Origin of the sequence: Pseudomonas ulcerans (assembly GCF_036324125.1) — a bacterium.
GTDB classification, from domain to species: Bacteria; Pseudomonadota; Gammaproteobacteria; order Pseudomonadales; family Pseudomonadaceae; genus Aquipseudomonas; species Aquipseudomonas ulcerans.
Genome location: NZ_JAZDQN010000032.1, coordinates 1 through 57671, shown reverse-complemented (window position 1 = coordinate 57671; position 57671 = coordinate 1). Strand labels below are relative to the sequence as shown.

Annotated in this window: 46 protein-coding genes (1 of these 46 running past the window's edge); 16 read left to right on the top strand and 30 right to left on the bottom strand. The window is 66.1% G+C overall.

Annotation, left to right across the window (positions count from 1 at the left end; translation table 11 throughout):
* Positions 1-964: the 5' portion of a phage tail protein gene (locus V0R59_RS23460; protein WP_330075489.1), read on the bottom strand. Its footprint begins 584 nt before the window's first position; the window shows 964 of its 1548 coding nt (coding positions 1-964); it begins with the start codon at positions 962-964; its stop codon lies beyond the left edge, outside the window.
* 180 nt (positions 965-1144) lie between these two features.
* On the bottom strand, positions 1145-1711 hold the full coding sequence (locus V0R59_RS23455) for a nucleotidyltransferase family protein (RefSeq protein WP_330075488.1): 567 nt from the start codon (positions 1709-1711) through the stop codon (positions 1145-1147).
* An 89-nt stretch (positions 1712-1800) separates the two neighbouring features.
* Between V0R59_RS23455 and V0R59_RS23450 the strand changes: the two genes are divergently transcribed.
* The 3 genes from V0R59_RS23450 to V0R59_RS23440 are packed head-to-tail and all read left to right on the top strand — an operon-like array spanning position 1801 to position 5461.
* Positions 1801-2304, top strand: a complete 504-nt coding sequence (locus tag V0R59_RS23450; protein ID WP_330075487.1) for a (2Fe-2S)-binding protein — start codon at positions 1801-1803, stop codon at positions 2302-2304.
* On the top strand, positions 2301-3293 hold the full coding sequence (locus tag V0R59_RS23445; protein WP_330075486.1) for an FAD binding domain-containing protein: 993 nt from the start codon (positions 2301-2303) through the stop codon (positions 3291-3293). The genes V0R59_RS23450 and V0R59_RS23445 overlap by 4 nt, the downstream gene beginning before the upstream one ends.
* Entirely contained in the window at positions 3290-5461 is a 2172-nt protein-coding gene (locus V0R59_RS23440) for a xanthine dehydrogenase family protein molybdopterin-binding subunit (protein ID WP_330075485.1), read from the top strand. Before V0R59_RS23445 ends, V0R59_RS23440 begins: the two co-directional genes overlap by 4 nt.
* A 6-nt stretch (positions 5462-5467) precedes the next feature.
* Here V0R59_RS23440 and V0R59_RS23435 read toward each other — a convergent pair whose 3' ends face one another.
* Both V0R59_RS23435 and V0R59_RS23430 read right to left on the bottom strand, forming a co-directional pair.
* Complete coding sequence (locus tag V0R59_RS23435; RefSeq protein ID WP_330075484.1) at positions 5468-5638, bottom strand: hypothetical protein; 171 nt, start codon at positions 5636-5638, stop codon at positions 5468-5470.
* Between the two features lie 61 nt (positions 5639-5699).
* Positions 5700-6296: a hypothetical protein gene (locus V0R59_RS23430; RefSeq protein ID WP_330075483.1), complete on the bottom strand. Its 597-nt coding sequence runs from the start codon at positions 6294-6296 to the stop codon at positions 5700-5702.
* A 273-nt stretch (positions 6297-6569) separates the two neighbouring features.
* On the opposite strand from V0R59_RS23430, the gene V0R59_RS23425 reads away from it, so the two are divergent.
* The 4 genes from V0R59_RS23425 to V0R59_RS23410 all read left to right on the top strand — a co-directional run bounded on the left by V0R59_RS23425 (position 6570) and on the right by V0R59_RS23410 (position 9642).
* Complete coding sequence (locus V0R59_RS23425) at positions 6570-8000, top strand: PAAR domain-containing protein (protein WP_330075482.1); 1431 nt, start codon at positions 6570-6572, stop codon at positions 7998-8000.
* 8 nt (positions 8001-8008) lie between these two features.
* Entirely contained in the window at positions 8009-8386 is a 378-nt protein-coding gene (locus tag V0R59_RS23420; RefSeq protein ID WP_330075481.1) for a hypothetical protein, read from the top strand.
* 72 nt (positions 8387-8458) lie between these two features.
* Entirely contained in the window at positions 8459-9256 is a 798-nt protein-coding gene (locus V0R59_RS23415; RefSeq protein WP_330075480.1) for a hypothetical protein, read from the top strand.
* A 38-nt stretch (positions 9257-9294) separates the two neighbouring features.
* Positions 9295-9642 (top strand): hypothetical protein, encoded by a 348-nt coding sequence (locus V0R59_RS23410; RefSeq protein WP_330075479.1) that lies wholly within the window; start codon positions 9295-9297, stop codon positions 9640-9642.
* Between the two features lie 56 nt (positions 9643-9698).
* Here the strand turns inward: V0R59_RS23410 and V0R59_RS23405 are convergent, their stop codons facing one another.
* The 9 genes from V0R59_RS23405 to V0R59_RS23365 all read right to left on the bottom strand — a co-directional run bounded on the left by V0R59_RS23405 (position 9699) and on the right by V0R59_RS23365 (position 19408).
* Positions 9699-10721 (bottom strand): XdhC family protein, encoded by a 1023-nt coding sequence (locus V0R59_RS23405; RefSeq protein WP_330075478.1) that lies wholly within the window; start codon positions 10719-10721, stop codon positions 9699-9701.
* A gap of 183 nt (positions 10722-10904) precedes the next feature.
* The gene (locus V0R59_RS23400; protein WP_330075477.1) at positions 10905-12224 is read right to left on the bottom strand and encodes a c-type cytochrome; all 1320 of its coding nucleotides are present in this window, start codon (positions 12222-12224) and stop codon (positions 10905-10907) included.
* A gap of 11 nt (positions 12225-12235) precedes the next feature.
* Positions 12236-14467: a xanthine dehydrogenase family protein molybdopterin-binding subunit gene (locus tag V0R59_RS23395; RefSeq protein WP_330075476.1), complete on the bottom strand. Its 2232-nt coding sequence runs from the start codon at positions 14465-14467 to the stop codon at positions 12236-12238.
* The gene (locus V0R59_RS23390; RefSeq protein ID WP_330075475.1) at positions 14467-14925 is read right to left on the bottom strand and encodes a (2Fe-2S)-binding protein; all 459 of its coding nucleotides are present in this window, start codon (positions 14923-14925) and stop codon (positions 14467-14469) included. The genes V0R59_RS23395 and V0R59_RS23390 overlap by 1 nt, the downstream gene beginning before the upstream one ends.
* A gap of 160 nt (positions 14926-15085) precedes the next feature.
* The gene (locus V0R59_RS23385; RefSeq protein ID WP_330075474.1) at positions 15086-15991 is read right to left on the bottom strand and encodes a LysR substrate-binding domain-containing protein; all 906 of its coding nucleotides are present in this window, start codon (positions 15989-15991) and stop codon (positions 15086-15088) included.
* The gene (locus V0R59_RS23380) at positions 15991-16899 is read right to left on the bottom strand and encodes a LysR family transcriptional regulator (protein WP_330075473.1); all 909 of its coding nucleotides are present in this window, start codon (positions 16897-16899) and stop codon (positions 15991-15993) included. Before V0R59_RS23380 ends, V0R59_RS23385 begins: the two co-directional genes overlap by 1 nt.
* On the bottom strand, positions 16899-17456 hold the full coding sequence (locus V0R59_RS23375) for a GNAT family N-acetyltransferase (protein WP_330075472.1): 558 nt from the start codon (positions 17454-17456) through the stop codon (positions 16899-16901). The genes V0R59_RS23380 and V0R59_RS23375 overlap by 1 nt, the downstream gene beginning before the upstream one ends.
* Positions 17457-17569: 113 nt before the next feature.
* Entirely contained in the window at positions 17570-17914 is a 345-nt protein-coding gene (locus V0R59_RS23370; RefSeq protein ID WP_330075471.1) for a carboxymuconolactone decarboxylase family protein, read from the bottom strand.
* A 96-nt stretch (positions 17915-18010) separates the two neighbouring features.
* Positions 18011-19408, bottom strand: a complete 1398-nt coding sequence (locus V0R59_RS23365; protein ID WP_330075470.1) for an L-lactate permease — start codon at positions 19406-19408, stop codon at positions 18011-18013.
* A 72-nt stretch (positions 19409-19480) separates the two neighbouring features.
* Here V0R59_RS23365 and V0R59_RS23360 point away from each other — a divergent pair, with 72 nt between their 5' ends.
* Positions 19481-20035 (top strand): helix-turn-helix domain-containing protein, encoded by a 555-nt coding sequence (locus tag V0R59_RS23360; RefSeq protein ID WP_330075469.1) that lies wholly within the window; start codon positions 19481-19483, stop codon positions 20033-20035.
* A gap of 149 nt (positions 20036-20184) precedes the next feature.
* Here V0R59_RS23360 and lpxO read toward each other — a convergent pair whose 3' ends face one another.
* Together lpxO and V0R59_RS23350 are read right to left on the bottom strand one after the other, a co-directional pair.
* Positions 20185-21084: a lipid A hydroxylase LpxO gene (lpxO, locus tag V0R59_RS23355; RefSeq protein ID WP_330075468.1), complete on the bottom strand. Its 900-nt coding sequence runs from the start codon at positions 21082-21084 to the stop codon at positions 20185-20187.
* Positions 21085-21244: 160 nt separating this feature from the next.
* On the bottom strand, positions 21245-21757 hold the full coding sequence (locus V0R59_RS23350; protein WP_330075467.1) for an AidA/PixA family protein: 513 nt from the start codon (positions 21755-21757) through the stop codon (positions 21245-21247).
* 360 nt (positions 21758-22117) lie between these two features.
* Here V0R59_RS23350 and V0R59_RS23345 point away from each other — a divergent pair, with 360 nt between their 5' ends.
* Positions 22118-23674, top strand: coding sequence for a sensor domain-containing diguanylate cyclase (locus V0R59_RS23345; RefSeq protein ID WP_330075466.1), 1557 nt, complete (start codon positions 22118-22120; stop codon positions 23672-23674).
* A 9-nt stretch (positions 23675-23683) separates the two neighbouring features.
* Here the strand turns inward: V0R59_RS23345 and V0R59_RS23340 are convergent, their stop codons facing one another.
* A complete protein-coding gene (locus V0R59_RS23340; RefSeq protein WP_330075465.1) occupies positions 23684-24220 on the bottom strand; it encodes a cysteine hydrolase family protein in 537 nt (178 codons plus the stop codon).
* 189 nt (positions 24221-24409) lie between these two features.
* On the opposite strand from V0R59_RS23340, the gene V0R59_RS23335 reads away from it, so the two are divergent.
* Together V0R59_RS23335 and V0R59_RS23330 are read left to right on the top strand one after the other, a co-directional pair.
* Entirely contained in the window at positions 24410-29998 is a 5589-nt protein-coding gene (locus tag V0R59_RS23335; RefSeq protein ID WP_330075464.1) for a Tc toxin subunit A, read from the top strand.
* A complete protein-coding gene (locus V0R59_RS23330) occupies positions 29995-34068 on the top strand; it encodes a Tc toxin subunit A-related protein (protein ID WP_330075463.1) in 4074 nt (1357 codons plus the stop codon). The genes V0R59_RS23335 and V0R59_RS23330 overlap by 4 nt, the downstream gene beginning before the upstream one ends.
* Before the next feature lie 123 nt (positions 34069-34191).
* Here the strand turns inward: V0R59_RS23330 and V0R59_RS23325 are convergent, their stop codons facing one another.
* Positions 34192-38505 carry a SpvB/TcaC N-terminal domain-containing protein gene (locus V0R59_RS23325; protein ID WP_330075462.1) on the bottom strand — a complete coding sequence of 1438 codons (4314 nt, stop codon included), beginning with the start codon at positions 38503-38505 and terminating at the stop codon, positions 34192-34194.
* A 228-nt stretch (positions 38506-38733) separates the two neighbouring features.
* Here V0R59_RS23325 and V0R59_RS23320 point away from each other — a divergent pair, with 228 nt between their 5' ends.
* On the top strand, positions 38734-39612 hold the full coding sequence (locus V0R59_RS23320; protein WP_330075461.1) for a hypothetical protein: 879 nt from the start codon (positions 38734-38736) through the stop codon (positions 39610-39612).
* A gap of 2 nt (positions 39613-39614) precedes the next feature.
* Here V0R59_RS23320 and V0R59_RS23315 read toward each other — a convergent pair whose 3' ends face one another.
* The 8 genes from V0R59_RS23315 to V0R59_RS23280 all read right to left on the bottom strand — a co-directional run bounded on the left by V0R59_RS23315 (position 39615) and on the right by V0R59_RS23280 (position 46598).
* Entirely contained in the window at positions 39615-40466 is an 852-nt protein-coding gene (locus V0R59_RS23315) for a CAP domain-containing protein (RefSeq protein ID WP_330075460.1), read from the bottom strand.
* Positions 40467-40664: 198 nt separating this feature from the next.
* Complete coding sequence (locus tag V0R59_RS23310; RefSeq protein ID WP_330075459.1) at positions 40665-41276, bottom strand: cell wall hydrolase; 612 nt, start codon at positions 41274-41276, stop codon at positions 40665-40667.
* 139 nt (positions 41277-41415) lie between these two features.
* A complete protein-coding gene (locus V0R59_RS23305) occupies positions 41416-42123 on the bottom strand; it encodes a GNAT family N-acetyltransferase (RefSeq protein ID WP_330075458.1) in 708 nt (235 codons plus the stop codon).
* A 100-nt stretch (positions 42124-42223) separates the two neighbouring features.
* Entirely contained in the window at positions 42224-43846 is a 1623-nt protein-coding gene (locus V0R59_RS23300; RefSeq protein WP_330075457.1) for a methyl-accepting chemotaxis protein, read from the bottom strand.
* Positions 43847-43959: 113 nt separating this feature from the next.
* A complete protein-coding gene (locus V0R59_RS23295) occupies positions 43960-44814 on the bottom strand; it encodes a helix-turn-helix transcriptional regulator (protein WP_330075456.1) in 855 nt (284 codons plus the stop codon).
* Entirely contained in the window at positions 44811-45137 is a 327-nt protein-coding gene (locus tag V0R59_RS23290; RefSeq protein WP_330075534.1) for an AzlD domain-containing protein, read from the bottom strand. The genes V0R59_RS23295 and V0R59_RS23290 overlap by 4 nt, the downstream gene beginning before the upstream one ends.
* Positions 45134-45826 (bottom strand): AzlC family ABC transporter permease, encoded by a 693-nt coding sequence (locus V0R59_RS23285; RefSeq protein WP_330075455.1) that lies wholly within the window; start codon positions 45824-45826, stop codon positions 45134-45136. Before V0R59_RS23285 ends, V0R59_RS23290 begins: the two co-directional genes overlap by 4 nt.
* Before the next feature lie 82 nt (positions 45827-45908).
* A complete protein-coding gene (locus V0R59_RS23280; RefSeq protein ID WP_330075454.1) occupies positions 45909-46598 on the bottom strand; it encodes a sel1 repeat family protein in 690 nt (229 codons plus the stop codon).
* 218 nt (positions 46599-46816) lie between these two features.
* Here V0R59_RS23280 and V0R59_RS23275 point away from each other — a divergent pair, with 218 nt between their 5' ends.
* A complete protein-coding gene (locus tag V0R59_RS23275) occupies positions 46817-49177 on the top strand; it encodes a DNA polymerase II (RefSeq protein WP_330075453.1) in 2361 nt (786 codons plus the stop codon).
* Between the two features lie 436 nt (positions 49178-49613).
* Positions 49614-50174 (top strand): DUF4174 domain-containing protein, encoded by a 561-nt coding sequence (locus V0R59_RS23270; protein WP_330075452.1) that lies wholly within the window; start codon positions 49614-49616, stop codon positions 50172-50174.
* A 49-nt stretch (positions 50175-50223) separates the two neighbouring features.
* Here V0R59_RS23270 and V0R59_RS23265 read toward each other — a convergent pair whose 3' ends face one another.
* The 5 genes from V0R59_RS23265 to V0R59_RS23245 form a co-directional block, all read right to left on the bottom strand.
* Entirely contained in the window at positions 50224-51465 is a 1242-nt protein-coding gene (locus V0R59_RS23265; RefSeq protein ID WP_330075451.1) for an NAD(P)/FAD-dependent oxidoreductase, read from the bottom strand.
* A gap of 26 nt (positions 51466-51491) precedes the next feature.
* Positions 51492-52202, bottom strand: coding sequence for an ABC transporter permease (locus V0R59_RS23260; protein WP_330075450.1), 711 nt, complete (start codon positions 52200-52202; stop codon positions 51492-51494).
* Positions 52199-52918 carry an ABC transporter permease gene (locus V0R59_RS23255; RefSeq protein WP_330075449.1) on the bottom strand — a complete coding sequence of 240 codons (720 nt, stop codon included), beginning with the start codon at positions 52916-52918 and terminating at the stop codon, positions 52199-52201. The genes V0R59_RS23260 and V0R59_RS23255 overlap by 4 nt, the downstream gene beginning before the upstream one ends.
* Before the next feature lie 86 nt (positions 52919-53004).
* Positions 53005-53763: a transporter substrate-binding domain-containing protein gene (locus V0R59_RS23250; protein WP_330075448.1), complete on the bottom strand. Its 759-nt coding sequence runs from the start codon at positions 53761-53763 to the stop codon at positions 53005-53007.
* 29 nt (positions 53764-53792) lie between these two features.
* The gene (locus V0R59_RS23245) at positions 53793-54656 is read right to left on the bottom strand and encodes a MurR/RpiR family transcriptional regulator (RefSeq protein ID WP_330075447.1); all 864 of its coding nucleotides are present in this window, start codon (positions 54654-54656) and stop codon (positions 53793-53795) included.
* A 150-nt stretch (positions 54657-54806) separates the two neighbouring features.
* On the opposite strand from V0R59_RS23245, the gene V0R59_RS23240 reads away from it, so the two are divergent.
* Positions 54807-55817 (top strand): Ldh family oxidoreductase, encoded by a 1011-nt coding sequence (locus V0R59_RS23240; RefSeq protein ID WP_330075446.1) that lies wholly within the window; start codon positions 54807-54809, stop codon positions 55815-55817.
* A 301-nt stretch (positions 55818-56118) separates the two neighbouring features.
* Positions 56119-57312 carry an amino acid aminotransferase gene (locus V0R59_RS23235; protein ID WP_330078430.1) on the top strand — a complete coding sequence of 398 codons (1194 nt, stop codon included), beginning with the start codon at positions 56119-56121 and terminating at the stop codon, positions 57310-57312.
* Positions 57313-57671 lie beyond the last annotated feature (359 nt).

The following is a 57671-nucleotide window of genomic DNA, read 5'->3' as shown; positions in this document are numbered from 1 at the left end:
CACCTGCGGCGGTGAAGGAGACGGTGGTCGAATTCTGGTTCCATTCGGAGTTGTCGTGCCCGGAGCAATGATCGGAGGTCTTTTCCGAATTGCCGACGTTGACCCAGATGGTGAACGGATTGACCGGTGCCGCCGTTGCCCAGTCCTGAATCGAACCGACCGCGTCGCCCGTGGCACCGCCTGCGGCCATCGCCGTGCGCGTCCCGGCATCGGGGTCGCGCTGGGCGCCGCTGTCCACGCCGCGCAGGAAGCGGCCACGGTAGTCAGGCAGGTTGTAGGCAATGTCGCTACCACCGTGGGCCTTGCCGATGGCCTTGAACAGACTAGGCCATTGGCCTTGGGGAAGAGCGCTGCCGTCGCAGTGCAGGAAGTAACTGAGCAGATTCGAACTGCTGTTGGCGCTTGCACCGGTGAAGGTGACGATGGCCCCGGTGGGCAGCCCGGCGTTTTCCACGAGCTTGATGATGAAGTTGACGTAGGCGTTGACCGGACGCGTTTCGGCATCGCCGCCGGCGGTCGAGGAGAATATCTGGCCGTTGCCGGGCTCCAGCATGTCGGCATTGGTTCCGCTGTAGGCGTTGTGGTCGTCAGTTGGCACGTGCGGCACCAGTGCGGTGAACGGCGTGTTCGGCACGGCGGTGGCAAAGCCTTCCACGCTGCCGACATTGGCCCCGGTCGCCGCGCCGGTACGAGGAGCGGTGCGCTGGTTGGCGCCTTTGTCGACGGTGCCGCTGTGATCGACTCCGCGCAGGAAGTAGCCGCGGTAATCCGGCAGGTTGAAGTTGAGGTTGCCATTGCCGCCGTTGCACGTGCCGATCGCCGCGAACAGCGCGGGATAGGAACTGATCAGCAGTTGCGTGCCATCACAGATGGACCAGCCCAGTTCGTTGAGCTGGTTGTTGTCGAGGTTGCCGGCATAAGGCAGTACGGCGCCGACGGGTACGGAGAGTCCTTGCTTGCTCATTTCCTGCTCCTGGTGGGGACAGCACCATGCCGTCCGTTTCATCGAACCTGAAGTCATTCGTCCGCTGCCCTGATGTAAGGCATTTCATGGCGGGGATCGGAAGTGAGGCGAGTGTTGCATGCGGTAATGGCACTTAGATATCACTGAAATCAGGTATTCTTGCGCCGCGAATGGAGCCGGTCACTCGTCAGCAAGCCCTGGCTCAACAGGCATATCCAGGTCGCGCACCACCCCCTTGTCATCTACCTTCACCACCCGACAATCCTGCGCATTCTCTTGCATGACCCGCTTCCCGCCCTGATCCCCCTGCAGGCCGCGCAACCGCTCCCAATAGGTGCGCGCGAATACCACCGGATGGCCCCGCTGCCCCTCGAACTCAGGCACCACGATTCGCTCGCTGGCGGCCAGGTCGCGTAAACGCTCCAACGTCCCCACCTCAACCCAGGGCATATCCCCCAGCATCACCGCCACCGCCTCGAATCCGGTCCTCTCCAGCGCCTTGACCCCCGCCGCCAGACTGAACCCCATCCCTTCATCGGCCCGCTCAGCCCTCACCACCGTCACCCGCTCATCCACCCCCAGCGCCGCCGGATCATCCTCCACCCGCAACACCACCCACACATCCCGGAACGCCGCCAACGCCCGCGCCAACGTCTGCGCCAGCATTCGCTCCCCGGACGGCAAGACCGCCACCCGCTTGTCACTGCCGAACCGGCGCCCGCGCCCGGCGGCCAGCACCAGCGCCACGCACCCCTCGGTCATTTGCTTTGAACGCATCCTGACGCCCCCCGGTCGCACCTGAAAAGCACAAGCATAACCACCGTGAGGCCTTTGTCATGAGCGATGTCCCTTCCGCGACGGTCGCGTACGCGATCGACCTGCAGATCAACGGCGAGCGCCATCTGCTGAAAGTGCCACCCTGGCTGACCCTGCTCGACCTGCTGCGCGACCAGCTCGACCTGACCGGCACGAAGAAGGGCTGCGACCACGGCCAGTGCGGCGCCTGCACCGTGCTGCGCAACGGCCGCCGGGTGAACGCCTGCCTGACCCTGGCGATCATGTGCGACGGCGATTCCCTGACCACCATCGAAGGCCTCGCCGACGGCGATCGCCTGCATCCGCTGCAACAGGCCTTTATCACCCACGATGCATTCCAGTGCGGCTACTGCACCCCCGGCCAGATCTGTTCGGCACTCGGCCTGGCGCACGAGGGCAGGGCGCATTCGCGGGCGCAGATCCAGGAGGGCATGAGCGGCAACCTGTGTCGCTGCGGGGCCTACGGCAATATCGTCGCGGCGGTCGAAGAGGCTTTGCCACAACTGCGAGGGTCGCAACGATGACGCCGTTCGCCTATAGCAAACCCACGACTATCGAACGCGCCGTGCAGCAGGCCGGACCCCATACGCGCTTCATCGCCGGCGGCACCAACCTGCTGGACCTGATGAAGGAAAACGTCGAGCGTCCGGCCCAACTGATCGATATCACCGGGTTGCCCCTGCGCGAGGTTTCTACCAGCGCCAGCGGCGGCCTGCTGATCGGCGCCCTGGTGAGCAATGCCGACCTCGCCTGGCACCCCGAGATCGAACACCGCTACCCCCTGCTGGCCCAGGCGATTTTGGCCGGCGCCTCGCCGCAGTTGCGCAATATGGCCAGCACCGGCGGCAACCTGTTGCAGCGCACCCGCTGCCATTACTTCTACGACGCCGCCGTGCCCTGCAACAAACGCCAGCCGGGCAGCGGCTGTCCGGCGCGGGACGGACTGAGCCGCCAGCACGCGATCCTTGGTGCCAGCGAGCACTGCGTGGCGGTGCATCCGTCGGACCTGTGCGTGGCCCTGGCGGCGCTGGAGGCGCGGGTACAGGTGCGCGGACGAAATGGCGAGCGCAGCATTCCCTTCGCCGACTTCCATCGCCTGCCGGGCGCGACGCCGGAGCGGGACAATTGCCTGGGCGAGGGTGAACTGATCGTCGCCATCGAGCTGCCGCCGCCACGCTTTGGCGAGCATTGCCGCTACCTGAAGATCCGCGACCGGGCGTCCTACGCCTTCGCCCTGGTCTCGGTGGCGGCGGCGCTGGAGCTGGACGAGCAGCAGAACGTGCTGGAAATGCGCGTGGCACTGGGCGGCGTGGCCCACAAGCCCTGGCGCGACCCGGCCCTGGAACGCTCGACCCGCGGCCGCCCGGCGGGGCGCGAGACCTGGGCGGCGTTCGCCGATGCCTTGCTGGGCAACGCCCGGCCGCTGGCGCACAACGCCTTCAAGATCACTCTGGCGAAAAACGCCATCATCCGCGCGTTGAGCCAGGCGACCCCTGGGGAGGACCACCCATGAACAAGCCTCTCAGCGGCCAGGCCCTCGATCGCATCGACGGGCCGGCCAAGGTCACCGGCAAGGCCCGTTATGCCGGCGAGTTTGCCGATGAAGGCCTGCTCTACGGCAGCGTGGTCAACAGCAACGTTGCCCGTGGACGCATCCTGCGCATCGACTGCGACGCCGCACTGGCAGTGCCCGGAGTGATCGCGGTGCTGCATCACCTCAACCGACCGCCCATGGCAGGGGACGACGAGTCCTATGAGGATGCCGACGCCGCCCACGGCCAGCCCTTCCGCCCGCTGTTCAACGACCGCGTGCTGTACAGCGGCCAGCCGCTGGCGCTGGTGATCGCCACCAGCCTTGAGCTGGCGCGCCATGCCGGTTCGCTGTTGCAGATCGAGATCGAGGCGGCACCGCACCAGACCGACCTGCTCGCCGCCCTCGACCAGGCCCACGACGCGCCGGCGGAGCTGCCCGAGCCACGGGGGGATTTCGACACGGCCTTCGCGGCCTCGCCCTTCCAGGTCGATGCCACCTACAGCACCCCCAACGAGCACCACAACCCCATGGAGCCCCATGCCTCGACGGTGATCTACCTCGCCGACGACAGCCTGCACATCCACGACAAGACCCAGGGCACGCAGAACAGCCAGGACTTCCTGCACAAGGTCTTCGGCTTGCCCAAGGAGCGACTGCGGGTCTGCGCTGCCTATGTCGGCGGTGCGTTCGGTTCCGGGCTGCGCCCGCAGTACCAGTTGACCCTGGCGGTGATGGCCGCCCTGAAGCTGCGTCGTTCCGTGCGGGTGACCCTGACCCGCCAGCAGATGTTCACCTTCGGCTATCGACCGCGCACGCTGCAGCGCCTGCGCCTGGGTGCGGATCGCGAGGGGCGGTTGCAGGCCATCCATCATGCGGCGACGGCGCAGACGTCGCGCTTCGAGGACTTCACCGAGCACCTGGTGGAATGGGCGGGCATGCTCTATCGCTGCGACAACGTCGCCACGGCCTATCGCCTGGTGCCGCTGGATGTCTACACGCCGCTGGACATGCGTGCGCCGGGTGCCGCGTCCGGGGTGATCGCCCTGGAGTGCGCCATGGACGAACTGGCGGAAAGCCTCGGCCTGGACCCGCTGGACCTGCGCCGGCTCAACTTCGCCGACAGCAACGGCAACCTCGGCAAGCCCTATTCGAGCAAGGCGCTGCTGGAGTGCTACGCCCAGGGCGCGCTGCGCTTCGGCTGGCACCAGCGCGATCCCCGGCCGCGCAGCATGCTCGATCATGGCGAGCTGATCGGCTGGGGCATGGCCGGCGGTGTCTGGGAGGCGCTGCAGATGAAGGCCAGCGCGCGGGCGCGGCTGGATGCCGACGGACATCTGTGGGTGAGCAGCGCGACCACCGATATCGGCACCGGGACCTATACGGTGATGACCCAGATCGCCGCCGATGCCGCCGGCATGGCGTTGCCGGACGTGACCTTCCAGCTCGGCGACAGCAGCCTGCCGACGGCACCGTTGCAGGGTGGCTCGTTCACCGTGTCGTCGGTGGGTTCGGCGGTGCGTCAGGCCTGCCAGTTGCTGCGCGGCAAGCTGGTGGCGCGGATGAAGGAGCGCTATCCGCAATTGCTCGATGAAGCCGCCGAGGACTTCGAGATCCGTGGCGGGCAGGTGCAGGTCGGGACGCAGTGCTATCCCCTGGAAGAGATGGATGCGCGGGTCGATGCCGAACCCTCGGCCAGCCGCCAGGGCTTTGCCTGCGCGACCCATTCGGCAGTGTTCGTCGAGGTACGGATCGACGAGGCGCTGGGCACCTTGCGGGTCAGTCGGGTGGTCAGTGCGGTGGCGGCGGGCCGGGTGATCAATCCGAAGACTGCGCGCAGCCAGATCCTCGGCGGGGTGGTGTGGGGGCTGGGAATGGCGCTGCACGAGGAAACCCAGGTCGATCACGGCCTGGGACGCTACATGAACCACAACCTGGCCGAGTATCACATCCCGGTGAATGCCGATATCGGTGACATCGAGGCGATCTTCGTCGACGAGCCGGACGCTATCGTCAACGAGCTGGGCTCGAAGGGCGTGGGCGAAATCGGCGTGGTCGGCGTCGCGGCGGCGGTGGCCAATGCGGTACGGCATGCGACCGGGCGACGGCTGCGGGACTTTCCGTTGACGGTGGAGAAACTGCTGGGCTGATCCCGGTCAGGCAATGAAGTCCGCCGTGGTCGGCTCCGGCGCCGGCGGGTCCTGGCTCATGTCGGCAAGCACGGCGGCGGTGCACACGCCCACCAGGCCGATGCTGGCCAGGACGATTTCGCCCAGCAGCATGCCGACGACCAGAAGCAGCAGGGCGAGGCGAGGGAAGGTGAACATGGTGGCTCCCAGCGGTGAAATGTTCCTGTAACAGGATATTGCCTGAGCCTTGCCGGGCAGCCTAGCCCCGCAGCAGGTTTTTCAAGGACTTGTCGAACTGGCGCAGGGCGTCGGCCTGTACCTCTGGCTCCTCGTCGAGCTGGCGCAGCAGGTCGGCACTGCCGACGTCCTTGCGTGCGCTGCCCTGGGCCTGGCCGATATAGGTCAGCTGGTTGTCGAAGAAGCGCGCCACCACCCGGGCCTGGATCGCCTCGTTGCCGGCATTGGCCAGCTGGCTCTGGGCATCGAGCAGGACGATCACGTCGGGGCGGTCGGCGAGCAAGGTGTCGAGGTCGTCGTAGAAGGTGACTTCGGCGAATTCCTGGGACAGCGAGCGGGCCAGCCAGGTGTAGGCCTGGGTGCCGCCGAGGGTGGCCACCGGGGTGGTGCGCGGTGAATCCGCGGCGACCTGGTCGCGATGGCGCTGCAGGTAGTCCAGGGTCGCGGCGGCGTTGCGACCCAGCAGGACCGCCACTTGCTGGCCGCGGTCCAGGCTCACGTGGGAGAGCTCGGTCGCAGTGTAGAAATGGCCGTCGGGTTGCGCCGGGGTGCCAGTGGCGGCGCAGCCGGTGAGGGAGGCCAGCAGGGCGAGCAGGGCGGCGAGCATGCCGGTTTTCATGATGGGTTCCTTGGCGAGGTGGGCAATGGCGCTATCTTCTGCGCGCCGCCTGGCTTGGGGAACTTGATGGCAACGATGGTGGGTATTGATGGGATCGATAGCCGACTGTGCAAGGTTCGCGGCTTACTCCGGTGGTCACGCAGGAAAATTCCTACTTAATCGAAAGAATTACCCTGCTTACTCATGAGTCCATTCCAGCAAGGATCTGCCCCTTCTCCGCGGGATGTCCTTCCCGGCGGAACTCTTTCAACAAGAAGACAAGGAAGCAGATACATGGCGATTGGCTACGTGATTCGCATGGGCGACAAGACTTCATGTGGCGGACAGGTGCTGGAGGGCAATCCCGGCATCCTCGTCGGCGGCATGCCTCAAGCCCGGGAAGGCGACAGTGTGTCCTGCGGCGTTACCGGACAGACCTACCGGATCGTCGGTGGCGTGTCGTCGGTCCCCACCAACGGCGGACTGGCCGCAGGCAGTCTGGACAGCACCAGTTCCTGTCCCTGCCAGGCTACGCTGCTGCCTGGCTGCCAGAGCTTTCCGTACAAGTCGAACAGCGGTACGCCGACATCACGACAGCACGGGCCCGGCACCAGGCCCCGAGATGCAGAGGCAGCGGCTGCATTGCAGCAAGCCTCGGTTTCTGGCGTGACAAGTCGGACCTCGCCTGCTCAGAGGCCGGGTGCAAGTACTCCGTTCCAGGACAGCACCCAGGCCGTAGAGCCTGGATTCCACATCGTTCCCTACAGCATGTCGCGCAGCGCCCTGGAAGCAGCACTGTTCGACAGCCCGTCGCTGGAAGTGCTGAGCAAGTTCCGCACACTCAACCCCGGCCAGGGAACTATCAAGGCCGGCGCCATGATCATCCTCAGCGACCCGCGAAATCGGACCTGCACCCGTGAAGAAGCGCTGTTGATGGAGGCCGCAGAAATCGTCAACAAGGCACTGGAGCCTCTGACCGAGGAAGAGGCGGACTTCATGGCTCGCCACCATGAGGAAATCTCGACGTTTCTTGCCCATACCGCTGCTGCAGTGGGAGTGGGTGAAGCGATGTTTTCGCGCAATCTGAACAATGTGAAAGGCAATATGAACGCCGTCCAGGATCTGTACACGAGGTCTTTCGATCGCGATGGTCATCTGAAATCGACGCAGTTTTTCGCCGAGCGCGCTCGCCTGTTTGCCGATCTGGACATGAATCTCTCGCCACTGACGCGCAAAGCCATCGGCTTTCCCGATCACCCCAAACTGAAAACCGCACTGGGATTGTCTACCCGCAGCCTGGTACATCACTGGAAAAAAGCGGGGGCGTCGGGCCCGATCCCGGGTTACGCGACGCACATCGAGCAAGTGAGCAGGACGGCGAAGATTCTGAAGGCAGGTGGCTGGGTCGGTGCTGCAATCGGTGGAGGGGCTTCATATGTGAAAGTGCAGCAGGTCTGCACCGAAGGAAGTGCCGAAGCATGTAGAAAAGTGATGTTCACCGAGGCTGGCAGCTTTTTTGGCGGGATTGTGGGCGGCGCCGGGGGAGGGGTCGCTGCTTCGGCAGGCGCTGGCCCGTTGTGCGTAGCAATCGGCTTGGGCACAGCAGTTGTAGGCGGGGTGGTCTGTGGAATCGTTGTTGCTGGAGTAGGGGCATATGCCGGCGGAGCGTTTGGGGCCAGCAAAGGAGCACAGCTTGGTGAAGTCATTTACCAGAAATCCAGGTAGCCCTTGTCATGGCTGATTACTTCTGGATGCTGGTTATGTGCACCCTGTTTATTTCTGTGCTCACAGCCATTTATTGGGGATATCGAAAGACTGACGCACTCCTTGCCAGCCTGCCGAACTGCACGACCTTGATTGCCCGCGCAGCGCTTTGGCGAGATAGGGGGGTTATCGCAAACGCTCATTTGATGATGAGCATCGCCATGACCGTTACATACCCTCGTTTCATGTCTCTCAGTGACGTCGTATCCATGGAGGACTTAGGCAAACTTCCTCGATCAGAGAGGATAAAGCTGGCTCTGCTTGTTTACGCCATGCTGGGTAGCTTGGCTTTGCTGGCGGGCGCATGGCTGATTTCCAAGCTGACTAATTACTTCAACGGTACCTGATCCCTTCCCGATGCAAAGTGCAGGAGCGGACCTCTCACCGCTCCTGCATCATCCCGTGAAGAAGCGCTGTTGATGGAGGCCGCAGAAATCGTCAACAAGGCACTGGAGCTTCTGACCGAGGAAGAGGCGGATTTCATGGCTCGCCACCAGGAGGAAATCTCGACGTTTCTTGCCCATACCGCTGCCGCAGTCGGGGGGGATGAAGCGATGTTTTCGCGGAATCTGAATAATGTGAAAGCCAATATGGAGGCTGTCCAGGATCTGTATATGAGGTCTTTTGATCGCAATGGCAATTTGAATTCGTCGCAATTTTGCGCCGAGCGCGCTCGCGTGTTTGCCGAGCTGAGCACCAATCTCTCGCCACTGACGCGCAAAGCCATCGGCTTTCCCGGTCATCGCAAACTGAAAACCGCGCTGGGACTGTCGACTCGCAGCTTAGTGCATCACTGGAAAAAAGCAGGTGCGCTGGGCCCGATTCCGGGGTATGCGACGCATATCGGACAGGTAAGCAAGACGGCGAAAATCGTCAAGGCGGGTGGTTGGGTCGGTACGGCAATCGGCGGCGGGGCATCCTATGTGAAAGTGCAGCAAGTCTGCTCCGCAGGCGATGAACAAGCTTGCACCAAGGTCAAGTACACCGAGGGGGGAAGCTTGCTGGGTGGAGTTGCAGGTGGCGCGGTAGTCGGCGCTGCTCTCGCAAAAGGTGGCGCGGGCTTGCTTTGTGTGGCGTTGGGCGTACCGACATTCGGTATCGGTGCAATCGCCTGCGGAATCGTGGTTGTCGGGGCTGGATCGTTGGCTGGAGGCATGCTGGGCAGCAAATATGGCGCAGATGCAGGTGAGTTGATTTTCGAGAGTAGTCGGCAATAGCAGTGGCTATTCTTCGGTACGCAGGAGTTCTGTTGCTATTGGATCTCTTCATCCTGCTGGGCATCACCCTCTACTTTGGTTACGCCAAGGTAGAGGAGATCAAGCAGGCTTTCAGAAACACCAGGCTTGTTGCTGATTACTGCGTTTCAGGGGCACGGCAAAGGCTTGGGTTCGTTGGTACAGCCGCATGCCTGATAACGTTCCCTGTTTTTGCCATCAGGAAAGGACTGCTTGATCGTGAGGATTTTGAAAACTTCCCGACCTCCCTTCGTTGGAGGCTGGAGTGGCTGGAGTGGGCGTTGATAGGACACTTCTCTGCGATGTGCTTGTTGGCTGTCATGGATGAATTGCTGACTGGAGGAGACCTGCTCGGAGGCTCTTCCTGATCCGGCGAGATGGCTAGTACCTTGCCTTCCCGATGCAAGGCGTAGGGGCGGACCTCTCACCCCTCCTGCACCATCCCTTCCAGCTCCTGCTTCGCACCCACCACCGACACCTCCCGTGGCAATGCCACCTCGTTCTTCACCGCCAGCACCTCCGCCATCACGCTCACCGCAATCTCCGCCGGCGTCTTGCTGCCGATATAGATCCCGATCGGCCCATGCAGCCGCTTCAGCGACATTTCCGTCTCGCCAAAATGCTCGATCAAGCGCTCGCGCCGGCTCTGGCTGTTGCGCCGCGAACCGATGGCGCCGATGTAGAACGCCGGGCTGTGCAGGGCTTCGAGCAGGGCCAGGTCGTCGAGCCTGGGGTCGTGGCTGACGGCGATGATGCAGGTGCGCACATCCGGGACGAAGGCGCGGACCACGTCGTCCGGCATGCCGACCAGCCGCTCCACGCCATCCACTTTCCAGGCGTCCATGTACTCCGGACGCGGGTCGCAGACGCTGACCCGGAATCCATTGAACGCGGCCATGGTGGCGAGGTATTCGGCCAGCGCGCCGGAGCCGATCAGGAGCATGCGATAGCCGGGGCCGAGCGTGTTGGTCATGCCGGCCGGAGCGAAGCTGAAGCGCTCCGGCGAGCTCGTGGTTTCCAGTGTGACCCGGCCGCTGGCGAGGTCGAGGTGGCGACGCACCAGGTGACCGTTGTCCAGGCGCTGGAGCAACTCGCCGAGGCTGTCTGCCGCCGGGGCGAATTCGAGCACCAGTTCCAGCGTGCCGCCGCAGGGCAGGCCGAAGCGGTGGGCTTCGGCGGCATCGATGCCGTAGCGCACCAGGCGCGGGGTGTCCATGGGCAGGCCGGGGCCCTGGTAGGCGCTGGTGTAGCGGTGGATCAGGTCGTCCTCGATGCAGCCGCCGGAGACACTGCCGATCACCCGGCCATCGTCGCGCAGGGCCATCATCGAGCCCACCGGGCGCGGCGAGGAACCCCAGGTGCGCACCACGGTGGCGAGCAGGGCGCGGTGGCCGCTGGTGAGCCAGTCGTGGAGGGTGCGCAGGACCAGGAGGTCGATGCTTTCCATTGGCGATCCTCTTGTTGATTGAGGGTTGGACTGCCGGACGTGTCCGGGAGTGCGACCTGTGTTGTTGCTGATGGCCCAATCGGCCCACAGGGCCAGCGGTACACGCCATACCTGTGGGAGCTGGCTTGTCGGACCGCCGCACCGCAGCGATGAGGCCATCAGCAGCACCATCACTCCCACTGCTCAACGCATCCGCAGCACAATCGGGCTCGGACTCGCCGGATCGGTTTTCTCGCGCAGCTCCTTCACCGCCTCGACCTCCACCGCACCCCCGCGATTACCCCAGGCAGTGCGCACGAAACCCAGCACCTCGGCAATCTCCCGGTCGCTCAACTGCTCGCGAAACGCCGGCATCCGGTACGCATCCGGCACCCCGGCGGCAACCACCCGCTGCGAGCCGTTCAAGGTGATGTTGATGCTGGAGGCATTTTCCCGCGACATGGACGACGACGCCCCCGCCAGGGGCGGCATCCACTCCGGCATCCCGCGCCCGTCAGCCCCATGGCAGGACGCACAGCGCACCGCATAGGTATGCGCACCCGGCGCATCGGCCTTCGCTTGCTGGTACTGCCAGGGTGGCCCGTCCCGCTGCGGATCACCCGGCAGCGACTTCAGGTAGCGGGCAATCGCCGCCAGGTCCTCGTCGGTCATGAACTGCGTGGAGTTGTTGAACGCCTCGGTCATCGAGCCGAACACCACCGCATGCTGGTTGCGCCCGGTCTTGAGGAACTGCGCGATCTCGCTTTCGCTCCAGCGCCCCAGCCCGGTATTCGGGTCGGCGCGCAGGCTCGGGGCGTACCAGCCATCCAGCAGGGCACCGGAAAGGTAGGCCGGCTTGCCGCCATCCAGCGCCTTCTCGTTGAACGCGATTCCACGCGGCGTGTGACAACTGCCGCAATGCCCCGGGCCCTCGACGATATAGGCGCCACGGTTCCACAGCGGGTCCTTGCCGGCCTGTTCGACATAAGGCGCCGAGGTGCTGAACAAGGTGTTCCACAAGGCGATGGGCCAGCGCAGGTTCAGCGGCCAGGGAATCTCCCCCGGTTCGTTCGGCTGCGCCGATGGCTTCACGCCCTTGCTGAAGAAGGCGTACAGCGCCCGCACATCCTCATCGCCGAGCTTGGCGTAGGACGGGTAGGGCATGGCCGGGTACAGCCGGGCGCCGTCCGCCCGCACGCCCTGGCGCACGGCGCGGTCGAAGTCGGCCAGGCTGTAGGCGCCGATGCCGTGCTCGCGGTCCGGGGTGATGTTGGTGGCGAAGATCCCGCCCAGCGGCGTGTCCATCTTCAGCCCGCCGGCGAACGGCTGGCCGTCCGGCAGGCTGTGGCAGGCCACGCAGTCGGCGAGGCGGGCGACATATTCGCCGCGCTGCACCAATTGCCCGTCCGCCTCGCCCGTCTCACCTGCGAACGGTGAGGCGGGGGTGCGGGTCACGAACCAGGCCAGGACGGCGGCGAACAGCAGGCAGAGCACGGCCAGCGTGCCCAGTGGTCTTGCAGTCATCGGTACCTTCCTCAGCTGAAGCTGTAGCGCGACAGGGGCATGCTGCGGATGCGCTGGCCGGTCAGGTGGGCCACGGCATTGGCCACCGCCGGCGCCGTGGCCGGCAGCGGCGGCTCGCCGATACCGCCCATCTTCGCGCCGCTCTCGATGATCTTCACATGCACCCGGGCCATCCGGGAGGCCGGCAGGATCGGGTAGAGGTCGTAGTTGCGCGCTCGCGGCCGGCCGTCGATATACACCGCTTCCTCCAGCAGGGCCTGGGACAGCCCGAGGGACACCGCGCCATTGACCTGGGCCTCGATGATCGCCGGGTTGACGATGCTGCCGGGGTCGATGGCCTGCCAGATATCGTGCACGCGCACCTGGCCGTGCTCGATGGAGACCTCGGCGATCACCGCCGCCTCCGAGCCAAATGGCGAGGCCATGGCCACGCCACGGGCGCGCCGGCTGCCGTCCTCGGCGACGAAGGGCCCGCGCTTCCAGCCGCCGGACAGCTCGCCCACCGCTTGCAGCAGGGTGGTCAGCCGCGGGTTGTCGCGCAGCAGTTTCAGGCGCAGCTCGAAGGGGTCGTGCTTGCCCTGGTCGGCCAGTTCGTCGAGGAAGGCTTCGTAGAAGAAGTCGTTCAGCGAGTTGCCCACCGAGCGCCAGTAACCAAGCATCGCCGGGCCCTTGACGTAGATCTGTGCGATGCGCCGGTTGGCGATGGTGTAGGCTTTGCCGGCCAGGCCCTCGACGGCGGTGTTGTCGATCTTCTCTCCTTGCTTGCCGGCGATGGCTTCGGTCGGGCCTTCGGTGGCGCTGACCGCTTCCAGGGCCACGGGCAGGCCGTCCTGGTCCAGCGCGGCGCGGAACTTGACCACCGCCATGGGCCGCAGAACGTCGCGAACGAACTCTTCCTCGCGGCTCCAGATCAGCTTGATCGGGCGCCCGGTGGCCTTGGCCAGCTCGATCGCCTGGGGATAGGGATTGGCGCTGTCGTAGAGGAAGTGCCGACCGAAGAAACCGCCGAGCAGTGGCGAGTGCAGGCTGATCTTTTCGGGATCGAGACCGGTGCGCTTGGCGATATCGGCGCGGAACATGTCCGGCGCCTGGTTCGGCAGCCAGACCTCCAGCGTGCCGTCCGGATTGAACCGGGCGGTGGCTGACGGCGGTTCGAGCTGGGCGTGGTTGAGGTACTGGTTGTGGTAGGTGGCTTCAACCTTGGTGGTGGCGCTGTTCCAGGCGCTGGCGAAATCGCCTTCTTTCTCCGCATCGCGGCCCGGGCCTGTTTGCGCCGCCAGATGCTCGCAATGAGCATCACTGGAAAAGTCCGCCGGCATGGCCCGCAGTTTCGAATCGGCGGTAGCTTCCTGCCACTCCACTTGCAGCGCCTCGGCGGCGCGCTTGGCGTGCCACCAGCGTTCGGCCACCACGGCCATGGCACCGGGCAGGCGATGCACGGAATGCACGCCCTTCATGGCCTTGACCTGCGCCTCGTTGCGCACGCTGCCCACGGTCATGCCCAGGCGCGGCGCGTGCTGCACGGCGGCGTGAAGCATGCCGTCGACCTTGATATCGATGCTGTACACGGCCTTGCCGGTGGATTTGTCGTAGGCATCGACGCGCTGCACCGGCTTGCCGATCCAGCGGAACTGGCCCGGGTCGCGCAGCGGCACGCTGTCGGCGTCCGGCACCGGCAGGTCCATGGCCCGCTGGGCCAGTTCGCCGTAGCCGAGGGATCGACCGGACGCCGCATGCAACACCCGGCCGGGTTCGGTGCTCAGTTCGCTGACCGGCACCTTGAGTTGTTCGCTGGCTGCCTGCAGCAACATGGCCCGGGCCAGGGCGCCGAGCTTGCGCATGGTCGGGTAGCTGGTGCGCACCGACATGCTGCCGCCGGTGATGCGCATGCCGTTGTCCATCACCACGAAGGGAGGGCCGGGCGGCGCGGCTTCGACGATGAAGTGAGCGGGATCGAGGTCCAGTTCTTCGCCGACGATCTGCGCCATGGCGGTGTAGATGCCCTGGCCGCCTTCCATGAACGAGCAGAGCAGGCGAGCGCGACCGTCGGGGCGGATTTCCAGCAGGGCCGGGACCTTGATGCCAGGCGCCGCAGCTCCGCTGGCGGCTTCGGCGCGGCTGATGCCCAGCGGCAGGCCGCAGCCGAGGACCAGGGCGCCGACTGCGGCGCCGGCGCTGGCGAGGAGGAAGCGTCGGCGTGACAGGTTGACCGGTTCGCCCAGGGGTAACTGTTCAGTGCTCATCAGGCAGCCCCCTCGTTGTTGGCAACGTCGTGCACTGCGCTGCGAATAGCGTTGTAGGTACCGCAGCGGCACAGGTTGACCATGGCCGCCTCGATCTCGCTGTCGTTGGGGTGGGCGTTGTGCTTGAGCAGGGCGGTGGCGGCCATCACCTGGCCGGACTGGCAGTAGCCGCACTGGGCCACCTGGTGCTTGACCCAGGATTCGACCACGCGCTTGCCGACCTCATCGGCCTCGACCGCCTCTATGGTGGTGATCTCGCGTCCGGCCACCGCGGCCACCGGGGTGACGCAGGAGCGCAGCACATTGCCGTCCACCAGCACCGAACAGGCGCCGCACTGGGCCAGGCCGCAGCCGTACTTGGTCCCGGTCAGGCCGAGATCGTCGCGCAGCACCCAGAGCAGGGGCGTGTCTGCGTCGGCATCGACCTGGTAGGTCTGTTGGTTGATTCGCAGGTCCATGGGGAGTCACCAGTCTTCGGTCGGTTATCTGAGCGGGCTTGTTCTAGGCAGCAGTGCGCGGCGGAGCGCGCGAACCCGTCGGGAAACGCTAGCACAGGGACTGGAAGGGGATGGGTGGGCTGGTTTGCTAGGTGCTAGTGACAGAATTGATAAATCGCTCCTACGTGGGGTGGTTGTACGGATAGCGCAACTCATCGATCACCAGTTGCATCGCCCGCGATACCTCGCGCTGGCTGGAGTAGTACAGGTGAAAGCCGGGAAACTCCCGCCACCAGTCCTCCAGCACCGCCACCAGCCGGCCGCTGTCGAGGTGCGGCCGGGCCATGCCTTCCGGCACATAGGCCAGCCCGTGGCCATCGAGGGCGGCCGTCATGATCTGGTAGATGCCGTTGAACACCAGGTGCCCGTTGACCCGCACGTTCAACTCCCGTTCGCCGCATTTCAGCTCCCAGGCATACAGGTTGCCCAGGGTCGGCAGGCGCAGGTTGATGCAGTCGTGGTTGATCAGCTCTTCCGGCGCCAGCGGAATCCCGCGCGCGGCGAGGTAGTGCGGGGTGGCGACGATCGCCAGGCGCATGTCCGGGCCAATGCGCACGGCCTGGATATCCTTCGCCAGTCCGTCCCCCAGGCGCACGCCGAAGTCATAGCGGCCCTGGACGATATCGGTCAGGGCGTAGTCCGAGTGCATTTCCACCTGCAGGCGCGGATAGCGTTGCAGCAAGGGCGCCAGCCTGGGCCAGAGCAGGCTGTCGATGGCGTGGTCGCTGGCGGTGAAGCGCAGGGTGCCGCCGGGGCTGTCGCCTAGTTCGATCACCGCCTGCAGTTCGCTTTCGATCACCGCCAGGCGCGGGCCTACCGCCTCCAGCAGGCGCTCGCCGGCTTCGGTCAGGGACACGCTGCGGGTGCTGCGGGTGAGCAGGCGGATCTGCAGGCGCTTTTCCATTTCGCGGATGGTGTAGCTGAGCATCGACTGCGACATGCCCAGTTGCGCCGCCGCTCGGGTGAAGTTGCGCTCGCGGGCCACCGCCAGCAGGGCGAGCAGTTCGCCGTAGGGTTCGCGGGCCATCAGTCCTGCTCCAGGCGCAGCGCAGCGATCAGCAGGTTCATCGCCCCCGAAGGCTGGCGCCGGCTCGGGTAGTACAGGTGCAGGCCGGGCCAGACCGGGCAGTAGTCTTGCAGCAGGCGTACCAGGTGGCCGGAGCGCAACCAGGGATCGGCCAGCTCTTGTGGCACATAGGCCAGGCCCAGTCCGGCGATCGCCGCTTCCAGGCAGTCGAGGATGCTGTTGAAGGTGAGCTGCCCGGTCACGCGGACATGCAGCGGGCGACCGTCGCGGGCGAACTCCCAGGGCCAGATATTGCCGTGGGTGGCGAAGCGGATATTGATGCAGTTGTGTTGCGCAAGGTCTTCCGGGCATTCGAGGGCCGGATGGCGGGCAAGGTAGGCGCGGGTGGCGACCAGGGCAAAGCCGGCGTCCGGGCCGATGCGTACCGCGATCATATCCTGGGCCAGGGCTTCGCCGAGGCGCACGCCGGCGTCGAAGCGCTCGGCGACGATGTCGACCAGGCCATTGTTGGCGGATATCTCGACGTTGATCCCGGGGTACTGCGGCAGGAAGCGCTTGAGTTTGCCCATCAGCACCGACTGCACGGCGTGGTTCGATGCGGTGATGCGGATCGTCCCGGTGGGGCTGTCGCGCAGGTCGTTCAGCGCTTCCAGCTCGGCGTCGATCTGTGCCATCTGCGGCGCAACCTGCTGCAACAGGCGCTCGCCGGCCTCGGTGGGCACCACGCTGCGCGAGTTGCGCGACAGCAGGCGTACGCCCAGGCGCGCCTCCAGGTTGCGGATGCCATGGCTGACGGCGGTCTGCGACAGGCCCAGGCGCGCGGCGGCCTTGGTGAAGCTGCGCTCCTCGGCGACGGCGAAGAACAGCGGCAGGCCGACGAAGGCGTCGCGCAGGTGACGGTGTTCCATCAGCGGCCGCGACGCCGGGAGACCACGGCCTCGATATTCTTGCGGCCGATCAGCTTCGGTTGCTCCGGTTCGCCCAGCCACTTGTACATCACCAGGCAGTCCACCAGGCCGAGGCGGCCATGGCGGTAGGCCTTGGGCAGGCGGCCGACGGTCTCGAAGCCGAGCTTGGTCCAGAGGGCAACGGCGACTTCGTTGCTCGCCACCACCGAGTTGAACTGCAGGGCGAGGAAGCCCGAGGCGCGGGCCAGTTGCTGGGAGTGTTCGCACATGGCCCGGGCGATGCCGCGACCACGGGCGGCTTCGCTGACCATGTAGCCGCAGTTGCCGACATGGCTGCCGGGGCCGGCGGCGTTGGCCTTGAGGAAGTAGGCACCGAGCAGCTCGCCGTCGTCCTCGGCGACCAGGGTGTGCACGGGGATGTCGAGCCACAGCTGGCGTGCCTGTTCCAGGGTCATGGCCGGATCGTAGGCATAGGTTTCCCGGGCCGCGATGATGGCCTGGAAAGTGGGCCAGAAACGGTCGAAATCGGCGGTGGTCATCGGGCGGATCTGCAGCATGGGGAGCCTTGGTGAGGGAGGGGAGTGCTGCATTCTAGGGGATTGGCAAGGTGGATGGACATGCGATAACCGCGGTAGGAGCTGGCTTGCCAGCTCCTACCGCGGTTGTGGGGTCATTCCCCAGCCTTGCCCACCGCATCCAGCGCCCGCGCCGAGTACACCAGCGCCGCCCCGGCGTTCATCGCCACCGCCACGCCCAGCGCCTCGGCGATTTCCTCGCGGGTTGCGCCATGCTTCACCGCTTCCTTCGAATGCACGGCAATGCAGCCATCGCAACGGGTGGTGACCGCCACCGCCAGGGAAATCAGCTCACGGGTCTTGGCGTCCAGGTGGTTGGTCTTGGCCCCGGCGCCGCTGGCGGTCATGTAGCCGGCGACGGTGTCGGGGGAGAGGTGCTTGAGGTCGCCGATCCCGGCCATCAGCTGCTTACGGTAACCATCCCAGTCCATCATGCTCATCGTGTTCACCTTGTTGGTTTGCGATCAATCGAACAGTGAAGCTAGTCGCTCGGCGAAAGGCTCGCCAATGGTCGTTGGGCCTGAGCCGCTAGTGCTTTAGAACCATTGACCCGCCAGCACATTGACCAGCGCCATCAAGCCGGCGCTGCACCCTACCACGATGATGGCCAGGCGCTGTACCCAGCGCCGTTGCGTGCCCGCGTCGCCAGCCAGTTGCAGGGCCATCTCGATCTTGCCCGGTGAGGCAAGGATGGAAATGGCGGCGGCGACATTGTGGGTCGCCATGAACAGCAGCAGGTTGGCCCCGAGGGTGCGGGCGATCTCGGCCTGGGTCGCGGCGAACATGGCGTTGGAACCGCTGCTGGAGCCGGTGACGAAACCGCCCAGTGCCCCCACGAACGGCGCGATCGCCAGGTAGCCGGAACCCATGTCCGCCAGCAATCGCGCCAGGTAGGCCGCAGTGCCGCTGACCGCCATGACGATGCCCATGACGATGAACAGCGCGGTCACCGGCGCCACCTGCAACCAGGACTTCCAGGCCCGCGCCAGCGGCTCGGCCGGCGGCCGTCCGGCGCAGAACCACAGCGCGGCGACGAACAGCCACAGCGCCGGCGAGGCGAGGTAATGCCAGGTCTCCGGGAAACCACCGAAACGCACCAGGCTACCCGCCAGCAGGACGCCGCCAAGCAGCACACCGTACGCTTTCAGCGCCCGCTGCCCGATCGGCAGCAGCGCCTCGCCGCGCCCGGCACCCCGCAGCAGGTGCAGGCAGATGATCGCCACGCTGCCCAGGGCGCCGGCCGGTGCCGTGCCGAACGCCAGGTTCGACAGGCCTACGGCAACGGTCAGCAGCAACGCTGAACCCAGCGCCAGCAGCAGTGCCCGTGGCCGCTGCCCTGGTGTACTGACCAGCCAGGCCGCGACCGCGCCATTGATGGCGAAGGGCAGCAGGCTCAACAGCGCCGAAGCCACCCCCAGCTCATCGAAACGCAACCCGGCGAGGCTGGCGGCGATCATCGTTCCGGGCCCCATCGAGCCCCAGGGCACGGCGCACAGGCCGAGCAGGCCGATCAACGCCGCGTGGCGCGGCGCCAGGCCCATGAACACCAGCAGCGGGATGCCGATGGTGACGCCGATGCCGAATCCGGTCACAGATTCGGCGAACGGTGTAATGCCATGTACCACGAGCAGTACGGCTGCGACACCTGTACCGGTACGCCCCTTGATCCAGTTGGCCAGGGCCGCCTGGGCTCCGGCGTGACGCAGGACTTCGGACATCAGCAGGCCACCGCCGACGATCAGCACCACCTCCAGCACCAGCGGCAACCATTTGACCAGGGCCACGCCGATTTCCGCTGAGTCCAGCGGAAAGGCAATAATGGCCGCCATCACGGCAGCCAGGACCCCGAGCAGCGCTGCGTGCAAGGAACGGATACCCAGGCCGAGGGCCAGGATCGAGGAAAACACCGGGGACGCTGCAAGGAAGGCATTCATTTCACAGACTCGACGTTTGCTTTTTCGCAATTATATTTGCAGATAGGCAAATCGCAAGATGCAAGGGACAGGATGAAAGACAAAGACGAGCAAACCGAACAGGACCTGTTCGGCGTGGCGGTGCGTCAGCGGCGCTTGCAACTGGGGGTTACCCTGGACCAGCTGGCGCAAAGCAGCGGTGTATCGACGGCGGCGCTGTCGCGGCTGGAGCGGGGCATGTTGAGCCCGAGCCTGCGCAATGCCCTGGCGATTGCCCGGGGGCTGGGCTGCGAGCTGTCGGAACTGATCGAGCAGGAACCCACCGAAGTGACCCGGGCAGGAGAGAACCTGCGTTTCGTCGACGAGGAAACCGGGATCGTCAGGCTGGCCCTGGCGCGGCCGGGGCCGGACCTGGAGCTGTTGTCCTACAGCGTGCCGCCGGGGGCGTCATCGGCCAGGTTTTCCCCGCACAAGAGCGGGTCGCGGGAGATCTTCCACATCATCAAAGGGACACTGGAGGTGCATGCCGGGGAGCAGGTGGTGGTGTTGAACGAGGGCGATACGGCGACGGTGAAGGGGGATTGCGAGCACTGGTTCCGCAATGTCGGGGAAGAGGATGTGCGGATTCTGCTGACGATCTTCAAATAGGATGGGAGATCCTTGGTTGAGAAAGCGACGCTTACCGTGTGGGAGCGGGTTTACCGGAGCGCCGGACCGCCGCGATTACTGTAGTGAATTCACCATTGTAATCGCGGGTAAACCCGCTCCCACAAGTTCCCGCAAAACCGATGAGTCAATCAGATATAGATGAACACCAACGCAATCACCGCCACCACCGCCCATTTCTCGGCGTAGTACCGCGCGCGGTTGCGCTTCTTCAGCGCCTTGCCGCGCTCGCGGATCTTGTAGATGCGGGTGAACAGCCGGTTGATCCCGCCGGTCTTGTCGCCGGCATCGTTCGGCGCCGCCGCGGCGGCCATCACGTTGGTGCTGAACCAGCGGTTGAACGCCGTGGCCCAGCGATACTTCAACGGCCGCTCGACGTCGCAGAACAGGATCACCCGGTTGTGCTCGGTCTGGTTGGCCGCGTAGTGGATGTAGGTCTCGTCGAACATCACCGCCTCGCCATCGCGCCAGTGATAGTTCTCGCCATCCACGCAGATGAAGCAGGCCTCGTCGTTCGGCGTGTCCAGGCCCAGGTGATAGCGGTACGAGCCGGCATAGGGGTCGCGGTGACGCACCAGCTTCGACCCCGGCGGCAGGGTGGCGAACATCGCCGCCTTGACCGTGCCGATACTCTGCAGCAGCTCGGTGGTGCGCGGGCACAACTTCATCGCCGACGGGTGGCTCTCGCCGTACCACTTCAGGTAGAAGCGCTTCCAGCCACTCTTGAAGAACGAGTTGAAGCCGACGTCGTCGTAGTTCTGCGAACTCTTGATCTCGCCGACATGCAGCAGTTGCAGGGCTTCCTCGCGGATTTCCTGCCAGTTGTCCTGCAATGGCTTGAGTTCCGGGAAGGCCTCGGTGGGCAGGTACGGCTTGGCTGGCAAGCGGGAGAACAGATAGAGGAAGGCGTTGACCGGCGCCAGGAAACTGGAGTGGTCACCCAGCTGGCGGGTGATCTTGTGCCGCACGCGACCACGGAAATGCACGTAGGCGATGGAGACGACGAACAGCAGGACGATGAATACTTTCATGGGCGGGGTACTTGTCGATGTGGCGATGCGCCATGGCATAAGCCCGCCAGCATAATCAATTGGCCCGTGGGTTTGAACAAAATGTTGCAGGGAACGGGGGCGACCTTGGTCCAAGGGCTCACCGCTGGCGCGTGCCGTGAGGTGAGCCGATTCAGCAGGGTCAGTTGGTGATGGTGATGTACGGGTCCCAGATGTACGGGCCGCCGACGACCTTGGTTTCCCGGTCGAGCAGGTAGAACTGGATCCGGTAGAAGAGCTTGCCGGGCTTCTCGGCACTGGCCTGCCAGACGGAGACGGTGGTGGCGGTGGAGCCGAAGGTCGGCGTCTTGTCCTTGAGGTAGGCCACTGGCACGTCGTCGAATGTCAGCGGGATGGGGTCCGACAGCACGCCGCCATACTTGCCGCTGTTGTTGTTGCCGAGGACGATGTTGCTGATGAGTGCGGTGGTGTCGAAGTTGCGCGACAGGGTGGTGGCGCGCCAGCGCACGTTGTCGCCGTTCTTCAGGTCGAACCACAGCTCGCTGCCGCCGTCCAGCTCGTCGTTCTTGGCGTTCTGGTCGACCAGCTTGCGCTGGACCACCAGGGATACCGAGTCTTCGACGTTGCCGGTGCTGATGAGATTGTCGGCATCGACAAGCAGCAAGACGTCGACGGTGTTGGTCGTTCCGGACATGAAACTCTCCTTGGATCATGGGTTGGCAAGGCGACCACGCCCCGAAGGCGCATCCCGGCTCCCGGTCCCTGGGTGCGGTCGCGGGATCAAGCATGGATGATGGCCATATGATTTCAATGTCCCGATTTCCGACAGGACAATGACAGTGAGCCCCGATGCGGCGCGCATCTTGTTGAATTGTCTGACCATGGGCTGAAGTCGCAACCAGGCTCGGGATGCTTTCCTGCCAAGACAATGGCTGATGGCCTACAACACCAGACGGCAACTCCTTGCAATTTCTGCTGTCGTAGCCCGTCTCGCGGAAACCGCCTACAACAATTGTTCTATCGTTCTGAGGACCTCGGATCGGGAAAGGGCCCAATGACCTTCAAGCACATCGACCTGCGCAAGATCATCCTGCTGTTTGCCCTGGTCACTGCCGGGGTGACCCTGGCCAACAGTTTCTATGCGGCGCGCAAGGTGCAACACCAGGTGCTGGTGGACAACGCCCTGGAAGCCAACCGCGCCTACGCGGCCAAGGTGGCGTCGAGCATCGAGGCCTTCCTGCTCTCGGCGCAGCAGCAACTGGCCTACAGCGTCGGCCAGATGAGCCGAGACTTCGACAACCCGCGCCTGCTCCATGCCGAAGCGCGGCGTATCCAGGAGCAGGACCAGGGCTTCAATGCCATCACCATCGTCGATGCCACCGGCCACGTGCTTGCCGCCTGGCCGCCGTCGCTGTTGCACGACGGCCAGGCGCTGACCTCCAGCGGCGCCGAGCACGCCCTCGACAGCCGCTTGCCGCTGATCAGTGACGCCTACACCTCCAGCACCGGCAACCTGGTGGTGTTCGTCTCCCACCCGGTGTTCGATGCGCAGCAACGTTACCTGGGCTTCGTCGGCGGTGCCGTGTACCTGCGCGAGAAGGGCATCCTGCACACCCTGATCAGCAACCATTTCTACCGCGACGGCACCCTCAGCTACGTGGTCGACAACAACCGGCGCCTGCTCTACCACCCTCAGTTCGACCGGGTCGGCAGCGTCGTCGGCAAGAACCTCGCGGTGGACGCGGTGCTGGCCGGGGAGAGCGGTGCCATGCCGGTAACCAACTCCCAGGGCACCGACATGCTCGCCGGCTACGCCGACATCCCCCTGACGCACTGGGGGGTGGTCTCGCAGAAGCCCTACCGCGACACCGTGGCGCCGCTGGACGGCCTGATGTGGCAGATGCTGCGCGGCACCGCTCCGGTGGGACTGCTGGGCCTCGTCGGGATCTGGTGGATGACCCTACTGATCACCCGCCCGCTGCGCCAGTTGGCGGACAACACCAACGCGATGAACGCGGGCAGTTCGCCGGAGCGCATCCGCCGGGTGCGAGCCTGGTATTTCGAGGCCGACCATATCAAGCGCGCATTGCTGCGCGGGATCAACGTGATGCAGGAGCGCATGGGGCGCCTCAACCTGCAGGCGCAGACCGACCCGCTCACCGGGTTGTTCAACCGCCGCGCGCTGGACGAGGCGCTGGAGGTGATGGCCGAGCGTGCCCAGCCGTTCGCGGTCATCGCGCTGGATATCGATCATTTCAAATCGATCAACGACAACCATGGCCACGATGTCGGCGACGAAGTGCTGGCGCGCCTGGCGGGGGTACTGCGCGAATGCTCGCGCGAGGGCGACCTGGCGTTCCGCCTGGGCGGCGAGGAATTCTTGCTGCTGCTGCCGGACACCCCGATCGGTGCCGCCAGCGAGATGGCCGAGCGCCTGCGCTGGCAGGTGCAGGCGACGCGGATGGAGCCGGTCGGGCACGTCACCGTGTCCCTTGGCGTGGCCCGTTGTGCGGAAGGCGCCGACGCCGCCAGGGCGTTGAAGCAGGCCGACGAACTGATGTATGCGGCCAAGCAGGGCGGGCGCAACCGGGTGGTGGCCCAGCCCGACTGAGGGCGTTTTTCAGAACGCCACGTCGGCCGCCGCGCGCACATAGATGCGCGGACCGAAGCTGGTCATGCTGGCGAAGATGGCATTGTGATGGGCGCTGATCTGCGCCGCCGTGAGCACGCCGTTGTCCAGCGTCGAATGAGCGTCGGCGAGCAATTCCACGCGGTAGCCCAGGCTCAGGGCCCGTCGCACGCTGGTGTCGACGCAGAAATCGCTTTGCAGGCCGCACACCAGCAGGCGGTCGATGCCACGGCCCTGGAGCAGCGCATGCAGCGGCGTGTCGAGGAAAGCATCCGGTGTGGTCTTGCGTACCCGCTCATCCTCCGGCTCGGCGTGCAGGGCATTGGCCAACTGCCAACCCGGGCTGCCGAAGCGGAACAACGGGTCGTCGTCCTGCTCGTGCTGCACGAACACCACCGCCAGCCCGGCGGCCCGGGCGCGGGCGATGCTGGCGTTGATGGTCGCCAGCACCCGCTGGATGTCGTGGGCGGCGAACTCCCCGCTGCAAAGCGATTCCTGTACGTCGATGACCAGCAGTGCGGTTGCCATGGCATTTCCTTGATTGGCGGTGGACGCGAGCCCAGCAGGGTAACGCGCCGCCGGCATGCTTTGAAGCCTGCGGCCACGGGGTTTGCGGCGGCACCTGATATTTCTGTCAGTAGCGCGATTATCCCCGGCTGATTAGCTTCATCGCATAGGTGGCCCCTCGCGCCGCCCCAGTCGATGGAGATCCTGTTCATGGCTCGACGCAAAGCGGCATCGGTGGGTACCTCCCTGGCGCGCATCGCCACCCGACCGGAACAGGCCGAGCAACTGCTGCAGGCGGGGGTGCGTTCGGCCTTCGAGATTGCCCGAGGTAGCGTCGAGGCGCTGCTCAAGCGCGCCCCCGGACTGGATGGCGACGAAGCGCGCACCCTGCACCAGCGCGCCACGGCGCTGACGGTGCTGGCGGCACGGCAGTATCGCGAACAGCGCCTCACCGCTGCGCAAACCACCGGGCAGCCCTGGCGCACCGGCCTGCGCGCACTGGTGGACGGGCCGACCTTCGACAGCCAGTTCAGTCCCAGCTGGGGTGACAATTGCCCGCCGGGCGCGATCGAGGCCACCACCTCGCCAGCGGCCTACCTGACCGCGTTGTTCCAGTGGGTGACCACGGTGATCGAACCGCTGGCCAATACCGAAGAGGGCGAGCCGATATTTCTCGCGGCCCGGCGCCCCGACCTGGCCGGCCTGGTGCTGGACAACCAGAGCCTGGAACGGGTCGAGCCGACCATCGGCATCGTCAACGAGATTCTCGAAGGTGCGGCGCGCAAGCACCTCGACGACCACAACCTGAAGGACCGCAGTGTCGATGATGCGCTGCTGGAGGCGCGCCATCCGTTCGCCCTGCCGTTCGAGCGCTACATGTCGCAGATCAACGCCATCCTGCGGCGCAAGGATTTCAGCCTGGGCGACCTGGTGCGCCAGCTCGACCCGGCGTTTCCCTACTTCTGCCGTGGCGGCCTGCATTCGCTGCGCTCCGATGACGCCTTGCAGATGGACACCATGCTGGGTCCGGAGCAGCGCGCCTTGCTCCTCGAAGCGGCGTATTTCCCCCGGGGAGCGCGACGGGCCAGTGCACGTTCGGTGCAGACCCGCACCAACCCGCGCTCGCTGTTGCGCGAGCCGCTGCTGCGCCTGCAGACGGGTTTCTTCCAGCGCCACTACGGCGTGGAAAAGGCCGAGGACCTTTTGCCACTGAGCACCTTCTGCCTGCGCACCGGGCTTGACCAGGACGGCGTCGAGTCGTTGCTGTCGATCCAGCGCCATGCCCCGGTGGCCTCGCCCAACGTGCCCGGCCTGGCGGCAGCGACCCCGGCGCGCTTCGGCTCGGTGTACATCAACGCCGCGACAGAGCCGGCCATCGACATCAGCAGTGCCGAAGGCGAACACCGGTTGAGCGATTGGAGCAACAACCACTTCGACCGCATGCAGCGCATGGTTCGCCTGGCGCGCTGGCTCGATCTGCCGTTCGGCGACGCCGACCGCCTGCTCGATGCCGCCCTGCAGGCTGAATACGGCGACGCCGGCCGTGGCCGCGGCATCAGTGAAAACACGGTGCGCGCCCTGGGCCTGTTCCGTCGCCTGCGGCGGGACTTCAAGGTCAGTGCCGAGGACTACGCTGCGCTGCTGCAGGGTGTCGCCCTGTACGCACGAGGCAGCGAGATCCCGCAGTTCGACCGGGTGTTCAACGACCCGACGCTGTTCAGCGAGCCACTGGTACTGGACGACAGCCCCTTCGCCATCGTGCCGTCCACCGATGCCGAATATCACCGCATCAATCACCTGTGCAGCGCGCTGGGCCTGGATTTCGAGACCTACCTGTATCTGGCCCGCTACATCCTCCAGGCCTGGAACGCGATGCAGTTGTTCGAGGACGGCCAGGACGAGGTCCTGCATTGGTCGCCTGCCGTGGTGTCGGCGTTCTACCGCCTGGCGCGCCTGCCAGCGTGGCTGGGGCTGGGCTGCCTGGAGGCACTGGCGTTGCTGCAACTGATGGGCGAGCGCGGCCACCAGTACATCGTGCGGCTGGCCCGTCCGCGACTGGAGATCCACCAGCACAGCGAGCTGAGCGACACCCTCAGCGTGATCCAGTCGCTGGCGGATGCCGCGCAGTGGTGCCGCGACAACGACCTTGGCGTCGCCTGGCTGTACCAGCACCTGATGCCGCTGGCGCCCGCCGCAGCCAGCGACCGCGAGCTGGACCTGCTGCGGCAGATCAACACGCGCATGCTGCCGACCATCGTCAGTGAAGCGACCTTCCGCGATGCCGGCGTGCCCATGGTCGCCGGGGTCGACCTTCCCACGCCGATCGACTGGCTCGCGCGGCTGCAGACCTTCGTTTCCGAACAGGGCCTGATCCACGAGCTGGCCGAATATCCCACCAACGAGGAGTACGAGGCCGCGCTGCAGGCACGTCTGGAGGTAGTGGTCGACGACCTCGAACTGCCCGATGCCCCGCACGTGCTGGTGCAGGTGTTCCAATTGATGATGGCAGCCCGCTCGGCGCAGCAGAGCCTGGTCTGGGAGTCGCTGGCCGCCACCTTCGGCGGCAGCGCCGAGCTCAACCAGGAAGTGCTGGCCTGGGCCGGTGGCAGCAGCTACCAGTTGCTCGGCGAGGTGCTGCGCCTGTTCGACGGCAGCGACGCCGAGCCTTTGCCGATCCCGGTGGGCGACGAGGTGCTGGCGCTGTTCTCGCGCCTGAGCCATCGCATGGGTATCGTCGGCCAGCTCAGCCTCAGCCCGCTGGCGGTACGCTGCTGGCGGCGCCACCGTGACTGGTTCGATGACGCGTCGGCGGACGATGACAGCGAGGTCACCTTCGCCCAGCTGTACCTGCTCAGCCGCTACCGCTTCCTGCTGGAGTTCACCCGCCAGGCCGAACAGGCGCTGCTGGACTACCTGAAGCTGGTGGACGACCTGCCGCCGGACCTTACCGAGCAGGACCTGCAACTGATCCGCGAGGATGCGGCCAGCAAGATCGCGCTGTTCACCGGCCTGGGCATCCGCGACATCCTCGATACCGCCCTGGAGATCACCGACAACGGCATCATCGCCACGGTGCGCCAGCTGGATCACCTGGTGCGCGTGCGGCAGACCTGCGACACACTGCAACTGGGCACCAGCGCTGCGCTGGCCTTGAGTCGCTTGCGTGGCAACGGTCCGCGCGAGGCCTACCGCGCCGCCGCCGAAGCTGCGCTGGGCAGCCTGGTGGAAGCCGCCGGCGGGGCGCAGCCGGGGCCGCAGGGCGAGCTGGGCCAGAGCGAAGCCTCCTGGATGGTGGTGGATACCCAGGTGCTGGTGGCCAACACCGATGCCAAGGCCCGCTACCTGCTGACCGTGAAAGACTTTCTCGGCCGGCCGCTGGAGGGCATCACCGTCACCTGGCATACCGACTTCTCCTTGCTCGACACACCGTCCTCGCTGGTCACCGATGCCAACGGCCAGGTGCGCAACGAGCTGTTCGCCGGCACTGAGCTGGGCACGGCCCAGGTGATTGCCCGCTTCGGTCTCGACCGCCAGGTCCTGGCACCGCTGGTGCAGATCGACTGCGACGATGCCAGCCTGGTGATCCAGAACCCGGTCTTTGACCCGCAAGAAGCGCTGGCCGGGAACCTGCAGGCCATCGAATACCGGTTGCGGATACAGGACGAGAATGGCAACCCGGCGCGCGACCGGATCGTCGAGTGGAGCACCGACCTGGGCCAGTTCGAGCGTCCGCAGACCCGTACCGACGCCGATGGCTTCGCCACCGCACAGTTGCGCAGCTTGTCGTCCGGGCCGGCGGTGGTGGTGGTCGACCTGCCGCAGAACGGTGAGCAGCATATCTTCACGGCGGTCAGCTTCATCGAGCAGGAGTACTTCCAGTATGTGCGCTTCAGCGGGCCGGTCGCGGCGACCCAGCCGGCCGTGGCCACGGCCCGGGTGGTCAAGCTCGATGGCAGTCCGAGAGAACGGGTGACGGTGCTATGGGAGGCGGACTTCGGCGAGCTCTCGGCGGACAGGAGCATTACCGATGACAACGGCATCGCCACCATCGAGTACACGGGCCCCGAGCCGGGCGAGGTGACGCTGACCGTCGGCGCCAGGCTCGACAACAAAGACCTGCAGAAGCTGTCATCCGAGCGCACCACGGTATTCGCGCTGCCGACCATGGTCGACATGCAGCCTGCCGAACAGTACTTCGTCGTCCACCAGCCGCATCCGGCGAGCTTCCAGCTGCGCATGGAGCCGCCTGCGGCGGGCTACCCGGTGACCTGGTGGAGTGGGGAGGAACTGCTGGCGACCACCTCGACCGACCGCGACGGCGTAACGAGCTACCAGTGCCATTTCAAGGCCGAGCATCTCGGCGAGCAGACCATCACCGTGCGCTCCCTGCGCGAGAACGAGAAGTTCGACTTCAAGGTGAGGGTGGTGACGCCCCACACCGCGTTGCTGGCCGAGAAGGGCGACGACAGCCTTGGCATGGACCCCGTCGATCCGGCACAAGCAATATTCGCCGTCGATCCGGGGTTGTCATCTAAAGTGCGGATCAGGGCTTTGCGCAGCGATGGCTCGGGAGACAACGAATGCCGCCTGACCTACAGCCTCGGCACCGGCGCCGATCCCCAGGCGCTGGGCGTGACCTTCTCGCCGGCGTTCGGCAAAACGGTCAGCTGCGACGAGGACGGCAATGCGCTGCTGAGCATCGACTGCACCCAGGCCGCGTTCCTGGCCAACAGCGATCCCTCGAGCAACGAGATCGTGGTCAGGGTCGTGTCCAACCTCAATGTTGCCCTTGAGATCAGGTTGCGCCTGCGTTACTTGATGGATCTGGAACGCAGCGAGCTGCATTTCTTCCGGGGAACCGTCGAGTCGGGCGAGGTTGCCGCGCTGTCCGGCCTTCTGCGTCGGCGCAATGGCAACACGCCCCTGAGTCTGCGGGAGGGTGAACGGCGTTTGCAGCTGACCCTGCAAGGCGCGCCGATGTCGAACCGCTTCGATCTGCTCATGCCTGCGGCAGGCGGCGTCTGGTTCAACTCTGGTACGATCATCGGCGGGTCTGGAGAGCTTGGGTCGAGTTGCAGCTTCGAGACTCTGGGCGAGCTGACCAAGCGCATCCACTTCGCCGGGACAAACGTCTTCGAAGCCAAGGAGGTCATCGAGGATGCGGTGTTGAGCCTGACTCAAATCGCCGATCCCGGGTTGATCGATTGGGGCAACCACAACTTCAACGTCGACCACGGCGACAGCTACGGATTCACCCTGACCCTGGCCAACGCCGCCGGCCCCATTGCGGGTGTGTGGTTGTCTCCGGTGCAGTCCAGTGTCAACGGCATGGTCTACCGTGTCGACGGACCGACCGATGACAAGGGCCAGGTCGTCCTCCATGCCGATACTGCCGGGGCGGTGCTGGGTCGGGAACACGGGACCTCGATCGAGTTGGCGCAGGTCTCCTTGCCGCTGAAGCTGCGGAGCTCCGAGTGGGCCGAGGTACAGATGGGCATCACCATTACCGGTCAACAAAAGGCGACTGTCACGGCCCAGTTCAAGCGCCGCGAAGGCAAGCAGTTCCGGGTCGATGGTTTCTTGTGGACTGGTCTTTTCGACTCCTTCCTGGATTCCCGCGAATTCAGTGCCAACCCGTCGTTGAATGGGTTCACCGTCAGCGTGAGCTCGCTGGGAGTGTCCAAGCCCGGCACTCAGGTCTATCTCCGGGTGACCGGGGACACCATGAAGCGCGTACTCCTGACCGGTCAGACCCAGATCATCGTTCCAGAAAACCTGTCCGAAGGAGACGTCTCATGAGTCCCATCCATGCCACCCTCGCCGAGGACCACCGCGACGCCCTGGTCGCCTTCTTTCTCGGCCATGTCGCCACGCAACATGCCGTGCCCGCCGCGCAAAAGCTGGTCACCGAGGAGGATCTGTACGAGTTCCTGCTGATCGACAACCAGGTCAGCGCCAAGGTCGACACCAGCCGCATCGCCATGGCCACCGCCAGCCTGCAGCAGTACATCCATGCCATCTTCAACGGCATGGAGCCCGGCTACCTGGGCATGCTCGACGGCCGCGAGCAGCAAGAGTGGCGCACGGCCAAGAGCGAGTACTCGATCTGGGGCGCCAACCAGATGCTCCAGGACTATCCGGAGAACTACCTGGTGCCGGGCCTGCGCCTGAAGCAGACAGATGCCTTCCGCGAGTTCATCGGCGATACCGAGCAGAGCCGCATTTCCCAGGACGCAGTGCAGCAGGCGCTGCTGCACTATCTGGACAAGTTCGAGCGCATCAGCAACCTGGAGGTCAGGACGGGCTATATCGATGGCCTGGACTTCCGCAAGGCCGACTACTACTTCATCGGCCGGCAAAACGTCGAACCGCGGGCCTGGTACTGGCGCAAGGCGGCGATCCGCTTCGACGACCCCGAGGACGGGCGGGCCGAGGGCGATGACTATCTCAGCCCCACCGCCTGGGACGAGTGGCGGCCGGTGGAGGTGCCCAAGGGCCACGAGGTGGTGCAGATGCGGCCCCTGGTCCTCGATGGCCGGCTGTATGTGCTCTGGGCCGAATACAGCCGTCAGCAGCGCCCGGTCCCGGCTGCCCGTGCCGAGGTGCCGGGGCTGATGGAGGAGGTGCCGCACTACACGCTGAACCTTGCCTATCGCCTGCTGGATGGCAGTTGGTCGGTACCCATGACCTTCGCCCTGGCGCTGGAGGAAGAGATCGTCTTCACCCGCCTGTTCGCGTTCGTCAACCAGGCCGATCCGCAAGACAAGAAGATCGTTATCGGCTTTGCCGCCAACAAGGATAAAACCATCGAGGGGCTGGTCCTGGACATGCGCTTCGAGGTGCTGTTCCAGGGCGTGGTCGACAAGACGGGCGGGGATGGCAGCCTGATCGCCAGGATCGTCAGCGGGATCCGCTATTTCGTCGAGCCTGCGCAGGTGCTGCAGCACCCGTTGGCAAGCAGTGAGCCGCTCTATTTGCAGGTGCGTCATGTACCCAATGGCGAGCACGCTGTCGCCGGCCCGTTCAATGGCTCGCTGGCCCTGGACTGTGAGGTCGGGTTGGACAGCGAAGGGCCCTGCTTCTGGGTGCAGGGTCGATCCAGCGAGACGCTGGGTTACTTCGACCCTTACACGGCTGATCTTCAGATCCGCCTGTACAAGGGGGCAGAGGAGGTCTGGTCGGATACCTCGCGGGTCGTGCTCAACGGCAAGGCACGGAGCAGGCGCGGGGTTCATCCCCTCGATGACGGCGAGCTTCTCGCAGTTGCCTTTGGCTTTTCCCAGGACGACTGGAAATCGATGAATCATTACGAGATTTCCCCTCCGGCCAGCGTACCCAAGGCCCCTGTCCTGATCACCAGCAGAGGCGGCCAGTTCCTCGACCTGGAAAACCTCGGCCTGAAAGGCCTGCGGTACGTACGCCTGAACACCCTGTTCGCCAAGGAGCTGGTAGCCCGGGCGATGGTCTCGGTGGCGACGCTGATCGACTGGGACACCCAGCACATTGAAGAGCCGCCCTTGCCCAGCACCGGGGAGAAGCTGCTGATGGACTTCCACGGTGCCAACGGACGCTATTTCTGGGAACTGTTCTTCCATATCCCCCATGCGCTGGCCTGGCGCCTGCATCACGAGTCGGATTTCCAGGGCGCCGAGCAGTGGCTGCACTACATCTTCAATCCCCAGGCACGGATCAAGCCGAGCAACCCGCCCAGCCCGTTCTACTGGTCGGTGCGACCGCTGGAGGAGGAGGGCCGGGGTGATTACGAGGTCGAGGGTATCGTCGACCCGGACGCCATCTGCTACGGGCGGCCGAGCCACTACCAGAAGGGCATCTTCGCCTTCTACGTGCAGAACCTGCTGGCCTACGGCGACCTGCTGTACCGCCGCCTGACCCGGGATTCGCTGAACGAGGCCAAGCTCAACTATGTCCGCGCCCTCAGCCTGCTCGGCCCGCGCCCGGACAACCGCATGATCGGGCGCTGGGAGCCTGTGCCGCTGGAAGAGGCGGCCAGGCCGGAGGACGGGCTGTTCGCCGCGATCGAAGCGCAGCTGCCCCTCGGCCAGCCGCTGGCGCTCGCCTGCACTGGCACGCCGTGGCTGGAACTGCTGGATTCGCCGCGCTTCCGCCTGCCGGTCAATACCCACTTGCTCGACCTCTGGGACCAGCTGGAAAGCCGGCTGCACAACCTGCGCAACAACCTGACCCTCGACGGCAAGCCGCTGCTGCTGCCGCTATACGCACCGCTGGCCGATCCCCTCGACCTGCTGCATGCGCAGAACAGCGGCAGCGGCCTGGTGCAGCGTGGCGTCGGCAGCCTGGCGCCGGTGCTGGCATTCCGTTTCAAGGCGCTGTTGCCACGCCTGCAAGGCGCGGTAGAGACCTTGAGCCGTTTCGGCGAGCAGGTGCGGCTGTACCGTGAAATGAAGGACCGCGCTGCTCAGGAGGAACTGCAACAGTCGCATCTGCTGGAGCTGTCGCAGTTCGCCATCCAGTTGCAGGGGGTGGCGCTGGAACAGGCCAATGCCACGTTGCTGGCGCTGCAGGCCAGCCGACGGGTGATCGAGCAGCGGCGCGGCCATTTTGAACGGCTGGCGGAAGAAAACGTGTCGCAGGCCGAAATCACGTCGATCCAGCTGCAGGCAGACGCTTCCGCCACCTCCGCCACCGGCCAGGGCTTCGAGACCGCTGCGGGGGCGACGCAAATGGCCTCGGTGATCGTCACCGCCTTCGGTGGCGGACCCAACCGCGTGGGTGCTGCGATGCTGGCGACGGCGGGCGTGTTCCAGCTGAAGGCATCCTTCACGCGTATGGTCGCCGAGCGCATGAGCATCAACGAGCAATACCGCCGCCGTCACCAGGAGTGGGAACTGCAGCGCGACCAGGCCGCCGCCGAACTGGAGGCCATCGACGAGCAGATCCTTGCGCAGCACAGCGCCATCGAGATGGCCAGGGTGCAGATCGCCCAGGCCGCCAAGGCCGAGCAGCAGGCCCAGGACTACTACCGTTTCCTCAAGACCCGCAGCACCAACGCAGGGCTGTATCAATGGCTGGTCAGCCAGATGTCGACCTTCTACTACCAGGCCTACGACGCGGTGGTGGGCCTGTGCCTCAACGGCGAGGCCAGCTGGCGCTATGAGATGGGCGACTACCAGAGCCGCTTCATCCAGCCCAACGTCTGGTTCGATAATTACTTCGGCCTGACCGCTGGCGACGCCTTGCGCCTGCAGTTGCTGCGCATGGAGTCGGCCTGGCTCAAGCGTTTCGAGCGACGCCTGGAGCTGGTGCGCACCGTGTCGCTGAAGGCCCTGTTCGACGGCCGGGAGGGCGGCGACATGACCTGGGACCAGGCCATGAGCGCATTGCTGGGCGAGGGCAAGATCGACTTCGAGCTGACGCCACGCCTGTTCGATGACGACTACCCCGGGCATTATCTGCGCCAGCTGGTCAGCGTCTCGATCTCGTTGCCGGCGCTGCTCGGCCCCTACCAGGATGTCCAGGCCGTGCTGACCCAGGTCGCCAGCCGCACCGTGCTCAAGGCCGACGAAAGGGCGATGAACGCCCTTTACGAACTGCCCGATGCCGATACCCGGCACATCCTCTACAACCCGCGGGCCAGCCAGAGCATCTGCCTGTCCCGCGGGCTCGACGACCACGGCGTGTTCCAGCTCGATTTCTATGACGATCGCTACCTGCCGTTCGAGGGCACCGGGGCACTGTCGGTGTGGCGACTGAGCTTCCCGCGGCACCAGTCGCAGCGCCAGCAGGCGATGCTTGCCAGCCTGACCGATATCATCGTCCAGCTCAGGTACACCGCGCTGGACGGCGGGCCGGACTTTGCCGGGTTCGTGGAGGGACTACTGGGGGATTGAGGGCACGGCAATCGCAACGATCAGTATGGGGCCAGAAGACAATCGCTTCTGGCCCCGTCTTGTCACCGGCACCTGTTCTCCAGCAGAGCGACCGCAAGCGGCGGTGTGAGCCGGTGCAGCGCGCTAGCGCTGGCCACCTTCGACTTCCTCCCAGGTGTCGTTCTCGTCCTCGCTGATGCTGTACCACGGCAGATAGCGCTGGCGGCGCAGGTAGCCCTTGGCGGTGATCACCCGCACCTCGCGGCCCAGGGGGTCGTAGAACTGCTGGTCGTTGTAGCCGAACAGGCGGAACGAGGCATCGTTGATGTAGCGCCAGCGCTCGGCGAAATAGGGCCGGTAGACCCGCACCGGCAAGCCCTTGTTGTTGTATTCGACGCGCTCGCTGACCCGCCAGCGCGGATCGGCCTCCACCTGCACCGGCTTGCCGTCCTCCAGGCGCAGCTCGCCATTCTCGTCGACCGCGTAGGCCAGCCCCGCTTCGACCTTTTGCTTGCTTTGCAGGGCGCGGCCAAAGCCGTCGCTGCTGCTCAGGGCGATACGAATCTGCAGGTCGGGATCGCCGGGATAGCGGTCGGCCAGGAACACCGCGCTGTGTACGGGCTGGCGGGTCTCCAGCGGCTGCATCCAGCTGAAGGCATCGTAGTAGCAGACGCTGGCGGCGTTCTGCACGGCAGCGAAGGGGGCGGCGATGGCGCTGGCCAGGTCTTCGCTGTCGCGCTGGTATTCGCTCAGCGGTGCGAAGCCGGCCGGTTCACCGTCCTCGGTGCCGTGGAAGGCGCTGGCCAGGACCCGGCCGAAGCCGTCGTAGAGGGCTTCCTGGACATTGAGGTTGGGATCGGTGATACGCCAGGGCTGCAGGCAGTGGTAGTCGAACTCGGCTTCGGTCTGGCAGCCGTCGGGCAGGGTCACGCGGCTGACCTGGCAGTGGTAGCGGTCGTGCTCGATCTGCGTCAGGCCATGGCTGCGGGTTTCGCGCACGGCCAGCGGGCGGTGGAAGGCGCTGGCTGGGGCGTAGGTGGTGAAGCCTTGGCGAATGGCCCACAGCTCCAGCTCCGGTTGCTCGGGGAGGAAGGCCGGCATCGGCTCGTAGTGCAGGGCCAGCAGCTTGTCGTGCAGTTCCTCGCGGCTCATCACCCGGTCGTAGGCTTGCAGCGCCTGCTCGTTGAGTTCGGCGCTCTCCAGATAGCCGGGGAGGGCTTCGAAGCTGGCCTGGCCATCGGGCAGGTCCTCGCGCACGCTGCTGTCGGCGGCCTGGTAGCGCTGCACGCGCTGTCCGCCGAGGACGCGCTCGGCCTGTTCGTGCAGCGGTGTTTCCGGCCCGGCCAGGTGCTCGTAGCCGATCTGCCGCACCGGCAGTTCGGCGCGGGCGAGCATCAGCACGTTGTCGCGTTGGCGCCACGGCAGGCCAAGGCGCCAGCCCTGGGCGGCGTCGAGGTGGATGAGCTCGGCGCGGGTTTCGTTGAGGTAGTGGTTGTACTGCGCCTCGTCATGGGCGTCGCGCCACCAGGTCTGCTCGTGCTCGCTGTCGAACGGCGGCGGGTCGCCGACGTCCCGGCGCCGGGCGCAATGCACCAGCACGCCATGGGTCAGCTGGCCGTAGCGGTCATGGGCGAGGTTGACGCTGTGCTGGCAGCGCGGGTCGTCGGCCTGGCGCTCGTAGTCCAGGACCATGTGCTCCAGCGTCAGTGGCAGCATCCGCGCGTAGGGCTGGTGGGGGCCGGCCGGGGCCAGTTCGCGCAGCAGGTAGCGGTGCTGCTCCACCGAATAGGGCACCGCCTGTTGCGCGCTGTCGTCGAGGCCGTAGCGTTCGCTGCGGATCGGCGAGCCGCCGAGGGCGTGGGCCATGGCGCGCAGGCGCGCTTCGTCGGGGGCGTCGACGATGTGGTCGGCCTCGCCTTCGAACAGCGCCAGCAGGTCGGGGCCGGGCTCGGCGGCTTCCGGGTCGTGGAAGAAATCGTCCCGTGGCGGTGCCGGGTACTGGCCGGTATGGAACCAGGTCTTGCTCAGCAATGGCGCGGTGAAATGCACGTCTTCGTCGCCGCGGGCGCTTTCGCTGTCGGTCTGCAGCACCAGGCCGAAGCCGCGCAGTTCACGCTCCTGGCGGTCGTAATGGCCGCGGCGGTAGCGCAGCAACTGGACCAGGCGGTTGCCGGTGATCTCGTCGAGCTGGGTCTGCCGGCACACCAGGTGCAGGGTCAGCGGCAGGTGGCTGACCGCGACCTTGCCGGCCTGGCGCAGCTCCTGTTTCTCGTCCAGCCATTCCTGGCCGGAACTGCGGTACTCGACCGTGCCGACGGCCCCCATGTTGTTGTCGCTGCGGTTGAGCAGGTAGGGCTTGTGCGCGGTGAAGTCGAGGCGCCAGTGCCGCGGGGTCATGTGCGGCACCGTCAGGACCAGGCTGGCGCAGCCCAGCCCCTGCAGGTCGGCAGCACTGACCTGGCACAAGCGGTCATAGCGCACTCCTGGCGGCCAGGGCTGCAGTACCGGCGACTGCAGGCCGAAGCCGCAGCGGTTCATGAATACCTGCACGCCATCGCTTTGCAGGTACAGCAGGTCGCTGGCGCCGGAGCCGTCGAGGTCGGCCAGGCGTACCCGGGTGGCGTCGAACCTGTCATGGGCGAAGGGCAGGCTGGCGACGCGGAAACCCTTGCCGAAACGTCCGTGACCGAGATTCGGCCAGCAGCGCACTTCGTTGTGGCGGATACGCACCAGGTGCTGCTGGCCGCTGCCGAGGATATCGCTGAAGGCCACCAGCTCCGCGCGGCCATCGCCGATCAGCGGCAGGTCGTCGCCTTCGTGCGCCACTTCCACCGGCGCGGCATGGCCCAGGGTGCGCCGGTTGGCGTACAGGCGCACGCTGCGCGGGCCGATCAGGGCCAGGTCGAGCAGGCCGGCGCCGCTGAGGTCGGCCAGTTGCGCCAGCGGGTGCAGGGCTTCGCTGGGGACTGCGGCGAAGGGCACGAAGCTTGACCATTCGCGGTCGCTGCCGAGGGTGAAGAAGCCATTGAGCCCCGGTGCGCGGATGCACCAGTCCAGGCGACCGTCGCCGGTCAGGTCCTGCAGCGACTGGCTGACCGGGCGGCTGCTGTCCGCAACGGGGATGCGCGGCAGCAGGCTCCAGTCGCCGTAGATGACCCTGTCGTCGGGGCCGTCGTCGCGGCCTGGCGCGGGATCGCGCAGTGGCTCGCGGTAGTACCAGGCTTTGTCGTGACGGTGCAGCACTCCGGGCAGACCCTCGCCATAGAGGTCCACCAGTTGGTACTGCACGCCGTCGTCGAGGCCGGGGAAGGCGGGAAACTCGCTGAACTGGCAGGGCGCCTCGCTGTAGAACGGCGCGTAGGCGAAGCTCTGCGGCGGCAGGCTGCTGCGCCGGCCGTCCGCAGCCCAGGCCTGGCTGTGGGCGCCGACCAGCAGGTTGTAGGACAGCTCGCTGGCCTGGTACTCCAGCAGCAGGCGGCGCACCAGCACCGGCGCTTCGCCCAGTTCTTCGACGAAGCGATGGAACATCAGCACCTGCCGGCACAGGCGCAGGTTGCCCAGCTCGAAACCGTAGGCAAAGGAGCTGTGGGGGTCGCTGCGCACCGGCCAGGGCTGGGTTTCGCCGTAGTCGGGGCGGTCGTCCAGGCCGGTGCTGCGTTCGCCGAAGTCGAACAGCAGTTCGAAGTGCCAGTGCACCTCGCCGATCTGTTCCGGCTGCCACAGGTACAGCCAGGGATGGGCGCTGGCATTGCCATAGCAGACCCGGTTCAGGTAGCGCCGGGCGCGGAAGTCGCGGGGCTGGTCGGGTTCCAGTCCGGCGAGGTCCTCGCTTTTGTACTGGTAGAGGATGTGCTCGCCGTGGGCATTCATGCTCTCCTCCAGCAGCCATTCGCCGACCCGTCGCGGATTATCCGGATCGGCGCTGCGCGAGGACGGCTGGCGCCCGTAGCAATGCAGGCTGCCATCGCTGCCGTGGACCAGCCAGAAGCCCGGATCGTCGCCGTCGGCGCGCCAGTGCTCGATACGCTCGAAAGCGCCTTCGATCCGCGGGAAGTGGCGGATCACCTGGTAGCGCCGGTCCAGCGGCAGCTCGCGGTAGCTGTCCACCCAGGTGAACAGCGGCGCGCCCGCGGCATCGCGCTCGGCCAGCCAGACCATGCCGTCGGGACCGAGGATCACATCGTTGTCGTCATGGCGCGGCACGCCCTTGCTGGTGCGCCGTGCGACACAGCAAGGGCCCAGGCTCCAGCCCATGCCGAACAGGCCATTGCTGACGGTGCTGTGGTAGTTCAGGGCAAGAGACGGGGCGTAGCCGCGACCGGGGGAGACGGGCAGGGGGATGTCGAGGGACGCGGCCCCGGAGGTACCGATGGCGCCCCAGCCCCCACTGATACCCTGGATGGAGCCGCCGCCCTTGGGTAGCTCGGGAAGGGCGACGCCTGCTGTCTGATCCTGCATGTCGGGAGCTCCATGTCACGGTGCGTGGAGCAAGAGTGCCTTGCGCGGGGTTTTTCGTTAACTGACAAAAATAACAGGTACCCGCGCCGCCGTTGGCGCTCGCTCGTATCCGGGCGGGGTGGGCGGGGGCACCTGATAAATTTGTCAGTAGCGGGAACCGGCGCTGCTGACTAGCTTCAGCGAAACCGGCGGCGCGCAGGCGTCGTTCACAAGGATGGAGAACCGCTCATGGTCCGGCGCAAGGCAGCGATTTCTACTCTTCCATTGGTCTGCGACGGCCTGTCCCCGCCAGCTTCCGACACCGTCCTGCGGGTCAGTCTCGACGCGCTGCGGGACTTTCTGCGGCGCGGCTTTCATCTGCATCGGTGCGGCGCCGAGACGGGCTGCAACGAGGCCTTGTGGAATGCCGACGAGGGCGCGGGCGATGTGCACCATGACGTGCCGCCGGCCACTGCCGGGCCGGCGCTGCGCTTCTGCGGCGAGCCACGGGTGACCGTCCGTGCCGAGGCCGTCGACGGCTTGATCCGGCAGGGCAGCACCTGGTGTGTCGATCACGGTGGCCTGTACCGCTTCACCTTGAATGTGCGCGATACCGGCGGTGCTGCCGTCGGGCTGCCGTTGGTACCGCGGGAGAGCCAGGTCGGTGGGGTGGTGTACCGCTGCGAGGGACCCAGCGACGGCAACGGCGATATCCACGTCAGTGCCGATACCCGTCACGCCTGCCTCGGGCAGTCCCATGCCTTGGTGGTGGCGCTGCCGGGCATCGAGACCTGCATCAACCTCAAGGTCTACGAATTCGTCGAGGTCCGGCTGGTGGGTTACGCCCAGGTGCAGGAGCGTGTCAGGGCCGAGATCGAGTTGTATCGGCGCAACGCCCAGATGTTCAGTGACCTGGGCAACTGGCGTGGTTACGTGCGCCTGGCCGATGGGGTCGCGGCGCCGTTCCTGTGCGGCCATTCGCCGGACGTGGTGGCGGTCGGCACCGGCTGGTTGCCAGCGACCGGTGCCGGCACCCTGCAGGTGCGCCTGGGCTTCCCGTCAAGCCTCGAACGCCTGCTCACCGGCGCCGTCGATTTCCCCATTCCCAACCTTGGCATGACGGACTGAGGTCACGGCGTGCCGAACAGGGCGGTCCAGTAGATCCCGGCGTCGCTCTTCGGGTCGGTGGCGTAAGCCGCGCCGAGTTCGCGCAGTTGCGGATTCATCAGGTTGGCGCAGTGGCCAGGGCTGGCCAGCCACCCTTCGATCACCTTGCGCGGGCTGTCGAGGCCGGCGGCGATGTTCTCGGCGATGCGCGCGCCGCTGTAGCCGGCCAGTTCGGCGCGGTCGCCGGGGGTGCGGCCCTCACGGTCGACATGGTCGAAGAAGTTCTGGTTGGCCATGGCCCGGCTGTGGCCCTGGGCGGCGCCGGCGAGGGTGTCGTTCCAGCTCAGCGGGGTGGTGGCGCTCATCGCCTGGCTGCCGCACTGGCGCGGCTGGGCGCGGGCAGCATTGATCGCTTCGAGGAGATTGCGGCCTTCGCTCTGCCAGTCGCCGAGGCGCGCGCTGAGCAGCGGCCGCGCGACCACGATGCGCCATTCGCGGTCTTCGCGACTGACCCCGATATCGACGAACTGCGGGTCGAGAACCACCTGGCAGAAGCTTTCGCGGATCGCCTGCATGGCCGCCGCCGCGTCGCGCGGGCCGGACAGGCTGATGGCCTGGACATTGACCATGGGGTAGGCGACCCGGGCCAGTTGCTGCTGCAGGTCGCCCATGCTGGTGGCCGACAGCACCAGGCGCGGGTCGCTGGCCAGCGGCGGCAGTTCCAGCGAGGCCTGGCTGGCGCAGGCCTGGGACTGGTTGCGGTAGGCGTTGATCGAATCGATCAGTTGGGTTTCTTCGCTGGCCTGGGCCTGGCTGGCGAACAGCGAGCCCAGGCACACAAGGGCAAGCGAAAGCATGGAGGAACGGACGCGCATTTGACTCTCCCTGGTTCTGGCACCACGGGGCGGATGAATGGCCTGGCGTGGTCTTGCAATGAATCCGGCGGGTCCGCGCTCATGGCCCGACCGGTGTCCCCGGTGGATTGGGGGTGATTTCAGCGTGCATGGTAGCCAGATTGGCCCGCGCCTGTCGTCTTTGTCTGGCATCAGGCCGTCAGGGTTCCCGGCGACCTGTCAGCGTGCGGCGCCATTTTGCGGCTTGTAGAAGAAGAATTTGCTGGTCTGCGCGGTTTTCACGAAGGTTTTCGCCCAAGCGGGAGAGACCTGGCGATGATGGAAGTAGAGGGCACCGCGGGTGTTGTCGGGGAGCTGGCGGTTGAGGGTCTTGCGGGCGATTTCCTTGGCGGCCAGGTAAGGCTCGTCCTCCTTGATCTGGTCGCTGCGGCCGTCGCACCACCAGGAGAACTGGCAGGCATGGCGTTCCGAACCTTCCTTGACCACGGCGCAGACGCTGTCGGGGAAGCCGTCGTGGCCGACGCGGTTGAGCACCACGTTGGCCACGGCCTGCATGTCCTCGGCGCTGGCGCCCTTGGCTTCCCAGTAGATGGTGCGGGCCAGGCAGGTCAGGGTGTCGTCCAGGGCGGCGGCGCCGTCGGGGTCGACGGCCTTGGCCTCAAGGGGGGTGATCTTTTCCGCAGGGGCTGGGGCGGTCTGGGTGGCCACCGCATGTTCCAGGGCTTCGGCCTTGTCCTCGGCCTTGGCCGCGACCGGGTTGTCGGCGGCGCTGGCGCAGGGCAGGACAACGAGGGTGATGCTCAGGCAGAGTGCTTGCCACAGGCTGGCCATGGTCGGACCCCTCCGGCGAAGGTGCCCGGCACGGATTGCCGCTGCTACCTGCTCGGTGGACTGGCGCCAAGTCCAATAATTCCGGGGTTGCCGCCGGACGGTAGCGTTTCGCTTGATCGCCTGCTTGCAGCCGGGTGCTTCACACCACCCGCACACCCCGCAGCTGCCATTCCCCGACCCGCTCCCGGGCGAACGCAGCTGCATGCCGGGTCAGTTCATCCAGGTGGCGGTCGCGTTTGCGCTCCGCCTCGATCATCGCCTTGCGCCCGTGCTGCTTGAGCAGATAGCTGTGGATCTGCTGGATCTCCACGGTGCGGAAGATCGGCGCCACGTCCAGCACCGCCAGTTCGGCATCGCCGGCGGGGGCGTCGGTGGCCATCAGCACCTGCGGGCCGCGGGCGCCGACCACGGCGAAACCCAGGGCCTCGAAGCAGGGCACGCGGTTCTGTCCGCAGGCCAGCTCGATCCGTGGATGGCGCTGGCGCAGGTTGTCGAGCAAGGCCCGGCCGATGCCGCGCCGACGCAGGTCCTGGCGCACCGCCATATAGGCCAGCGCGCAGGACTGCGGCTCACCTTCGACCGGCAGGTACAGGGCGAACCCGGCCAGGCGCTGCGGATCGTCGTCTTCGCAGGCCAGCACCAGGCCCACCGGCAAGCGCGTGCCGCCCAGGGCCTGGAGGTACAGGTGCACTTCGAAGCCAAGGCCGTACTGGTAGAGGTTGTACAGCGGGTTGCTCGGCGGCAGGGCGGTGGCGCTGAGGTCGCTGAAGTTGTCCACCACCAGTTGCATGAGCTGGCTGTGCAGGGGGTCTTCGGGGGCGGTGAGGTACTGGGTGACGACGGACATGCGTGGCGGGGCTCGGGGCAAAAGCGGGAAGCTTCCGGGTTTGGGGGCGAAAGTGCAAGCAAAGACCCAAGCGCTCCGCCCCACGGATTATGTGTCGCGATCAGACGCGGAAGCGCCCAACCAGCTCCGTCAGTTCCGCCGCCAGCCCCGACAAAGCCTGGCTCTGCGCCCGGGTCTGCTGCGCTCCTTGCGCCGACCCCGCCGACAGCTCACGGATGTTCAGCAGGTTGCGGTCCACCTCCCGGGCCACCTGGGCTTGTTCCTCGGCGGCGCTGGCGATCACCAGGTTGCGTTCGTTGATCTGCCCGATGGCGGCATAGATCCCTTGCAGTACTTGCTCCGAAGCCTGGGTGCTGTCCAGCGCCGCCCGTGCCCGTTCGGCGCTGGCATGCATGGAACTGACGGCCGCCTCGGTGCCGTGCTGCACGCTGCCGATCATCTGCTCGATGTCCTGGGTCGACTGCTGGGTACGGTAGGCCAGGGTGCGCACTTCGTCCGCGACCACGGCGAATCCGCGCCCGGCTTCCCCGGCGCGGGCCGCCTCGATGGCAGCGTTGAGGGCCAGCAGGTTGGTCTGCTCCGACACCACGCGGATCACTTCCAGCACCTTGCCGATATCGCGGATCTCGCCCGCCAGCAATTGCAGGCGCTCGCTGCCGGCCTGGACTTCGCCAGCCATGGCCTGGGTGCCGCCGAGGGTCTCGCTGACCTGGCGCCGGCTCTGCTCGGCCAGGCGATTGGATTCACCGGCGGCCTGGGAGGTGGACACCGCGTTGCGCGCCACTTCTTCCACTGCGGTGGTCATCTCGGTGACGGCGGTGGCTGCCTGTTCCAGTTCTTCGTCCTGACGCCGCAGGCTTTCGGCGCTCTGCTCGGTCACGCCGTCCAGCAGCGCGGCGGCCTCGGCCAGTTGCCCGGCACAGGCGTTGATCCGGCCCAGGGTGTCGCGCTGGCTGTGCTGCATGCGCTGCAGTTCGGCGAACAGCTGGCCGATCTCGTTGCCACCCGGCACCTGCACCGGCTCGCTCAGGTCGCCGCCGGCGATCCGCTGGAAATGCCGTCCGGCCTCGCGCAACGGGCGCAGCACCCGTTGCTGGATGAAGCCCCAGCACAGCGCCGCGAGCAGCAGGGTGGTTGCGAACAGGGCCAGGCTCAGCCACTGCGCGGTCTGCAGGCGGCGCGCCGACTCGGCCATGATCTGCTGGCCGCGCTCGCCGAGGATCTTCACCAGGTCCTGGCGCAGCGCCTGCAGGCGGGCCATGGCATTGCCGGCATCGACGTTGGCCACGAAGTAACGCTCCAGCGAGTTTTCCCGGGTTGCCTGGCGCTGTCCGGAGATGGCCACGGCGTAACCCTGGAAGGTGCGTTGCAGGTCCTCCGCGGTGGACTTGATCGCCGGGTCCGCCGCAGCGACGAATTCCTCGACCAGCAGGCGGCTGGCCTCGATCAGTTCTTCCGAACGGGTCAGGCGGCCCTTGGCGCTGTCCAGGTGCCCGCCTTGCTGTTCGATGAAGCCCGAGGACACGTTGGCGCTGGAGCGGATCGCCATCAGCAGGGCGTTGTTCAGCCGGTCGGACTGGTGCGCGGTGCGGTCCAGTTCGCCGATCTGCTGGTCGCTGCCCACGGCACTGCGCCAGGCGCTGGCGGTGGAGAACAGCAGGGTCAGGCTGAACAGGCACAGCACCCAGAACATTCCGGTGCGGATTTTCAGGTCGGCAAGCATGCGGGCGGAACTCCTCGATTGTCAGTCCCGCCACTTTTCGGATCGGGCGGGTTGGCACTGCTATCGGAGGCGGTTTGTCACTGCTTGAGGGGGGAAACCCGGGTTTCGTTCGATTATCGAACGGAGATTGCCGTGGGGTTTTCGACACAGGCGCGGCGGTACTCGCCGGGGGTGACGCCGAAGGCCTGCTTGAACTGGCGATTGAGATGGCTCTGGTCGGCAAAACCGAGGTCCACCGCGACGTTGAACGGCAGGTAGCCGTGGCGCAGCAGGGTCCGCGCCCGGGCCAGGCGGCGCTGCTTGAGCCAGGCATGGGGCGGCAGGCCGGTGGCCTGGCGGAACACCCGGGCGAAGTAGAACGGCGACAGATGCACCGCCGCCGCCAGCTCTTCCAGGGACGGCGGACAGTCCAGGCGCGCATCCAGCAGCTCGCGGGCGCGGGCCACGGCCTGGGGTTCGTTGCCCGGCTCGCGCGGGTCGCGGATCCGCGCATGGCGCTGCATCAGCAGCAGCGCCGCCTCGCGCCAGGCCGACTGCTGTTCCAGGGCACTGGCGCCGTGCTGCGCGCTGTGGTGCAGACCGAGCAGGGCGCGGAACACCACCGGGTCCTGCAGCACGCTGCTGGCGAAGCTTGGAGTGCCGCCGGGGTTGAGTTCCAGTTCGTCGAGCATGTCGGTCATGTGCGCCACGTCCGGGTAGCAGCCGCGGTAGCTCCAGCCGCTTTCATGGGCGCGGGCGCCAGTGTGCAGTTCTTCCGGGTTGATCAGCACCACGCTGCCCACTGGCGCCAGGTGGTCGGCGCCGCGGTGCCAGAAGCACTGGGCGCCGGTCTCGACGGCGACGATGGAATAGCCCTCGTGCACGTGCGGCGCAAAGCGCTGCTGGAAGTAGCGGGCCTGGAGCAGCTCGAGGTTGTCCAGCGCCGGCGCCTGCCAGAAGTGGGTCTGTTCCCGGGGAGCGTGTGTCATGGCGAACCGTTCAGCCACCAGCGATAGACGAAGAAGAAGCCCATGCTCAGCAGCATGCTGAGCAGGACATTGCGCGTCCAGAGTACCAGTCCCACGGCCAGCAGCGAACCCAGCAGGTAAGGGTTGGCCGGGCTCAGGTTCAACTGGTGCTCGGGCAGGAACACGATCGGCCCGCAGATCGCGGTGAGCATGCCCGGCACGGCGAAGCCGAGGAATTGCCGCGCATTCGAACTCAGGCGCAGCGGCAGGCGCGGTTCGAGGAAGGCGTAGCGGTTGAGGAACACCAGCAGGCCCATGGCGAAGATCAGCACGAAGACCATCAGCGGGCTCCCCAGGTTTTCTGACAGATGAAGCCGGCGGCCATGCCCAGCAGGCCGGCGGCGACCAGTGCGGTTTCCCATTTCCAGTAGCTGAACAGCACCGAGCAGAACAGCGCCACGGCCACGCAGACCACGGTCGGCAGGTTGCGTACGGTGGGGGCGATCAGGGCGACGAAGGTGGCGGCGATGGAGAAGTCCAGGCCCAGCTTGTCCAGGTGCGGGATGTTCTGGCCGAGGATGATCCCGGCCAGGGTGAACAGATTCCACGCCAGGTAGAAGGTGAAACCGACGCCGAAGGCATACCAGCGGTTGAACTGGGCGCGGTCGTACTGGCTGACCAGGGCGAAGAACTCGTCGGTCATCAGAAAGCCCAGGGTCAGGCGCCAGCGGGCCGGCAGCTCGGACAGCACCGGGCGCATGGACAGCCCGTAGAGCAGGTGCTGGGAGGTCAGCAGCAGGGTGGTGAGCAGGATCGAGAACAGGTTGGCACCGCCCTTGAGCATGCCGATGGCCACCAGTTGCGCGGCACCGGCGAAGACGATCGCCGACAGGCCCTGGCCTTCGAGGGGCGTGAGGTTGGCTTCGATGGCCATCGAACCGGCCAGCAGGCCCCAGGGCGCGACGGCCAGGGACAGCGGGATGCAGGCGATGGAACCCTGGAGATAAGCAGTTCGGGCAAGAGATGCGGACATGAGCGACAGCGTGCTGGGGAAGGGTCATCCAGCATGCCAGAGCGCTGGATGACTGCCTTGAACAATCTTGCTCTATGCAGCGCTACGGACGGCTGACCACCTGCCGCTGCACGGCCTGGCAGCCGTTGATCTCCAGCGCCTTCTGCACGTAGCTGCTGCGCTGCACCGGGTCGAGGCCCGCCAGCAGGCGATAGGCCTCGGCCTGGAAGTCGCGCTGGCGGCCCCACTGCAAGGCCAGGCCTTGCGGGCGTTCGCGCAGGCACAGCAGGCGCACCGCTGGTTGCGGGTAGTAGCCGGCATACAGCGAACTGCGTGCTGGCAATTGCTCCAGGGCCTGGCGGTATTCGTTGCTGTCGCGCAGGTTGGGGCACCAGTTGACCACCTCCAGCGCCGCCGGGGCGAAGCCCTGGGCGAGGCTGGAATGCAGCAGCGGGCAGGCTTCGGCAGCGATCTGGTCGGCCGGCAGGTCGGTGATGTAGTGCAGGGCCAGGCGGTACTCGGCCACCGGATGGTGCAGCAGCGCCGCGCGTTGCAGCAGGGCCACCGCCGGTTGCAGGGTCTGGTCTAGGGCCTGGACCTTGCGGATCAGTTCCTGGTCGTTGGGCGCCGCGTCGACGGGCAGGGCGTTGCCCTGTGCCTCGGCCTTCTCCAGCAGGGGCAGGGCCTGGCGGTAGAGGAGGTCGGCATGGGGGTCGATGACGACGGGCTCGGCGGCCGTCGCCAGCAGGGGCAGCAGCCACAGCAGGGAGAGCAGGGAACGATCACAGCGCACGATGTGGATCCTTGGGCCCGTCGGCTTGTGGGCGGGATAGGGCTGAAGCGCAATTCATGGTATCGGGCACTGTCCATAGTGGGTGAAGGATCTCCATGGCGACGCATTCTAGCCGGATGCCCGCCGCGCCGAAACCCGTCGCACCTCAAAGGTGCGCGCCGGCGGCGGCGCTCGGGTAGAATCCGTTCCCTTTTGCCGGCCACGACGAGGAAAGCGCGGTGCAGCTACAGCAGGGCTTCGTCCTGACCCGTCACTGGCGGGATACGCCCCAGGGCACCGAGGTGGAGTTCTGGCTGGCCAGCGATGCCGGTCCGCGTCGGGTGCGCCTGCCGCCGCAGACCTCGGTGGCCTTTATCCCGGCTCGCTACGAAGCCCGCGCCCGCGAGCTGCTGCGCGGCGAACGCGACGTCGAGCTGCGCCCGCTGGCCCTGCAGGATTTTCATCACGAACCGGTGCTCGGCCTGTACTGCCGGCAGCAGCGCCAGTTGATCCAGCTGGACAAGCGCCTGCGCGGTGCCGGCATCGAGGTGCTGGAAGCCGATATCCGCCCGCCGGAACGCTACCTGATGGAGCGCTTCATCACCGCACCGGTGACCTTTGGCGGGAATCAGGATGCGGCGGGCGTGTTCGTCGACGCCCAGTTGAAACCGGCCAACGACTACCGTCCACCACTCAAGCTGGTGTCGCTGGATATCGAGACCAGCGAGCGCGGCGAGCTGTATTCCATCGCCCTGGAAGGTTGTGGCCAGCGCCAGGTGTTCATGCTCGGCCCGGCCAACGGCGACAGCACCGGCATCGATTTCGACCTGGCCTGGTGCGCCAGCCGCGCCGAGCTTTTGCAACGCCTCAACACCTGGCTGGCCGAGCACGATCCGGATGCGATCATCGGCTGGAACCTGGTGCAGTTCGACCTGCGCGTCCTCCACGAACACAGCCAGCGCCTGAACGTGCCGCTGCTGCTGGGGCGCGACGCCCAGCCCATGGAGTGGCGCGAGCACGGCAGCCGCACGCATTTCTTCGCCGGTGCCGCCGGGCGCCTGATCATCGACGGCATCGAGGCGTTGCGTTCGGCGACCTGGACCTTCCCCTCGTTCAGCCTGGAATACGTGGCCCAGACCCTGCTCGGCGAGGGCAAGGCGATCGACACGCCGTACCAGCGCATGGACGAGATCAACCGCATGTTCGCCGAGGACCGCCCGGCACTGGCCCGCTACAACCTCAAGGATTGCGAGCTGGTCACGCGGATCTTCGCCCGGACCCGGCTGATGGATTTTCTCCTGGAGCGGGCCACGGTCACCGGCCTGCCGGCGGACCGCAGCGGCGGTTCGGTGGCGGCGTTCTGTCATTTGTACATCCCGGCGATGCACCGCCTGGGCTTCGTCGCGCCGAACCTCGGCGCATGCGAAGGCGAGGCCAGCCCGGGCGGGTTCGTCATGGACTCGCGGCCGGGGCTGTACGAGTCGGTGCTGGTGCTGGACTACAAGAGCCTGTATCCGTCGATCATCCGTTCCTTCCTGATCGACCCGGTGGGCCTGGTGGAGGGCCTGCGCGAGCCGGACGATGCGCACTCGGTGCCGGGTTTTCGCGAGGCGCGTTTCTCGCGGACCCGGCACTGCCTGCCGGCCATCGTCGAGCGAGTCTGGCAGAACCGCGAGGCGGCCAAGCGCGACGGCAATGCGCCGTTGTCCCAGGCGCTGAAGATCATCATGAATGCCTTCTACGGCGTGCTCGGCTCCAGCGGCTGCCGCTTCTTCGACCCGCGCCTGGCGTCGTCCATCACCCTGCGCGGGCATGAAATCATGCAGCGCACGCGCCAGTTGATCGAGGCCCGGGGCTACACGGTGATCTACGGCGACACCGATTCCACCTTCGTCTGGCTCAAGCGTGCCCACGAGGGCGACGAGGCCGACCGCATCGGCCGCGAGCTGGTGGCCGGGGTCAACCAGTGGTGGCGCGAGCACCTGCGCGAGGAATACGGGCTGGAAAGTGCCCTGGAGTTGCAATACGAGACCCACTACCGGCGCTTCCTGATGCCGACCATCCGCGGTGCCGAGGAGGGCAGCAAGAAACGCTACGCCGGCCTGGTGCGGCGCGCCGATGGCAGCGAGGAAATGGTCTACAAGGGCCTGGAAAGCGTGCGCACCGACTGGTCGCCGTTGGCCCGGGAGTTCCAGCAGGCGCTGTACCAGCGGATCTTCCAGCGCGAGCCGTACCGCGAGTTCGTCCGTGACTACGTGCAGCGCACCCTGGCGGGGGAGCTGGACGACTTGTTGGTGTATCGCAAGCGCCTGCGCCGGCCGCTGGACGAGTACCAGCGCAATGTCCCGCCGCATGTCCGCGCGGCGCGCCTGGCGGACGAGTACAACGACAGCCTGGGGCGGCCGCGGCAGTATCACCGGGGCGGCTGGATCAGCTACGTGATCACCACCGGCGGGCCGGAGCCGCTGGAAAACCGGCGCAATCCGATCGACTACCAGCATTACCTGGACAAGCAACTGCAGCCGGTGGCGGATGCGATCCTGCCGTTCGTGGGGGATGATTTCGGCGGGTTGGTGGATCGGCAGATGGGGTTGTTCTAGGCGACCTATTGGTTCGCGGCGGTTCGAGTTGCTCCCGATGCAGATTCGGCGAAGAGCGCGATCCTGTGGGACATGCCGAACGCGGACTTTGGGGGAGCGGGTTTACCCGCGATTGAGTCGGTGGATTCGCCACCGTAATCGCGGGTGAACCCGCTCCCACAGGATCGCGCTCTCCGCCGAATCTGCATCGGGCAAATTTATATAGATATCCACGCCGCAACGAGGCCGGAATAGACGGTGAAGACCCCGGATCAACCCGGCACCCCCGAATCCATCAGCTATCCTCCTGTCTAACAGTAGGAATTTTCCTTGGCCTGACACCGAAAGTTACCTTTGTTCTCGGGCATCAGGCACTTGCAGTCGTTTAGGCTCTGCCCTTCGGATCTTTCCCGGAGGTCTGTAGTCATTGTTACGAGGATTGAATAAGGAGAAACACATGGTCGCCCGCTCCCTGACCCTTGCCGTCCTGCTGGCCATCGCCGGTCCGCTGTTCGCCGATGACACACCCCTGGACACGGAGCTCGGCAGGGCCCGTCCGCTGGTGATCATCGCGCCCAGCACCGCCGACCCGGTGTTGCGCGGGATCAACGAGGCGCTCAAGGATCCGGCGAACCAGGCGGGGTTCAAGGAGCGCAACCTGGTGCTGTACAGCATCGCCGGCATGGTCGGCAAACGGGAGGACAAGGCGCTGGAGCAGCAGACCACCATGGCATTGATCCGCCAGATCAGCCGCAGCGCACAAAATGGCACCCGGGTGGTCCTGGTGGGCAAGGACGGCAGCCAGCATCCGATTGCCAACGACGGCAAGCTGGACATGGCGCAGATCTTCGCCGCAGTGGACCAGTTGCCGGCCGAAGAGAAGGCGATCACCACTCCGGTCCCGGAACCTGCGCCAGTGGCCGAGGCCAAGCCGGGCAAGGGTGGCAAGCCGGGCGAGGCGGCAAAACCGGCCAAGCCGGCGAAGCCGCTGCCGCCGCCGAAACCACTGGAAGACTGAAAAACACAAAGGGCCGACGCCTCACCAGCGTCGGCCCTTTTCATTGCGCTCAGCGAAAACGTTCGGCGCTGTAGGGCGCAGGATCGGTGAAGGTGGCTTCGCCGGTGATCATTTCCGCCAGCAGGCGCCCACTCACCGGGCCCAGGGTCAGGCCATGGTGGGCGTGTCCGAAGTTGAACCACAGCCCCGGGTGGCGGCTGGCCGGGCCGATCACCGGGCGCATGTCCGGCAGGCAGGGACGGCGGCCCAGCCAGGGGGCCTTGTCGAGGCGCTCGCCGAGGGGGAACAGGGTGCGGGCCACGGCTTCGCATCGCTTGAGCTGGATCTCGTTGGCCGGGTCGTCGCTGGCGGCGAACTCGATGCCGGTGGTCAGGCGGATGCCCTGATCCATCGGCGCCAGCACGAAGCCGGCCTGGACATCGCACAGCGAATGCTGCAACTGCGCGCCGGCACGTGCCTGGAAGTGCATGTGGTAGCCGCGCTTGATCTCCAGCGGAATGCGGTAGCCCAGCGACTTGAACAGCTCCGCGGCCTGCGGGCCGAGGGCGATCACCGCTTCCCGGGCGGTGATCGGGCCGCGGCGACTGTCCACCTGCCACTCGCCGGCGACCTGGCGCAGGCTGCGCGCGTCGCCATGGATGAACTGGCCGCCGCGCTGCACGAACAGTGCCGCGTAGGCGCGTACCAGGGCACCTGGATTGGTCACGGTCTTCGGGTCGAGCCAGTGGATGCCGCCCACCACGCTGTGACCCAGGTCCCCTTCGCGCGCCAGCAGTTGCTGGCGGTCGAGGACTTCGAAGGCCAGCCCGTAGTGGCGCACCGCCTCGGCTTCGGCCTTGGCCCCGGCGAAGGCGGCATCGTCACGGTACACCTCGATCCAGCCGTTGGCCTTGATCAGTGCCTGGGCGCCGGCGGCTTCGATCAGGGCGTCGTGTTCTTCCACGCAGCGCTGCACCAGCGGCAGCATGGCCCGGGTCGCCTCGGCCAGCGGCGCTGGCGCGGAATTGCGCCAGTAGCTCAGCAGCCAGGGCGCGATCCTCGGCACATGGCACCAGCTGAAACGTACGTCGGACTGGCGATTGAGGCTGTAGCGGGCGAGCTTCTTCAGATCGCGAGGGAAGGCGTAGGGGATCACGCTGGAGCGCTCGATCAGCCCGGCATTGCCGTGGCTGGTGCCGCTGCCGGGCTCGTCGCGGTCGATCAGGATGACCTTGCGGCCGCGTGCCTGCAGGTGCAGGGCGGTGCTGACGCCGACGATGCCGGCGCCGAGAATGAGGGTGTCGCAGTGCATGTAAAAGGTTCCTCTACGGCAAGGGTTCAGCGCAGGTGACGGCCCAGGCGGGCCTCGATGCGTTTCAGGGCGCGGCGCACGCTTTCCACGATCAGCAGATAGAGCACGGCGGCCCAGAGATAGATCTGGAAGTCGAAGCTGCGGGAGAAGGCCAGCTTGGTCACCCCCATCAGATCGTAGATGGTCACCAGCGACGCGATGGCGCTGGCCTTGATCATCAGGATCAGTTCGTTGCCCAGCGGACCGATGGCCACCACCAGCGACTGCGGCAGGATCACCTTGAAGAAGGTGGTCGAGCGCTTCAGGCCCAGGGCGTCCGCCGCTTCGTATTGTCCCGGCGCCACCGCCAGCAGGCTGCCGCGGAAGATCTCCGCCTGGTAGGCCGCAGTGTTCAGGGTGAAGGCGAGCAGGGTGCAGTACCAGGCGTCGCGGAAGAACCACCACAGGCCGACGTCCTGCCAGAAGGCCTTGAGCGAGCCGAGGCCGTAGTACAGCAGGAACAGCTGCGCCAGCAGCGGCGAGCCGCGGAAGAAATAGATGTAGCCGGCGCTCAGGCGCTGCAGGAGTCGGCTGCGGGACATCCGCGCCAGCGCCAGAAGCAGGCCCAGCAGTGCGCCGAGGGTGAAGGAGATCGCCACCAGCTTCGCCGTGACCAGCAGGCCGTCGAGGAAGCGCGGGCCGTAGCGTTCCAGCAGGTCGGGGTCGAGTACCAGGCCGATGAGGTTGTCGAAGGTCATGTCCGGGCACTCCGCAGGTGGCGGCTGTAGTGCCGCTCGATGGCCTGGAACACCCGTCCCGAGAGCGCCGAGAACAGCAGGTAGCAGAGGCAGGCGACGCCGTAGAACAGCATCGGCTCCTTGGTCACGCTGACCGCCAGGTTGGTCTGGCGCATCAGGTCGACCAGGGAAATGGTCGAGACCAGCGAGGTGTCCTTGAGCAGCGACAGCCAGTTGTTGGACAGGCCGGGCAGGGCGATGCGCAGCAACTGCGGGAAGATCACCGTGGTGAAGGCGGTGTGCTTGCGCAGGCCGAGGGCGGCGCAGGCTTCGTACTGGCCCTTGGGCACGGTCTTGAACGCGGCCAGCCAGATCTCGCTGGAGAAGGCGGCGAACACCAGGCTGAAGGCGACCATGGCGGCGAGGAAGGTGTTGATCAGCACCTCGCCCGGGTAGCCGAGGGCGGCGAGGATCTTCTGTGCGGCGATCTGGCAGCCGTAATAGATGATCAGCAGCGTGAGCAGCTCGGGCAGGCCGCGGAAGACCGTGGAAAACAGCGTGGCCCAGGCCCGCGGCAGGCGTTTTTCCGAGCGCGCGGCGAGGGCCACGGCCAGGCCCAGGGGCAGGCCGACGGGCAGGCAGGCCAGGGCCAGCGCCAGGGTCACCAGGGCGCCGGCGAGCAGCGCCTGGCCCCAGCCGCCGCTGGCGAAGGAGAGCAGGGAGAGGTGGTCTAGCATGCCTGGAGTCTCCGGGCTGGCTGTTGTTGTCCTGCGGGCCCCATCCCCGGCTGACCAGAGATGAGGCCCGTGATGTCGACGCCGGATCAGTTGTAGATGTCGAAGTCGAAATACTTGCTGGCGATCTTCTGATAGGTGCCGTCGGCGACGATCGCATCCAGCGCCGTGTTCAAGCGCTCGCGCAGTGCATCGTCCTCCTTGCGCACCGCGATCGCCGCATCGGCGCGGGTACCCTCGACATCACCCAGGGCCTTGCAGCAGTCCTTGCCGGTCTTGTTCAGCCATTCCAGCAGCGGGAACTTGTCGGCGATCACCCCGTCCAGACGTCCGGCGGCGAGGTCGGCGTTGGCTTCGTCGAGGGTCGGGTAGAGCTTCACGTCGGCACCGGCCTTGCCGTACACGTCTTCGGCGTAGATGGCCTGGGTCGAGGAGGCCTGGGCGCCGACGGTGTAGCCCTTGAACGAGGTCTGCGCGTCGGTGATCTCGCTATCCTTCGGCACCGCCACCGACAGCGGGGTGCGGTAGTAATGCCGGGTGAAGGCGATCTTCTTGCGCCGTTCCTCGGTATCGATCATCGACGCCACCACCGCGTCGTACTTGCGTGCGATCAGCGCCGGGATGATGCCTTCCCAGTCCTGGGCCACCACCGTGCATTCGACCTTCATCCGTTCGCACAGGGCCTTGGCGATATCCACGTCGAAGCCATGCAGGGTGTTGTCCGAGTCCACGTAGTTGAACGGCGGGTAGGCGCCCTCGGTGGCGATCTTCAGGGTTTCGGCCTGGGCCGAGGTGATGCCGGCCAGCAGCAACGCGCAGGCCCCCGCGAAACGAATGACTGGTTTCATCTGACACCTCTGTGAAATGCACTCTCTGTCTATTGTTTTGCCGTTGACGTGTAGCCAACGAACTCGTTGTGTAGAGCGGCAGTTGCGTCCAAGCGTTTTTCAACGTCCGGCCCGAGTTTCTTGCAGACCTCGTTGACCATCAGGTGTACCCACGACAGCATCGTCGCGGTGGACTCCCAGAACAGGTTGAACTGGGTGGGAATGCGGAACACCTCGTCGGCGTTGGCATCGGCCCAGTCACAGAAGGTGTCGGTAACCAGTGTTACCGGGATGCCCGCTTCCCGCGCCTTGCGACACAGGAGCAGGGCGTGGCGCGAATAGCGGCGGGCTTCGAAGACCACCAGGGCGCAGCGTTCGGGATTCCCCAGCAGCACTTCGCCGAAGTGCCCGGCGCTGCCGTCCACGGCTTGCACGCCGTCGCGCAGGTATTGCAGCAGGTGGGTCATGCCCAGGGCGATGCCGCGCTCGGTCTGGAATCCAGCGACGAACACCCGCGGGCGCTCGGCCAGGCGTTGGGCCACGCGGTCCCACTCGGCAGTGCGGCGGTATTCGTGGACCCGCACCAGCGCAGCGATCTCCAGTTCCAGGCTGCGGCCTTCGCCGTCGTCGCCGGGCTGTTGGCGGAATTCTTGCAGTCGATCGCCCACCAGCCACGGACCGTCACCGAGGTCGTCCTTGAGGTCCTGCTTCAATGCCTTCAGGTGCTCGTAGCCAAGGGCCCGGCAGAAACGGCCGACGCTGGACTCGCTGACGCCGATCTTCTGCGCCAGGCTGGCGGAGGTCTCGAAGGGCAGGTCGGTGAGGTGGGCGAGCATATGGCTGGCGATCTTGCGACCCGAGGCCGAGGCGTCGTGCAGGCTGTTTTCCAGGCGTTGCTTGATCGGTTGGCTCACGGGCGGATCTCGTCGGTGGTGGTGCTGGAGGCAGAAAATGAATGTTTTCTGTCATCAAGTCAATATTTGACAGTTTGCTGTCATGAGGTGAAAGTCCGTTTCATTGCTGTCGCTGTTGCCACTCCAAAATTCCAAGCAAGGGAGCTCCAGATGTCCGCACCTGCCAGACAGATTCCGTTCGCCGAACTGGCGAACCTGTTGCAGCGCATTTTCGTTCGCCATGGCTGCAGCGAGGCGGTGGCCGCCGTGCTGGCCCACAACTGCGCCAGCGCCCAGCGTGATGGCGCCCACAGTCATGGCGTGTTTCGCATCCCCGGGTATGTCTCGACCCTGGCCAGCGGCTGGGTCGATGGCCGGGCCGAGCCTGTGGTACGCGATGTGGCCAGCGGTTATGTCAGCGTCGATGCCGCCGGCGGTTTTGCCCAGCCGGCCCTCGCGGCGGCCCGCGCGCTACTGGTGAGCAAGGCGCGCAGCGCCGGGATCGCTGTACTGGCGATCCACAATTCCCATCATTTCGCGGCGTTGTGGCCGGATGTCGAGCCGTTCGCCGATGAAGGGCTGGTGGCCTTGAGCGTGGTCAACAGCATGACCTGCGTGGTGCCCGAGGGTGCGCAACGGCCACTGTTCGGTACCAACCCCATCGCCTTTGCCGCGCCGTGCGCGGGCGGGGCGCCGATCGTCTTCGACATGGCCACCAGTGCGATCGCCCACGGCGACGTGCAGATTGCCGCGCGCAAGGGCCAGTCGCTGCCGCAGGGCATGGGCGTGGATCGTGACGGCAAGCCGACCTGCGATCCGGCGGCGATCCTCGATGGTGGTGCGCTGCTGCCGTTCGGCGGGCACAAGGGCTCGGCGCTGTCGATGATGGTGGAGCTGCTGGCGGCGGCGCTGACCGGCGGCAATTTCTCCTTCGACTTCGACTGGTCGCAGCATCCCGGGGCGAAGACACCGTGGACCGGGCAGTTGCTGATCGTCATTGACCCACGCCTGGCCCAGGGCGAGCGCTTTGCCGAGCGCAGCCGGGAGCTGGTGCGGCAGATGGAGGCGGTGGGGGTGACGCGGATGCCGGGGGAGCGGCGGTTCAGGGAGCGGGCGAAGTCGGATAGGGAAGGGGTGAGTGTGACGGTCGAGGAGTGGGAACAGTTGCAGTCCTTGGCTTGAGGTGAGTCCTGTGGGAGTCCGCCTTTCAGGCTGCGCTTTTGCGCAGAGAACAGGCCCAAGAGTGACGCGGACTCTGTGGGAGCGGGTTTACCCGCGATTGCGATAGTGAACTCAACGATGCAATCGCGGGTAAACCCGCTCCCACAGTTCATCCGCGTTGCCCTTGATGACGGTCCGCGTCATTTCGAATCCGTGCATTCATGCACATGGCCGTTGCGCCGGAGGCATGTTCCTCGGGCCTTACTCCGGGTATCCTCGACGCACTTTGTTCGATTGATCCTCTCCCAAGGAGTTGTGCGCTGTGTTCAAACATGTCGATGCCTATGCTGGTGACCCGATCCTGTCCCTGATGGAGACGTTCAAGACCGATCCACGTGCCGACAAGGTCAACCTGAGCATCGGCCTGTATTACGACGCCGCCGGCGTGGTACCGCAGCTGGCAGCGGTGGGCGAGGCCGAGAAGCGCCTGGCCGACAAGCCCCACGAAGCTTCGCTGTACCTGCCGATGGAAGGTCTGGCCGGCTACCGCCAGGCGATCCAGAATCTGCTGTTCGGCGCCGATCACCCGGCGGTCACCGGCGGCCGCGTCGCCACCGTGCAGACCGTCGGCGGTTCCGGCGCGCTGAAGGTCGGTGCCGACTTCCTCAAGCGCTACTTCCCTGAATCCGAGGTCTGGGTCAGCAATCCGACCTGGGACAACCACCGCGCGATCTTCGAAGGCGCAGGCTTCAAGGTTCACACCTACCCGTACTTCGACCCGGCCACCCGCGGCGTCGACTTCGACGGCATGCTCGCCAGCCTGCAGAGCCTGGCGGCCAACAGCATCGTCCTGCTCCACCCGTGCTGCCACAACCCGACCGGTGTCGACCTGAACCAGGCCCAATGGCAGCAGGTGATCGAGGTGGTCAAGGCGCGCAACCTGATTCCGTTCCTCGACATCGCCTACCAGGGCTTCGGCGGCGGCCTGGTGGATGACGCCTTCGCCATCCGCGAAGCGGCCCGTGCCGGCGTGCCTTGCCTGGTCAGCAACTCGTTCTCGAAGATCTTCTCGCTGTACGGCGAGCGGGTAGGGGGCCTGTCGGTGGTCTGCGACGATGCCGAGACCCAGGCCAGCGTGCTCGGCCAGCTCAAGGCCACCGTGCGCCGCAACTACTCCAGCCCGCCCGCGTTTGGCGCGCAGCTGGTGGCTACCGTGCTCAACGATGCCGGCCTGAATGCCCAGTGGGCCGAGGAAGTTGAGCAGATGCGCCTGCGCATCCTCGACATGCGCCAGGGGCTGGTGGATGCCCTGGCGGTGCTGCTGCCGGGCCAGGATTTCTCGTTCTTCCTCAGCCAGCGCGGCATGTTCAGCTACACCGGGTTCAGCGTTGCCCAGGTGCGTCGCCTGCGTGACGAGTTCGGCGTGTACCTGATCGACAGCGGCCGGGTGTGCATGTCGGGCCTGCGTCCGGACAACCTGCAGCAGGTGGCCGAGGCGTTCGCTGCGGTCCAGTGAGACCTTGAGTGCCTATCGCTGGTCAGCCAGCGATAGGCATTCGGATGCATTCGGGTGTTGGTGTTGGTGCTGTGAGCTTATCCGTTACCTGCGGCGACTCTGCCGGCCCCTTCCGCCTTTACGGCGGGTCACTTTTGCTGGGCGGCAAAAGTAACCAAAAACGCCTGCTCCTGCATCCGGCCCTACGCTGCGCTCCGGGTCCCCTCCCTACGGTGCCTTCCAGGGGCTGCGCGGCCTACGATTTGCTGCGCAAATCTTCATCTCGCGTCTTCGGCTACGCCGAAGGGTGCTGCGCACCTGCCCCTTCCAGACACCTCCGCTCGGCCTCCTGACGTCGCGAGTTACGGGCGGCGCCTGCA

Bases quoted from the DNA above. Each gene is read 5' to 3' on its own strand.
- V0R59_RS23435 (WP_330075484.1), bottom strand. From the start codon at position 5,638: ATGTTCACCTTCCCTCGCCTCGCCCTGCTGCTTCTGGTCGTCGGCATG.
- V0R59_RS23260 (WP_330075450.1), bottom strand. From the start codon at position 52,202: ATGACCTTCGACAACCTCATCGGCCTGGTACTCGACCCCGACCTGCTG.
- V0R59_RS23310 (WP_330075459.1), bottom strand. From the start codon at position 41,276: ATGGCCAGCCTGTGGCAAGCACTCTGCCTGAGCATCACCCTCGTTGTC.
- V0R59_RS23390 (WP_330075475.1), bottom strand. From the start codon at position 14,925: ATGGACCTGCGAATCAACCAACAGACCTACCAGGTCGATGCCGACGCA.
- V0R59_RS23345 (WP_330075466.1), top strand. From the start codon at position 22,118: ATGACCTTCAAGCACATCGACCTGCGCAAGATCATCCTGCTGTTTGCC.
- V0R59_RS23375 (WP_330075472.1), bottom strand. From the start codon at position 17,456: ATGCTGCAGATCCGCCCGATGACCACCGCCGATTTCGACCGTTTCTGG.
- V0R59_RS23415 (WP_330075480.1), top strand. From the start codon at position 8,459: ATGGAGGCCGCAGAAATCGTCAACAAGGCACTGGAGCTTCTGACCGAG.
- V0R59_RS23340 (WP_330075465.1), bottom strand. From the start codon at position 24,220: ATGGCAACCGCACTGCTGGTCATCGACGTACAGGAATCGCTTTGCAGC.
- V0R59_RS23315 (WP_330075460.1), bottom strand. From the start codon at position 40,466: ATGCGCGTCCGTTCCTCCATGCTTTCGCTTGCCCTTGTGTGCCTGGGC.
- V0R59_RS23335 (WP_330075464.1), top strand. From the start codon at position 24,410: ATGGCTCGACGCAAAGCGGCATCGGTGGGTACCTCCCTGGCGCGCATC.
- V0R59_RS23255 (WP_330075449.1), bottom strand. From the start codon at position 52,918: ATGCTAGACCACCTCTCCCTGCTCTCCTTCGCCAGCGGCGGCTGGGGC.
- V0R59_RS23430 (WP_330075483.1), bottom strand. From the start codon at position 6,296: ATGAAAACCGGCATGCTCGCCGCCCTGCTCGCCCTGCTGGCCTCCCTC.
- V0R59_RS23330 (WP_330075463.1), top strand. From the start codon at position 29,995: ATGAGTCCCATCCATGCCACCCTCGCCGAGGACCACCGCGACGCCCTG.
- V0R59_RS23320 (WP_330075461.1), top strand. From the start codon at position 38,734: ATGGTCCGGCGCAAGGCAGCGATTTCTACTCTTCCATTGGTCTGCGAC.
- V0R59_RS23400 (WP_330075477.1), bottom strand. From the start codon at position 12,224: ATGACTGCAAGACCACTGGGCACGCTGGCCGTGCTCTGCCTGCTGTTC.
- V0R59_RS23350 (WP_330075467.1), bottom strand. From the start codon at position 21,757: ATGTCCGGAACGACCAACACCGTCGACGTCTTGCTGCTTGTCGATGCC.
- V0R59_RS23405 (WP_330075478.1), bottom strand. From the start codon at position 10,721: ATGGAAAGCATCGACCTCCTGGTCCTGCGCACCCTCCACGACTGGCTC.
- V0R59_RS23445 (WP_330075486.1), top strand. From the start codon at position 2,301: ATGACGCCGTTCGCCTATAGCAAACCCACGACTATCGAACGCGCCGTG.
- V0R59_RS23365 (WP_330075470.1), bottom strand. From the start codon at position 19,408: ATGAATGCCTTCCTTGCAGCGTCCCCGGTGTTTTCCTCGATCCTGGCC.
- V0R59_RS23240 (WP_330075446.1), top strand. From the start codon at position 54,807: ATGTCCGCACCTGCCAGACAGATTCCGTTCGCCGAACTGGCGAACCTG.
- V0R59_RS23265 (WP_330075451.1), bottom strand. From the start codon at position 51,465: ATGCACTGCGACACCCTCATTCTCGGCGCCGGCATCGTCGGCGTCAGC.
- V0R59_RS23380 (WP_330075473.1), bottom strand. From the start codon at position 16,899: ATGGAACACCGTCACCTGCGCGACGCCTTCGTCGGCCTGCCGCTGTTC.
- V0R59_RS23305 (WP_330075458.1), bottom strand. From the start codon at position 42,123: ATGTCCGTCGTCACCCAGTACCTCACCGCCCCCGAAGACCCCCTGCAC.
- V0R59_RS23450 (WP_330075487.1), top strand. From the start codon at position 1,801: ATGAGCGATGTCCCTTCCGCGACGGTCGCGTACGCGATCGACCTGCAG.
- V0R59_RS23385 (WP_330075474.1), bottom strand. From the start codon at position 15,991: ATGGCCCGCGAACCCTACGGCGAACTGCTCGCCCTGCTGGCGGTGGCC.
- V0R59_RS23395 (WP_330075476.1), bottom strand. From the start codon at position 14,467: ATGAGCACTGAACAGTTACCCCTGGGCGAACCGGTCAACCTGTCACGC.
- V0R59_RS23420 (WP_330075481.1), top strand. From the start codon at position 8,009: ATGGCTGATTACTTCTGGATGCTGGTTATGTGCACCCTGTTTATTTCT.
- lpxO (WP_330075468.1), bottom strand. From the start codon at position 21,084: ATGAAAGTATTCATCGTCCTGCTGTTCGTCGTCTCCATCGCCTACGTG.
- V0R59_RS23425 (WP_330075482.1), top strand. From the start codon at position 6,570: ATGGCGATTGGCTACGTGATTCGCATGGGCGACAAGACTTCATGTGGC.
- V0R59_RS23370 (WP_330075471.1), bottom strand. From the start codon at position 17,914: ATGAGCATGATGGACTGGGATGGTTACCGTAAGCAGCTGATGGCCGGG.
- V0R59_RS23360 (WP_330075469.1), top strand. From the start codon at position 19,481: ATGAAAGACAAAGACGAGCAAACCGAACAGGACCTGTTCGGCGTGGCG.
- V0R59_RS23270 (WP_330075452.1), top strand. From the start codon at position 49,614: ATGGTCGCCCGCTCCCTGACCCTTGCCGTCCTGCTGGCCATCGCCGGT.
- V0R59_RS23440 (WP_330075485.1), top strand. From the start codon at position 3,290: ATGAACAAGCCTCTCAGCGGCCAGGCCCTCGATCGCATCGACGGGCCG.
- V0R59_RS23325 (WP_330075462.1), bottom strand. From the start codon at position 38,505: ATGCAGGATCAGACAGCAGGCGTCGCCCTTCCCGAGCTACCCAAGGGC.
- V0R59_RS23300 (WP_330075457.1), bottom strand. From the start codon at position 43,846: ATGCTTGCCGACCTGAAAATCCGCACCGGAATGTTCTGGGTGCTGTGC.
- V0R59_RS23285 (WP_330075455.1), bottom strand. From the start codon at position 45,826: ATGTCCGCATCTCTTGCCCGAACTGCTTATCTCCAGGGTTCCATCGCC.
- V0R59_RS23295 (WP_330075456.1), bottom strand. From the start codon at position 44,814: ATGACACACGCTCCCCGGGAACAGACCCACTTCTGGCAGGCGCCGGCG.
- V0R59_RS23250 (WP_330075448.1), bottom strand. From the start codon at position 53,763: ATGAAACCAGTCATTCGTTTCGCGGGGGCCTGCGCGTTGCTGCTGGCC.